Raw genomic sequence first — 41,736 nt, forward strand, 5'->3', positions numbered from 1 at the left:
TCGGCGTGGTGTTCCAGAACCACCAACTGCTGTTCGATCGCACGGTATTCAATAACGTCGCGCTGCCGTTGCAGATCCTCGGTTTGTCCAAGGCCGAAATCGCCAAGCGCGTGGACTCGGCGCTGGAGCGCGTAGCGCTGTCGGACAAGACCGACCTGTATCCCGGCGACTTGTCCACCGGTCAGCAACAACGCGTCGGTATCGCCCGCGCGATCGTCCACCGCCCGGCCCTGCTGCTGGCGGACGAACCGACCGGTAACCTCGACCCGCGTCTGGCGGCGGAAATCATGGGTGTGTTCGAAGACATCAACCGCCTGGGCACCAGCGTGCTGATCGCCAGCCACGACCTGGCCCTGATTGCGCGCATGCGCCATCGCATGCTGACGCTGCAACGCGGCCGATTGATCGGCGATGGGGAGGCCGGCGAATGAGTGCTACTCGCAGTCCAAAGGTTTCCGAGCGCGTGGCCCCCAAGGCCGCCGACCCGCAACCGCAGAAGAAAAAACACGACGACGATGATGGCCCGGATTTCGCCACGCTGTTGCGCGCCTGGATCGAAAGTCATCGCGCCAGCCTGCTCGACAGCTTGCGTCGCCTGGGCAAGCAGCCCATCGGCAGCTTTTTCACTTGCATGGTGATGGCGGTTGCCTTGAGTCTGCCCATGGGCCTGTCACTTTTGCTAAGTAACGTCGAGCGCCTTGGCGGTTCCTGGCAACGCGCGGCGCAGATCTCCCTGTATCTGCAACTCGAGGCCAGCGCGACGGATGGCGAGGCACTGCGCGAACAGATCAAGGGTATCCCTGGGGTGGCCGATGCCGAATACGTCGGTCGGGACCAGGCGCTGGAAGAGTTCCAGCAGCAGTCGGGCCTGGGCGAAGCGCTCAAGGAACTGCCGGAAAACCCGCTGCCTGGCGTGGTGTTGGTAACGCCGACCGAGGTCGACAAGCCAGCTCTTGAAGCATTAAGACAAAAACTTTCCGAACTGCCGAAGGTACAACAGGCGCAGCTTGATCTAGTCTGGGTCGAGCGTCTGGCAGCCATCCTCAAGCTGGGCGACCGATTTGTCTTCGGTCTGACCGTGCTTCTGGTTTCTGCATTACTTTTGGTGATAGGCAATACCATTCGTCTTCATATTGAAAACCGCCGCACAGAGATAGAAGTGATTAAACTCGTAGGCGGCACTGACAGCTATGTGCGCAGACCCTTTCTCTATATGGGGGCGCTGTATGGTTTCGGTGCGGGGATTCTTTCCTGGGGCGTATTGGCGTTCGGCCTGAACTGGCTGAACGATGCGGTGGTCGGCTTGGCCGGGTTGTACGGCAGTGATTTCGCACTGGCCGGCGTACCGGTTGCCGACGGTCTGTCTCTCTTGCTAGGCGCGGTGCTGTTGGGTTATATCGGTGCATGGATTGCAGTCGCACGTCATCTCAGGGAGCTGGCGCCGAAGTAGAATCTTTTTTGCGCGTATTGACCTTGCAGTTTTTAGGGGAACTTGTCTTTCGGTTTCCGGTCAATTTTCGCAGTGCCAATGGCACGAGTATGTAAGTGGGAGGTTTTTTCGTATGACCAATTCTTTGCAGCCTGCATATGCTCTGGTCCCGGGTGCGAACCTGGAGGCCTATGTGCACACCGTCAACAGCATTCCATTGCTGACGCCGGAGCAGGAGCGTGAACTGGCCGAGAGTCTCTATTATGAGCAGGATCTTGAGGCGGCTCGGCAGATGGTGCTCGCCCACCTGCGTTTTGTCGTACATATCGCCCGTAGCTATTCCGGCTACGGCCTGGCCCAGGCTGACCTGATCCAGGAAGGTAACGTCGGCCTGATGAAGGCCGTGAAGCGCTTCAACCCGGAAATGGGCGTGCGCCTGGTATCCTTTGCCGTGCACTGGATCAAGGCGGAGATCCACGAATTCATCCTGCGTAATTGGCGGATCGTGAAAGTCGCGACCACCAAGGCCCAGCGCAAGCTGTTCTTCAACCTGCGCAGCCAGAAAAAACGCCTGGCGTGGCTGAACAACGAGGAAGTCCACCGTGTGGCGGAAAGCCTCGGGGTCGAGCCGCGGGAAGTGCGCGAGATGGAAAGTCGCCTGACCGGTCACGACATGGCCTTCGACCCGGCGGCCGAAGCCGACGACGACAGCGCCTTCCAGTCACCGGCCAACTATCTGGAAGACCACCGGTACGACCCGGCTCGTCAGCTGGAAGATGCCGACTGGAGCGACAATTCCAACCACAACCTGCACGAAGCGCTGGAAGTGCTGGACGACCGCAGCCGCGACATCCTTTACCAGCGCTGGCTGGCAGAAGAAAAGTCCACGCTGCACGACCTGGCACAGAAGTACAACGTGTCGGCCGAGCGTATTCGCCAGCTCGAGAAGAGCGCGATGAACAAGCTCAAACTGTCCATCGCCGCGTAACCCGCGCGAAAGGCAATAAAAAACGCCCCGGTCATCGATCGGGGCGTTTTTGTTGGTGTCCGAAAATTATGAACCGTCGCATACCAATGTGGGAGCGGGCTTGCTCGCGAAAGCGGTGGGCCAGTCAATATGATGCTGAATGACACACCGCATTCGCGAGCAAGCCCGCTCCCACATTGGATCTGCGGTGTTATTGTTCCCAAGGCGCCCGGCGCGAATCATTGAGCCCCACCAGGTAGCTGTCCCCACCCAACTGACTCATCTGCCGCCGAATCCAGCCCGCACGCCGTGCCACGTAAGCGGTGGGATGGCTGGCACTCCATACTCGCGGATTCGGCAATACGGCCGCCAGCAAGCTCGATTGCTGGCGACTGAGACCTTTTGCGCTCACGCCAAAATGATGCCTGGCCGCCGCCTCTGCCCCAAACACTCCGTCATCCCACTCGACGCTGTTGAGGTACACCTCAAGAATCCGCTGCTTGGGCCAGAGCACTTCGATCAACCCGGTAAACCAGGCCTCCAGGCCTTTGCGCAACCAGCTGCGGCCGGACCACAGGAACAGGTTTTTCGACACCTGCTGGCTCAGGGTGCTGGCACCCCGGATGGTGCCACCGAGCTCGTTGTGGGCCAGTGCTTTCTGGATCGCGCCGAAGTCAAAGCCCCAATGCTCGGGAAATTTCTGGTCTTCGCCGGCAATCACCGCGACTTTAAGGTCGTCGGAGATTTCATCCCAGGGTTTCCAGGTACGTTGCAGGTCGATGGGCTCGCCATCGAACCAGGATTCGATCTTGCGTTCGACCATCAGCATTGTTCCGGGCGGCGGCACCACGCGAAAAATCAGCACCAACACTACACTGGCACCCATGAACCAGAGCACGGCCTTGGCGAAACGACGGAAATAGATACGCAGCATAGAGATGGCTTGGCCGAACCCGTTGAGCGGGCCATTATACAGACCCTGTGGATCGAGACTGACTGGAGTTCTTCATGCTGCGTGGCTTTTTGATGCTGGCCGCTATTTTCGGCTTCACCGGTGTCGGTCTCGGGGCGTTCGCCGCCCACGGCCTGAAAAACCGCCTGAGCGCCGAGTATCTGGCAATTTTCCATACCGGCGTCACCTATCAACTGGTGCACACCCTGGCATTGCTGGGTGTGGCGTTGCTGGCTGTGCAGATCCCGGGGCGTCTCGTTACCTGGGCCGGCGCATCCTTTGCCATCGGCATTGTGCTGTTCTCCGGCAGCCTGTACGTGCTGACGCTGACGGGAGTCAGCAAGCTGGGCATCATCACACCGTTCGGTGGCCTGGCGTTCCTTATCGGCTGGCTTTGCCTGGGCCTAGCCGCCTGGCGCTTGCCGTTGACCGCTTGACGCTTGTTGCTGACCTTTAGGTCATGATCGGGCTAGAATGCCAGCCCCAAAAAATGATGGCGGCATTCGACATGCGCATTCAGTTGAACGGTGAATCCTTTGAACTGCCCGACGGTGAAACCGTTGCGGCCCTGCTGACCCGTCTGGACCTGACCGGACGCCGGGTGGCGGTCGAACTCAATCTGGATATCGTCCCGCGCAGCCAGCATGCCGATACCACGCTCAACGACGGTGACAATGTCGAAGTCGTGCACGCCATCGGCGGCGGCTAGCCGCCCGGCCTGCAAGGGCACAGAATTCTGCAAGACCCTCACCCTTAAAGAGGATTCCCCATGAGCATCGTTCGCAGCGACAAGCCTTTTGTTCTGGCCGGTCGTACTTACCAGTCGCGTTTGCTGGTGGGTACCGGCAAGTACCGTGACATGGAAGAAACCCGTCAGGCCATCGAGGCCTCGGGTGCCGAGATCGTCACCTTCGCCGTGCGCCGCACCAACCTGGGCCAGATTGAAGGCGAGCCGAACCTGCTCGAAGTGCTGTCGCCGGATCGCTACACCTTCCTGCCAAACACCGCCGGTTGCTACGACGCCATCGAAGCCGTGCGCACCTGCCGTCTGGCCCGTGAGCTGCTCGACGGCCACAATCTGGTCAAGCTGGAAGTGCTGGCCGACCAGAAAACCCTGTTCCCCAACGTGATCGAAACCCTCAAGGCCGCCGAAACGCTGGTCAAGGAAGGCTTCGACGTGATGGTCTACACCAGCGACGACCCGATCATCGCCCGTCAACTGGCGGAAATCGGCTGCATCGCGGTGATGCCGCTGGCCGGCCTGATCGGTTCGGGCCTGGGGATCTGCAACCCGTACAACCTGCAGATCATCCTTGAAGAAGCAAAAATTCCAGTGCTGGTGGATGCCGGTGTTGGTACCGCTTCCGACGCCACTATCGCCATGGAGCTGGGCTGCGATGCGGTGCTGATGAACTCGGCCATCGCTCACGCCCAGCAGCCGATCATGATGGCCGAAGCCATGAAACACGCGATCGTCGCAGGCCGCCTGGCCTACCTCGCCGGCCGCATGCCGAAAAAACTCTATGCCAGCGCCTCTTCGCCGCTGGATGGTCTGATCAAGTAAGAGCCTTTGATGACTGAATCGAACGACACGCCAATCCAGACGGAAGAAGGCGACGAGCGCCAACACCGCCGCATCAAGAGTTTCGTGATGCGCGCCGGGCGCATGACCGAAGGCCAGCAACGTGGCCTGGAGCAGGGCGCGCCGCTGTTCGTACTGCCCCTGGCCGACGCGCCGGTGGACTTCGACCAGGTGTTCGGTCGCTCGGCACCGCGCTCGCTGGAGATCGGCTTCGGCATGGGGCATTCGCTGCTGGAAATGGCCGCGGCTTCGCCGGAGCAGGATTTCATCGGCGTCGAGGTTCACCGTCCAGGTGTTGGCGCGCTGCTCAATGGCGTGTTGACCCAGGGTTTGACCAACCTGCGGGTCTACGATTGCGATGCCATCGAAGTGCTCAACCGCTGCGTGGCCGATAACAGCCTTGATCGCCTGATGCTGTTTTTCCCGGACCCATGGCACAAGAGCCGTCACCACAAGCGTCGTATCGTTCAGGCGTCCTTCGCGGAGCTGGTGCATAGCAAGTTGAAGGTCGGCGGTATCCTGCACATGGCCACCGACTGGGAGCCCTATGCCGAATACATGCTGGAAGTGATGAACGTCGCACCGGGTTACCGCAACCTCGCCGAAGACGGCAAGTGCGTGCCACGCCCGGCCGAGCGCCCGATCACCAAGTTCGAACGCCGTGGCGAACGTCTTGGGCATGGCGTGTGGGATCTGAAGTTCGAAAAGCAGTCTTAACCCCTACGCAATACCAACTGTGGGAGCGGGCTTGCTCGCGAAGGCGACATAACATTCAACATCATCGTTGACTGTCAGACCGCTTTCGCGAGCAAGCCCGCTCCCACAGTTGTCTTGGGTGTGCTCAGGGGGGGTCAGCGGCGGTCGGCGACTACGCCGATAAGCACCAGCACCACCAACAACACCGGCGCCAGGCTGTAGTTGTTGAACTGGCTCAAGCCCTTGACGATCCACGGCGTGGCGTAGATCAGCGCCGCACCGCTACCCACCATGCACAGCAGCGACATCAGCGGTACGCGCAAGGCGCCGGCGATGCTGCCCAGGCGTTGCTCGACCCAGCCTTTGAAATCCGCACCGAACAGCACCAGCAGGCAACCGACCAGGGCGAGAGCGATTTCCGAGAGGTTGCTGCGGCTCCAGCGAGACGCGGTGGCGAGCAGGTCGAGTACCAAATCCATTCGATTTCCTTATGTCAGAAATTTCTGCAGCAAGTCGTTGAGGAAGAGTTGTCCGCGTTCGGTAGCCGCCAGACGTGACGGTTCGACCTGTAAAAGCCCGCTTTGTTCGGCTTCGCGACGGCTTTCGGCGAGGCTTTCCAGGGTCATTCCAGTGCGTTCCGGATAAAGCCGCGCCTCGACACCTGCGGTCAGGCGCAGGGCGTTCATCAGGAACTCGAACGGCATTTCTTCATTGCTCAACGCTTTTTCGCCAGCCTGGAAGCGCTTTTTCGGGTTCAGGTAGTCCTTCGGCAGGCGGGTCTTCCAGGTGCGGATAATGCGTCCGTCCGGATGGCTGAGCTTGCCGTGGGCACCGGCACCGATGCCGATGAAGTCGCCAAAGCTCCAGTAATTGAGGTTATGCCGAGCCGGGCGACCCGGCTGGGCATAAGCCGAGACTTCATACTGCGCGTAACCGTGTTCAGCCAACAGCGCCTGCCCGGCTTCCTGGATATCCCATAGGGTGTCGTCTTCCGGCAGCGTCGGGGGCTGGTTCCAGAATACGGTGTTCGGCTCCAGCGTCAGCTGATACCAGGAGAGGTGGGTCGGCTTCAGGGCGATGGCTTGGCGCAAGTCGCTCAGGGCGTCTTCCAGTGATTGATCGGGCAAGCCATGCATCAAGTCCAGGTTGAAGTTATCGAACCCCGCTTGACGAGCCATGCCGGCGGCGCGTACGGCCTCATCACCGTTGTGGATGCGACCCAAGGCATTGAGTTTTTCTTGCTGGAAACTCTGGATGCCAATCGACAGCCGATTGATGCCCAGCGCTCGGTAGGCGATGAACTTCTCTTGTTCGAAGGTCCCCGGATTGGCTTCCAGCGTGATCTCGATGTCGCTGGCAAAGGCAATGCGTTGCTCCACGCCTTTGAGCAGGCGACCTAAGGCCTGGGCACTGAACAGGCTGGGCGTGCCGCCACCGAAAAAGATCGAGCTCAGCTCGCGGCCGTAGACAGCGTGCAGGTCCTGATCGAGGTCAGCCAGTAATGCGTCGACATACTCTTCTTCCGGGAGCACGGGGCTGGCGGTGTGGGAGTTGAAGTCGCAATAAGGGCATTTACGTACGCACCACGGGATGTGGATGTACAGCGCCAGGGGCGGCAGCACAGGCAGGGCGGCCCGAGGCGATTGCGCGGCGCCGCCGAAGATCAGCGACGACGCGGAGGATTCGCGGGTCATTTCAAGCCCAGTCGCTGGCGCAGCAGATCCATTGCACGGGCGCGGTGACTGATCTGGTTCTTGTCGCCCGGACTGAGTTCGGCGCTGGAGCAATCACGTTCCGGCACCCAGAACAGCGGGTCGTAGCCAAAACCGTGTTCGCCGCTGGCCTGGGTCAGGATGCGCCCGTGCCACAGGCCTTCGCAGAGAATCGGCAGCGGATCGTCGGCATGCCGCACCAGCGCCAGCACGCAGACGAACTGGGCGCCACGTTCGGCTTCGGGTACGTCTTTCAACACATCGAGCAGCTTGGCGTTGTTCGCTGCATCGCCCTTGCCATCGGCATAACGCGCCGAGTAGATGCCCGGCGCACCGCCAAGAAAATCCACCGCCAGGCCGGAATCGTCCGCCAGGGCCGGCAGGCCGGAAATGCGCGCGGCATTGCGGGCCTTGAGGATGGCGTTCTCGACGAACGACAGACCGGTTTCTTCAGGCTCCACGCTGCTGAACTCGCCGATCGAGCGCAGTTGCACCGATTCGCCGAGCATGGCCTGGAGTTCCTTGAGTTTGCCGGCGTTATGGCTGGCCAATACGAGTTGCGTGAAGTTGATCATTCGCCGGGGAAGAGCTCTTGGTTGAAATTGATGGTGTTGATTTTGTCACCGGTCTGCACCTTGATCTCGAAGGTGCGGGTTTCCTGCTGCGGGACCGGGTATTGGGCGATGTAGTAGATCGCGCCTTGTTCGGTAATCTGCCTGAAATCCAGTGGCACACTTTGGCTGGTCAGGTCCTTGACCGTACCGCTGACCTGGGCCATCTGCGGCTTGCCGTCCTTGAGTACGGAAATGTTGATCACGCCCTGGTTCTTGCTGCGGGTGAGCTGCGCAGCCTTGGCGATGTCCGGCGTCAGGAACGTTGAGTTGAAGGTGTTGTAGTGCACCGTCACGTCGCCGAATTTTTCCTGGCGTTCACCTTTGATCGCGTCGGCAGCCATGGCCGTGACGCTGAGGCAGGCAGTAAGTAGAAGCAGCGCTAGACGACCCATGATCGTTCTCCTCGAAATGTGGTGATTCAGACCGCGACCTTGTGGTCTGCAAGTCCCGGGCTGCTGACGCGGTAAATACCGATCTCACCTAACAGATTAGGCCATAGCTTACTGGCCCACCCGTGCCGATGCTGTTGATCCACGGCCAGCCGATCAATGACCTTGGCTTCACGTTCGCGACATAAGGCTTCAAAGTCCGCGAAGGTGCAGAAGTGGATGTTCGGCGTGTTGTACCAGGTGTAGGGCAGGAACTCGGAAACCGGCATCCGGCCCTTGCTCGCCAGGTACCAGCGGCAGCGCCAGTGACCGAAATTCGGGAAGGTGATGATGCACTGGCGACCGACGCGCAGCATTTCGTCGAGGATCTTGTCCGGGTAGTGCACCGCTTGCAGCGCCTGGGTCATGACCACGATGTCGAAGCTGTTGCTGGCGAAGTTGCCCAGGCCCTTGTCCAGGTCCTGCTCGATGACGTTGATGCCCTTGGCCACGCACTCGGCAATGTTATCCGCGTCGTTTTCCAGGCCATAGCCGGTGACCTGCTTGTTGTCGCGCAGCCAGGTCAGCAGTTCGCCGTTGCCGCAACCGAGGTCGAGCACGCGGCTACCGGCGGGGATCCATTCCTGGATGATTTCCAGATCAGCTCTCATGGCTATCTCACAACGTAATGCGGTTCATGTAATTGCCGAACGCCTGCAAGTAGCGCGGAATCGGAATCAGGAAGGCGTCGTGGCCTTGCGGTGCGTCGATTTCCAGGTAGCAGACGTCCTTGCGCGCGGCCATCAGTGCGTCCACCAGCTCCCGCGAGCGGGCAGGGGAGAAACGCCAGTCGGTGGTGAACGACATCACGCAGAACTTGGCGGTGGCGTTGGCGAAGGTTTTCGCCAGGTCATCGTCGAAGTTGGCCGCCGGATCGAAGTAGTCCAGGGCCTTGGTCATCAACAGGTAAGTGTTGGCGTCAAAGCGCCCGGAAAACTCCTCACCCTGATAACGCAGGTAGCTTTCGACCTGGAACTCGACGCTGTGGAAGTCGTAGTTGAGCTTCTCGCTTTTCAGGCCGCGCCCGAATTTCTCGCCCATGGAGTCGTCGGACAGGTAGGTGATGTGCCCAACCATGCGCGCCAGCATCAGCCCGCGCTTGGGGATCACGTTGTGTTCCTGGAACGAACCGCCGTGGAATTCGGGGTCGGTGAGGATCGCCTGGCGCGCCACTTCGTTGAAGGCGATGTTCTGTGCCGACAGCTTGGGTGCCGAGGCGATGGCCACGCAATGGCGGATACGGTCGGGGTAAGTGATGCTCCACTGCATCGCCTGCATGCCGCCTAGGCTGCCGCCGATCACGGCCGCAAACTGGGCGATGCCGAGGCGATCGGCCAGGCGTGCCTGGCTGTGCACCCAGTCTTCCACGGTCAGCACCGGGAAATCGGCACCGAACGGCTTGCCGGTCTCCGGGTTGATGCTGCTCGGGCCGGTGGAGCCATTGCAACCGCCAAGGTTGTTCAGGCTGACCACGAAGAACTTGTTGGTGTCGATGGGCTTGCCGGGGCCGATGCAGCTGTCCCACCAACCGGGTTTACGGTCGTCGGGGCTGTGATAGCCGGCAGCATGGTGGTGGCCGGACAAGGCGTGGCAGATCAGCACGGCGTTGCTCGCCGTGGCGTTCAGGGTGCCGTAGGTCTCGTAAACCAGGTCATAGGCCGCAAGCGAACGGCCGCAGGCCAACGCCAGGGGTTCGCTGAAGTGCGCCACTTGCGGCGTCACCAGACCAACAGAATCGGGGGGAAAGGCAGCTGGCATCGACCCTGCTCTCGTTGAAATGAGGCGTAAGTCTAAAGACCGCTGGGGTTAGCGGCAAGCAAAGGCCGGGCCTGATTTCATCCAGCTAGACCGAGGTGCGCCATTCGCGAGCAAGCCCGCTCCCACATGGGAATGCAACCTCCTGTGGGAGCGGGCTTGCTCGCGAAGAACGATAACGCGGTCTCAGATCAGGCCAAACAGTTCTTTTGGCATCAGCGCGTAGTAAGCCAGGCGCGGAATCAGCCAGCTCTGCAGCAACTGCAGTGCGATGAAGGCGAAGATCGGCGAGATGTCGAGGCCGCCCAGGTTCGGAATGATCCGGCGGAACGGCGCGAGCACCGGTTCAGTGATCTGCTGGACCAGTTCTGCGCCTGGATTGTGGCTACCCGGAGCGACCCAGGACAGAATCACGCTGATGATCATTGCCCAGAACAGGATCTTCAAAAACAGCGCGAAGATGCCGATCAGCGCCCAGGGGGCCAGGAACAGTACATCGACCGAGTAACCACTGAGCAGCAGGATGACCGCGAACAGCGCCATTTGCACGACCAGGGCCAGCACCAGAGAGGACATGTCCAGCCCGAACATGCTCGGGATAACCCGGCGCAGCGGCTTTAGCAGCGGTTGCGTGGCCTTGACGGCGAATTGGCAGAGCGGGTTGTAGAAGTTCGCCCGCACCAATTGCAGGATGAAACGCAGCAACACGATCAAAAGATACAGGCTGCCCAAGGTCTGGATCACAAAAATGGCAGCGTCATTGAGTCCGAGCATTGTTGATTCCTTATTAAGTGCTGATTAGCGACCGAGTTGCTCAGCCATCTCGGCCGAACGATGCGCAGCGGCGCCCAGGGCTTTTTCGACCAGTGCTTCGAAGCCATTGGCCTGGAACGATTTGATCGCGGCTTCGGTCGTGCCGGCAGGCGAAGTGACGCGGCGACGCAGCTCGGCGGCGTCGACGTCGCTGGACACCGCCATGTGGGCGGCGCCCAAGGCGGTTTGCAAGGTCAGTTGCGCGGCGATGTCTGCCGGCAGGCCGAGCTTCACGCCGGCGGCGGTCATGGCTTCGATCAGCAGGAAAAAGTACGCAGGGCCCGAGCCGGAAACGGCGGTGACCGCATCCAGCTGTTGTTCCTCGTCCAGCCACAGGGCAACACCAACCGCCGATAGCAGCTCTTGAGCTTGCTGGCGCTGTTCGGCGGTTACCTGATCGGTGGCGAACAGGCCGCTCACGCCCTGACGCAGCAGTGCCGGCGTGTTGGGCATGCAGCGCACGATTGGCTGGGCGCCGAGCCAGTTGTTCATGCTGGCGCAGGTAATGCCGGCGGCAATCGATACCACCAGTTGCCCGGGTTTCAGGCTTGGGCGAAGGGCTTCACAGACAGCCTTCATCGCCTGGGGCTTGACCGCCAGCACGACCACATCGGCGCCCTCGATGGCCTGGGCATTGTCGGCGAATACTTCGATGCCGAGTTCGGCGCTCACGCGGGCACGGGTTTCTTCTCCCGGATCGCTGGCGCGGATCTGCGCCGCTTCCAGGCCTTTGGCCCGCAGGCCGCCGATCAGGCTGGCGGCCATGTTGCCGGCACCGATAAAGGCAATACGTGTCTTGCTCATGTCAGGTCCTTATAAAGGGGGTCAAGGTTGACCGTAATCTCTGGCGCCAAACAGGGCCGTACCGACACGGACCCAAGTGGCACCCTGGGCGATCGCTGACTCAAGGTCGTGGCTCATCCCCATGGAAAGTGTGTCGAGGGGCAAGTTCAGGCTGGCCTGCAGGCTTTGTACGGCAGCAAAGGCGGCATCCTGGGCGGCACGGTCTTCGGTCGGCTCGGGAATTGCCATCAGCCCGCGCAACTTCAGGCGCGGCAAGGCGCTGATCGCATTGGCCAGGGCCGGCAGGTCCTGCGGTGTGCAGCCGGACTTGCTGGCTTCACCGCTGACGTTGACCTGGATGCAGATGTTCAAGGGCGGCAGATCGGCAGGGCGTTGTTCGGACAGGCGTTGCGCGATTTTCAGGCGATCCACGGAATGCACCCAGGCGAAGTGCTCGGCGATTGCGCGAGTCTTGTTCGATTGAATGGGGCCGATGAAGTGCCAGATCAAGGGCAGGTCGGTCAATTCCGCCTGCTTGCTCAATGCCTCCTGCAGGTAGTTCTCGCCAAAATCGCGCAGGCCCGCGGCATAGGCTTCACGCAGCGCCTGGGCGGGTTTGGTCTTGCTGACGGCCAGCAACTGGACGCTGTTTTCATCGCGGTGGGCGGCGAGGGCGGCGGCACGAATACGTGAACCAACCCGTTCAATGTTGTCTGCTATCGTGGACATTCAAGAGGCGCCAGCGGTCTGAGGTTGGCGGCATTCTACTGGAATTGAGGGGTGCTATGGATATCACTGAGTTGCTGGCGTTCAGCGCCAAACAAGGCGCATCCGACCTGCATTTGTCGGCAGGCCTGCCGCCGATGATCCGTGTCGATGGCGATGTGCGGCGCATCAACTTGCCGGCCTTGGAGCACAAGGAGGTGCAGGCGCTGATCTACGACATCATGAACGACAACCAGCGGGTGGCCTTTGAAAAGCACCTGGAAACCGACTTTTCCTTTGAGGTGCCCGGCGTCGCGCGATTCCGGGTCAATGCCTTCAATCAGAGTCGAGGCGCTGGAGCGGTTTTCCGCACGATCCCGTCCAGGGTCCAGAGCATGGAAGAGCTGGGCATGGGCGAGGTGTTCCGCAAGATGACCGATGCGCCACGTGGCCTGGTCCTGGTGACAGGCCCGACGGGGTCCGGCAAGTCCACCACCCTGGCAGCGATGATCGATTACCTGAACAGCCACCGCCATCACCACATCCTCACTATCGAAGACCCTATCGAGTTCGTTCACGAATCGCGCAAATGCCTGATCAATCAGCGTGAAGTTCATCGTGATACCCGCAGTTTCGCCACCGCCTTGCGTTCGGCCCTGCGCGAAGACCCGGACGTGATCCTGGTGGGGGAAATGCGTGACCTGGAAACCATCCGCTTGGCATTGACCGCTGCCGAGACTGGCCATTTGGTGTTCGGCACGCTGCACACGACCTCGGCGGCGAAAACCATTGACCGGATCATCGACGTATTCCCCGGGGACGAGAAGTCGATGGTGCGTTCGATGCTTTCCGAGTCATTGCTGGCGGTGGTGTCCCAGACCCTGGTCAAGAAGATCGGGGGAGGGCGGGTCGCAGCCCACGAGATCATGCTCGGGACATCGGCAATCCGTAACCTGATCCGTGAAGACAAGGTGGCACAGATGTATTCGTCGATTCAGGCGGGCGGGTCGCTGGGGATGCAGACGCTGGATATGGGCCTGAGGGACCTGGTGACCAAGGGCTTGGTCAGTCGCGAGCAGGCGCGGGAGAAGGCGCGGTCGCCAGATAATTTCTGATGGCGTTTAAAGCAAAAGATCGCAGCCTGCGGCAGCTCCTACAGGGAAACGCGAGTCCCTGTGTAGGAGCTGCCGCAGGCTGCGATCTTTTGATCTTGCTTCAGGTTAGCGCTGAACAACCTGCAACGCTTTCTGGTCTTTCGGCAGAACCCGCTTGGCCACGACGTAGTGTTTTTCCCAGTACGGTTTCTTCAGGGTGTCGATGCTCACCGACTTGCCACGGCGTGGCGCGTGGATGAAGCGGTCGTTGCCCAAATAGATGGCAACGTGATTGACTCGACGACTCTTGATGTTGAAGAAAATCAGGTCGCCGGGCTTCAAGTCGTTGCGATCGACTTTCTCGCCGTGGCCGCTGGCCATGGCATTGGAGGTGCGTGGCAGGTCAAACGTGGCGTCGTTGAACGCGTATTTCACCAGGCCGCTGCAGTCGAAGCCTTTGCTCGGGCTGCTGCCGCCCCAACGGTACGGTGTACCCAGGACGTTAACGGCGCGGCTCAGCACGTTGCTGCTTTCCCGGGTCGCCATTGGCGGCACCAGGCTGCTCTTGCTGGCCAGCTGTGGAGCCAGCTTTACCGATTTCCTGCTTTTGCTCGAAGGAGCAGCCGCATGGGATTTTGGGGTGTAACCATTAACGTTCGGAAGACGTTGCTCACGATTGGTGGCGTGGGCGGCCAGTGGCAATAATAGGCAAATGGTTAGCCATGTCTTGAAAAGTGGACGCATTAGGCAGGGCTCGTATGTGTTAGCGCGCAACTTTATAACAGCTTTTTTTGGCATTCTGAGGCCGTTGGTCGATTCCATCGGGGTCTAACGGAACCAAATAAGCGGTAAATTGACGCGATTGTCCGACAGAAGTCAGGTGCTATAAGGGTTTGGCGAGAGTGACGGTAGCATTTGCCATACGTCGGCTGCTCGTAAAAAAGTCACAAAGATTTAAAGAATATTTATCTATCGCGTGAATCGAGGTCCTCCATGAACACCTATCAACCCCCCGTCCCGCATCAGGACACGCACAGCAAAGTGATTGGTTACCTGCTGTGGATTTTTGGATTTACCGGTGCCCATCGCTTTTATTACGGCAAGCCGGTGACCGGGACGATCTGGTTCTTCACCTTCGGTTTGCTGGGGATTGGCTGGTTGATCGACCTGTTCCTGATTCCGGCCATGGACCGTGAAGCAGACCTGCGATTTACCGCTGGACCGATTGAATACAACGTGGCGTGGATTCTGCTGACGTTTCTTGGGGTGTTCGGCGTGCACCGGATGTATCAGGGGAAGTGGATCAGCGGGTTGCTGTACCTGGTGACGGGTGGGTTGTTCTTTCTGGGGGTGCTGTATGACTTCTGGACGCTGAATGACCAGGTGTCCATTCGCAACGCGCAGAACAGAGGCGCCTTCCAGTAAGTCTTCGCGAGCAAGCCCGCTCCCACAGGGGACTTGTGAACGACACAGATCCAATGTGGGAGCGGGCTTGCTCGCGAATGCAGGCGGCGCGGTTTTAAGCCTGGTGGCTGATCCGTCCGTCCACCAGGGTATAGCGCACCACGCCCGGCAGGCTATGACCCAGGAACGGGCAGTTCTCGCCTTTGGACAACCAGGTTTCCCCGGCCACGGTCGAGGCTGCAGGGTCGAATAGCACGATATCCGCTGCGCCGCCCACCGCCAGCTTGCCCGCTGGCAGGCGCAAGGCCTGCGCAGGGCCGGCACTGAGTCGCGCCAGCAGCGTTGGCAGGTCGAGCAAGCCGTCTTCCACCAGTGTCATCGCCAGCGGCAGCAGCAGTTCGACGCTGCTGATGCCTGGCTCGGTGGCCCCGAACGGCGCCAGTTTGGCGTCCCGTTCGTGGGGCTGGTGATGGCTGGAAATGGCCGAGACCACGCCAGACTTCACGGCTGCGCGCAAACCCTCACGGTCGGCGCGGGTGCGCAGCGGCGGCTGCACGTGATAGAGGCTGCTGAAATCGATCAGCGCTTCGTCGGTCAGTATCAGCTGGTACAGGGCGACATCCGCCGTGACCTTCAGGCCGCGTTGCTGGGCCTGGGCGATCAGCGCTACACCACGTGCGCTGGTCAGCTGGCTGAAGTGCGCACGCACGCCCGTCTGTTCGACCAGCAGCAAGTCCCTGGCCAGGGCCACGGTTTCAGCGGTTTCCGGAATGCCCGGCAGGCCGAGGAAGCTCGCGGTCGGTCCTTCATGGGCCAGGCCGCCTTCCGCCAGGTCGTGGTCCTGGGAGTTGAAGATCACCGTGAGGTCGAAGGTGGCTGCGTAATCCAGCGCCCGGCACAGGGTGCGGGTGTTGCGAAAGCTCTCCAAGCCGTTGCCGAAGGCCACGCAGCCGGCATCGCGCAAGGCAACCAGCTCTGCAAGCTGTTCGCCGTCCAGGCCTTTGCTCAGTGCGCCGATCGGGAACACTTTAGCGTTACCGGCTTCGCGGGCGCGGTCGAGGATCAGCTCGGCCACTGCCGAGGTGTCCAGCACTGGTTTGGTCTTTGGCGGGCAGCACAGGCTGGTCACGCCACCGGCAGCGGCGGCGCGGGTTTCGCTGGTAATCGAACCTTTGCGGCTGTAGCCCGGTTCACGCAGGGCGACATTGAGGTCGACGAGGCCAGGGGCGGCCACCAGGCCTTTGGCATCGAGGGTGTCGACAGCGACAAAACCGGCTGGGGCGGCGCCAATGGCGACGATCTTGCAGGCTTCAATGTGGATATCGGTGACTTGATCCAGGCCACTGGCCGGATCGATGACGCGGGCCCCGAGAATGCTGAGCTTCACTGAACGTTCTCCTGCTCGAATTGGCGTTGCGCAGTCTGACCGCTCATGGCCATGGACAGAACGGCCATGCGAATCGCGATGCCGTAGGTCACTTGGTTGAGGATCACCGAGTGTGGACCGTCGGCTACCGCCGATTCGATTTCCACCCCACGGTTGATCGGCCCCGGGTGCATGACGATGGCATCGGGTTTGGCGCCAGCCAGGCGCGCGGTGGTCAGGCCGAACAGGCGGTAGAACTCGCCCTCGCTCGGCAGCAGGCCGCCGGTCATGCGCTCACGCTGCAGGCGCAGCATGATCACCACGTCGACGTCTTTGAGGCCTTCGGTCATGTCGGTGTAGACCTTCACGCCGTATTGCTCGATGCCGATCGGCAGCAGGGTCTTCGGCGCGATCACGCGGATGTCCGGGCAACCCAGGGTTTTCAGGGCCAGCATGTTCGAGCGTGCAACCCGCGAGTGCAGGATGTCGCCGACGATGGCCACTGAAAGGTTTTCGAAGCCGCCCTTGTGCCGGCGGATGGTGAGCATGTCGAGCATGCCTTGGGTCGGGTGAGCGTGACGGCCGTCGCCACCGTTGATGATCGCCACCTGTGGGCAAACATGTTCGGCGATGAAGTGTGCAGCGCCGGAATCACCGTGGCGCACGACGAACATGTCGGCGGCCATGGCCTCCAGGTTGCGCAGCGTGTCGAGCAGGGTTTCGCCCTTGCTTGCCGATGATGTCGACACGTTCAGGGTGATCACGTCCGCCGACAGCCGTTGGGCCGCCAGTTCGAAGGTGGTGCGGGTGCGGGTGGAGTTTTCGAAGAATACGTTGCACACGGTCTTGCCGCGCAGCAACGGGACTTTCTTCACTGCCCGTGCGCCAACTTCTAGGAACGAGTCGGCGGTGTCGAGGATTTCCGTCAGCAGCTCGCGGCGCAAACCGTCGAGCGAGAGGAAGTGGCGCAGCTGGCCCTGATCATTGAGCTGCAGCGGGCGCTTGGTATCTAGAGGCGTCATCGCGAGGGGGACTCTCAATAGGGCGAATTAAAGGGCGAGGTCTTGCAGTTCGAGCTTGAGTTCCGGCCCCGACAGTTTCACCCGCTCGTGGGCTGCCAGGGACAGGGTCGCGCCCAGTACGTTGGGGCGGATCGGCAGTTCCCCGGCATCCAGGTCCAGCAGGCATACCAGCGTCACGCTGGCCGGGCGACCATAGTCGAAGAGTTCGTTCAGGGCGGCGCGGATGGTCCGCCCGCTCATCAATACGTCGTCGATCAGCACCAGGTGCTGGCCTTCGATCTCGAACGGCAGGGCCGACGGCCGCACTTGCGGGTGCAGGCCGTTCTGGCTGAAGTCGTCGCGGTAGAAGGACACGTCGAGTGTGCCAAGCGGTTCGGCGCTGCCCAGCTCCTTGAGCAGGGCCTGGGCAACCCACACGCCACCGGTACGAATGCCGATGTAGCGCGGTTCGCTGATGCCACGGTGTTCCAGGTGTGCCTTGAGATCAGTCGCCATCTGGCTGATCAGTTCGGCGGGATTGGGCAGGCTCATGGTTGCTCCTTCTTGGGCCCGAGCCGGATCGTTGCGGGAGGTGGCTCGGGTTGTAGCTAAAAGAGACGGGTGACGGCTCTTCAGGATTAGGATTGGAACAATGCGCTGTTCTCGTCGAGCCAGCCTTGCAGCAGCAGGGCGGCGGCGATGGCATCCACCGGGTTGTCGCGGTAGCTGCCTTTCTGTCCGCCCCGGGCCAGGCGTTCGCCCTTGGCTTCAAAGGTGGTCAGGCGTTCATCGTGGGTATAGAAGGGCAGGTTGAAGCGACCGTTGAGGCGTCGGGCGAATTTTTCCGCGCGGGCGCACATGTCGCTGGGTGTGCCGTCCATGTTCAGCGGCAGGCCGACCACCACGGCGTCGGGTTTCCACTCCTTGATCAGCGCTTCTACCTGATCCCAGTCGGGAATACCGTTTTGTGCCTTCAAGGTGCACAGCTCGCGGGCCTGGCCGGTAATGACCTGGCCAACCGCAACGCCGATCTGCTTGGTGCCGTAGTCGAATCCCAGAATCAACCGCAGGGCCATCAGGCGTGCCCCGCCTGGCTGGTGAGCAGGCTGAGATTGACGCCCAGCTGCCTGGCTGCCGCTTCCAGGCGCAGCTCGCTGCTGGTGTTGAACAGGATGTCGGCATCGTACGGGCAGGTCAGCCAGGCGTTCTGGGCCAGTTCGGCCTCCAGTTGCCCGGCTTCCCATCCGGCATAACCCAGCGTGATAACGCTTTTCGCCGGGCCGACGCCATCGGCGATGGCGAACAGCACGTCCTGGGAGGTCGACAGGGACAGCTCGCCTTCCAGATCAACGGTCGCTTGAAAACTCTGGCCCTTGGGGTGCAGGACAAAACCACGATCGGTCTGCACCGGCCCGCCGATGAAGATCGGTACGTGCTGACAAAGTGCCGGTGGTTCGATGTCCGGGCGCAATTGCTCGAGGATATCGGCCAGGTTCAGGTCCTGCGGACGGTTGACCACCAGCCCCATGGCACCATTGGCCGTGTGCTCGACGATGTAGGTCAAGGTGTGCGCAAAGTTCGGGTCGACCATGTGAGGCATGGCGATCAGGAAGTGATGCTTGAGGTAGCTGGGGCTGACGTTTTTCATGAACGCTAGTGTGGCGTTGGAGGGACGAACTGACAAGCCGAAGCACGTCAAAAGATCGCAGCCTGCGGCAGCTCCTACAGGGAAATGCATTCCACATGTAGGAGCAGCCGCAGGCTGCGATCTTTTGATCTTCAATTAATTACTGGAGAGTCGGTCCCCGCGTGCAAATTTCCACGTGCGGATGATTTCCAGGCGATCGATGTCCGACAGGTCCCCGGTAAAGGGCGCAAACGGCGCTGCCAGGCGCACGATGCGCTGGGCCGCCTGGTCCAGCAGCGGTTGCCCGGACGACTCCAGCACCAGCACTTCATACAGCGAACCGTCGCGGTTGATCGAGACCATCAGGCGCAGGTTGCCGTAGATCTGCTTGCGCCGGGCTTCGTCGGGGTAATTGAGGTTGCCGATGCGCTCGACTTTTTTACGCCACTCGTCTTTATACCAGGCGCCCTTGTCGCGCATGGTCGAGGCGGCGCTCAGGCGGTGGATGCGCGGGCGCTTGGCGTACAACTGTTGTTCCTGGGCCAGTTCGGCTTCGAGGCTGGCGATATCGCTGGACAGCTGTTCGCTGTCGAATGTCGGTGCCGCCACCACAGGTTTGGTGACGGGCTTGGGCTCCTCGGTTTTTGTCGGGGCTTTCTTCGGCTTGGGTGCGACGGTGGTCACGGCTGCCTTGGGCGGGGCGTCCTTCTGTTCTGGCTTGGCGGCGGGCGGTGGCGTGACTTTTTGTACCTTGTTGTCCTGGAACGGTGCGATCTCGGTGGTCTTGGGGATGGCCTTCTTGTCCAGGGTGCCGCTGCCTTGCTGGTTTTCCTGGGCGAGGAAGTCAGCCTTTTCCGGTTTCTTTTCGCTTTTGAAGGTGGCGAGGGTGATTTCCAGGGTTTTGCTGATCTGCTTGGGCTCGACCATTGTGAAACCGACACCCAGCAGTAATGCCAGGTGGATCAGCGCCGCCAGGAACAGGGTAAAACCGAGGCGATCGGCCGGGCGCACGCCGTGGTGGGCGAGTTCGGGGGGCAGATCGGACGGGAGGGTCATGACAAGGAAACCAACATCGCGTTTTCACAGGCCGCGCATGATAACGCAATGTTGGTTTGGCTTATCAACGGGCCTTGAGCTTCTGATCGATGGCATCCATCAGCATGCCGCCAATATCGGTGCCGAAGGCATTGTCGATTTCGCGGATGCAGGTCGGGCTGGTGACGTTGATCTCTGTCAGGTGCTCGCCGATCACATCGAGGCCGACGAACAGCAGGCCTTTTTCGCGCAGGGTCGGACCGACTTGCGCCGCGATCCAGCGATCCTTTTCGGTCAATGGACGGGCTTCGCCGCGGCCACCGGCTGCAAGGTTGCCACGGGTTTCGCCGGCAGCAGGAATGCGCGCCAGGCAGTAGTCCACCGGCTCGCCGTCGATCATCAGGATGCGTTTGTCGCCATCGACGATGGCCGGCAGGTAGCCCTGGATCATGATTTGCTGCTGGCCGTGCAGGGTCAGGGTTTCGAGGATCACCGACAGGTTCGGGTGGCCGGCGGTGTGACGGAAGATCGAGGACCCGCCCATGCCGTCGAGTGGCTTGAGAATCACATCGCCATGATGGTCGGCGAATTCACGCAATACGTCAGGGCGACGGCTGACGATGGTCGGTGGCGTGCACTGCGGAAACAGCGTGGCGAACAGTTTTTCGTTGCAGTCACGCAGGCTTTGCGGCTTGTTGACCACCAGTACGCCAGCATTCTCGGCCTGTTCCAGCAAATAGGTGGTATAGACGAATTCCATGTCGAAAGGCGGATCCTTGCGCATCAGGATCACGTCCAGGTCGCTCAGCAGGTTGTCCTGCTCGGCTTCCAGCTCGAACCATTTTTCCGGGTTGGCGAACACTTTCAGTGGACGCATCCGCGCCCGCGCCTGCCCTTCGGCCTGGTACAGGTCGCGCTGTTCCATGTAGAACAGTTCCCAGCCGCGTTTCTGTGCGGCCAGCAGCATGGCCAGCGAGCTATCCTTTTTATAGGAGATGCTGGCGATAGGATCCATGACAATCCCGACACGAACGCTCATGGGTGTTTCCTCAAAAGTGGGTGAGGCCTAGGACCATATAAAAGTGGCGTCAGAGTGGCGCTGAGAGTGTTCCCGGTCAAGGAAAAACCACTGCCGGGACCGGCCGATAGATTGGATATGGAGACTGTGCTAAAAAGACTGCCATGTCGTGCCGGCCCTTGAACATCAAGGGTTTCGAGTCCTCGACGCCCCGCAGATGGACAAATAGATTCCTAAAGGCGACGGTAGAGCAACTATGGAACAGCAACCCAACGCCTTGAAGGTCATGGTAATCGACGATTCGAAGACGATTCGCCGCACCGCCGAAACACTGCTCAAGAACGTGGGTTGTGAGGTCATCACGGCCATCGATGGGTTCGATGCGCTGGCCAAGATCGTCGATCACCACCCCGGCATCATCTTTGTCGACATCATGATGCCGCGCCTGGATGGCTATCAGACTTGCGCGTTAATCAAGAACAACAGTGCATTCAAGTGCACGCCAGTGATTATGCTGTCGTCCAAGGACGGGCTGTTCGACAAGGCCAAGGGGCGCATTGTCGGCTCCGACCAGTTTTTGACCAAGCCTTTCAGCAAGGAAGAGCTGCTGAGCGCGATCCAGGCCCATGTTCCGGGCTTTGCCGCTGTTTTGCCGCAGTAAGATACCTACAGTGACGCTCGGCCATTGGGCCCTGCGCCGACAAGAATGGGGAAGACCATGGCACGTATCCTGATCGTCGATGATTCGCCGACCGAAATGTACAAATTGACCGGCATGCTGGAGAAGCACGGTCATGAAGTATTGAAAGCCGAAAACGGCGCAGACGGCGTGGCGCTGGCCCGCCAGGAAAAACCCGACGCAGTGCTGATGGATATCGTCATGCCCGGACTCAATGGCTTCCAGGCGACTCGCCAGCTGACCAAAGATCCGGAAACCGGGCACATCCCGGTGATCATCATCACCACCAAGGATCAGGAAACCGACAAGGTCTGGGGTACGCGCCAAGGGGCCAAGGACTACCTGACCAAGCCGGTTGACGAAGATACCCTGATCAAGACCTTGAACACTGTGCTGGCCGGTTGATCACAGGGCCATGAGCGAATCACTGACCGCCTTCGAACTGCTATTGCAGATCGACCGGCGTTGTCGCTTGCTGGCGGCGGACTTGCCGTCCCAGCCCGCCCGCCAGGACAGCTGGAGCGGCATCGGTTTTCGCCTGGGCGAACAGTGGTACGTCGCGCCCATGGGGGAAATCGGTGAAGTGTTGCACGAACCGCGTTTTACGCTGGTGCCGGGGGTCAAGTCCTGGGTAAAGGGCGTGGCCAATCTGCGCGGGCGTTTGTTGCCGATCATTGATTTGTGCGGTTTTTTTGGCCAGGAAATCTCGGCGACGCGCAAGCAGCGGCGCGTATTGGTGGTGGAGCATGACGAGGTGTTTGCCGGGTTGCTGGTCGATGAAGTCTTCGGCTTGCAGCACTTCGCCCGGGACAGTCTGCAGCCGATAGACGCGCCGGGCGGCCCGATCGCACCGTTCATCACCGGCCGGTTTCAGCGCGAGCAGAGCTGGCAGGTGTTGAGCCTGTTTACGCTGGCGCGGTCGCAGGGATTCATGAACGTTGCCGTTTAAATGGAGCGTCACAGCTCTAAATGTGGGAGCGAGCAAGCCCGCTCCCACAGGGGATTCTGGCAGGCCTAGAAGTGGGTTAACAGGCGAAGACCGATGATAAAAGCAAAAACAGGCAAGCCAATGGAGGCGTCGCGCAGTCGATCGCAGATCATCGCGCTGTTCATCGCCCTGATCATCTTCATCATGTTGTTGTTCGCCAACTTCGCGTACCTCAACACCCAGGCCACCTACGACAAACAGTACATCGGTCACGCCGGTGAGCTGCGCGTGTTGTCCCAGCGCATCGCCAAGAATGCGACCGAGGCCGCTGCCGGCAAGGCTGCGGCATTCAAGTTGCTCAGCGATGCGCGCAACGATTTTGCCCGGCGCTGGAGCTATCTGAAGAAAGGCGACCCCGCCACCGGCCTGCCACCGGCACCGCCCAGCGTGCGCCCGGAAATGCGCGCCGTGCAACAGGACTGGGAGCGCCTGCTGAAAAACACCGATGCGATCCTGTCCAGTGAACAGACGGTGCTGTCGCTGCATCAAGTCGCCGCGACCCTGGCCGAAACCGTGCCGCAGTTGCAGGTTGAATACGAAAAGGTGGTGGAAACCCTGCTGCAACGTGGCGCCCCGGCGGCGCAGGTGGCGATGGCGCAGCGTCAATCACTGTTGGCCGAGCGTATTTTAGGGGCGGTCAATACCGTGTTGTCCGGCGACGAAAACTCACAGCAGGCCGCCGATGCGTTCGGCCGTGATGCGGCGCGGTTCGGCCAGGTGCTCAACGGCATGCTCCAGGGCAACGCCTCTCTGCGGGTCAGCCAGGTCGAGGACCGTGACGCGCGCGCGCGGCTGATCGAGATATCCGAGCTGTTCGAATTCGTCTCAGGTTCAGTGGACGAAATCCTCGAAACCTCACCGGAGCTGTTCAAGGTTCGTGAGTCGGCCACCAATATTTTCAGCCTTTCGCAAACCCTGCTAGACGAAGCTTCCCATTTGGCCAGTGGCTTTGAAAACCTCGCCGGAGGGCGTGACACCGACACCATCGGCGGTTATGTCCTGGGCCTGGGGGCGCTGATGTCGATCATCCTCATCGGCCTGGTGATGGTGCGCGAAACCAATCGCCAGCTGCGCGAGACTGCCGAAAAGAACGAGCGCAACCAGAACGCGATCATGCGCCTGCTCGACGAAATCGAAGACCTGGCCGACGGCGACCTGACCGTGACCGCCACGGTAACCGAAGACTTCACCGGGACCATCGCCGATTCGATCAACTATTCCGTGGACCAACTGCGCGATCTGGTGGCAACGATCAACCTGACGGCGGGCCAGGTTGCAGCCGCTGTGCAGGAAACCCAGGCTACCGCGATGCACCTGGCGCAGGCCTCGGAACATCAGGCCCAACAGATTTCCGAAGCCTCCACCGCAATCAACGACATGGCTGAGTCCATCGATCAGGTGTCGGCCAACGCCGCGGAATCCTCGGCGGTGGCCGAGCGTTCGGTGGAAATCGCCAACAAGGGCAATGAAGTGGTGCACAACACCATCCATGGCATGGACAACATCCGCGAACAGATTCAAGACACCGCCAAGCGAATCAAACGCCTTGGCGAGTCTTCCCAGGAAATCGGCGATATCGTCAGCTTGATCGATGACATTGCCGACCAGACCAACATTCTCGCCCTCAACGCGGCGATCCAGGCGTCCATGGCCGGTGACGCCGGGCGTGGTTTCGCAGTGGTTGCCGATGAAGTGCAGCGCCTGGCGGAACGCTCTTCGGCCGCAACGCGGCAGATCGAAACCCTGGTGCGGGCGATCCAGGCCGACACCAACGAAGCGGTCATTTCCATGGAGCAGACCACCACCGAAGTGGTGCGCGGCGCGCGTCTGGCGCAGGATGCCGGTGTGGCCCTGGAAGAAATCGAAGGGGTGTCCAAGACCCTGGCGGCGCTGATCCAGAGCATTTCCAACGCGGCGCAACAACAAACGTCGTCTGCCGGTCAGATTTCCCTGACGATGAACGTGATCCAGCAGATCACTTCGCAGACCTCGTCCGGCTCTACCGCCACCGCCGAGAGCATCGGCAACCTGGCAAAAATGGCCAGCCAGTTGCGGCGTTCGGTGTCTGGCTTCACCTTGCCGGCCACCCAGGCGCAGGTCGCGGACAAAGCTTGAACCGCCCCCGGGCATGGCTATCTTGATAGAAGTGGGGATTGGAGTGGTTATGGGTGATCGGCACGACTATGTGGCCCTTGAATGGGTCAAAGGCGAAATTGCCGAAACGCTGAAGCAGGCTCATCACGCGATCGAAACCCAGCTTGATGACCCGCAGGCGACGCACGCCCTGAGCGAATGCCTGGCGTGCATCCATCAGGTTCACGGCAGTCTGCAGATGGTCGAGTTCTACGGCGCGGCGTTGCTCGCCGAAGAAATGGAGCAACTGGTCACCGCCTTGCAACACAATCGCGTCCATCATCGTGACGAGGCGTTGCACCTAATGCTGCAAGCGCTGGGGCAGTTGCCGATCTACCTGGATCGCGTGCAAGGTGCACGCCGCGATCTGCCTTTGGTCGTGTTGCCGCTGATCAACGACCTGCGCAGCGCCCGCGGCGAAAGCCTGTTGTCGGAAACCAGCCTGTTCAGCCCGCAGTTGCCAGACCTGCCTGCCCTGGATCAAGCGGCCCTGGCGCGGCTGGAGCCGGCGGACTTGCCGAATGTGCTGCGCAAGTTGCGGCAAATGTTGCAGATGGCCCTGGTCGGGTTGCTGCGTGAGCAGGATGACGACACGCACCTGGAGTACCTGGCCAAGGTCTTTACTCGTCTGGAAGGCTTGTGCGATTCAGCGCCCCTGAGCCCACTGTGGCAGGTGGCTTCAGCGCTGGTCGAAGGCATGCGCGCCGGCGTCATTACCAACAGCCCGGCCTTGCGCAGCCTGTTCAAGGAGGCCGACAAAGAGCTCAAGCGTCTGCTCGAACAGGGCATGCAGGGCATCAATCAGCCGCCGCCACCCGAGTTGCTGAAGAGTTTGCTGTTCTACATTGCCAAGGCCGAACATCCCACCGGGCAGATGCTGACCATGAAAGATCGCTACGCACTGGACGATGCATTGCCTGACAGCGCGATGGTCGACGAAGAACGCGCCCGCCTGGCCGGTCCTGATCGTGATGCCATGCGCTCGGTATTGGCGGCATTGTGCGAAGAGCTGGTGCGGGTCAAGGAGCGCCTGGACCTGTTCGTGCGCAGCGATCGGCAACACACTTCGGACCTCGACAGCCTGCTGGCGCCCCTGCGGCAAATCGCTGACACCCTGGCGGTACTGGGCTTCGGCCAACCCCGCAAGGTGATCATCGATCAACTGGCCGTGGTGCTGAGCCTGGCCCAAGGCCAGCGCATACCCGATGATGCGATCCTCATGGACGTGGCCGGGGCCTTGCTTTACGTCGAAGCGACGCTGGCGGGCATGGTCGGCACCGTAGAGCCTGAAAGCCAGGAAGACAGTCGGCTGCCCACCACCGACCTGACGCAGATCCACCAGATCGTCATCAAGGAAGCGCGCATCTGTCTGCAGCAAGCCAAGGACATGATCGTCGACTACATCGATGCCGATTGGGACCGACAGCACCTGCAGGGGCTGCCGGCCCTGCTGACCCAGGTGCGGGGTGCGCTGGCGATGATCCCGTTGACCCGCGCGGCGGGCCTGATCGAAACCTGCAATCACTACATTCATGAACACCTGCTGCTTGAGCCGCATCAGCCCGGCTGGCAGGCGCTGGACAGCCTGGCCGACGTGATCACCAGCATCGAGTATTACCTTGAGCGCCTCAACGACGACCCCGAAGCCCCCGGTGAGCAACTGCTCGACGTGGCGCAAAGTCGCCTGGCCTCACTCGGTTTTTTCCCCAGCGAGCGACAGGTGCCAGTGCTTGCGGATGTCCTGAGTCCCGACGAAGCGCAGTCCCTGCGGCTACAGCAGGAGCGGGATGCCCCGGCCATCGCCCAGGCCCTGGCCGATGTGCTGGCCAGCCCGGTTTCGGCCCTCAACCCGCCCGCGCTCGACACTCCGGATAGCCTGCTGCCGCCACCTTCAGGCGAAGAGCCGGTGGATGAGGAATTGCGTGAAGTATTCCTCGAAGAAACGGATGAAGTGCTGGAGATCCTTCGCGAACATTTGCCACGCTGGTCGGCGGACCCCACCAACCGCTTGGCCCTGAGCGAATTGCGCCGTGCCTTTCATACCCTCAAGGGCAGTGGCCGGATGGTACGAGCCCTGGTGCTTGGCGAATTGGCCTGGGCCGTGGAAAACCTGCTTAATCGCGTGCTGGAACACAGCGTGGAGCCTGGCGCCAGCGTGCAGCAACTGCTCGACGATGTGCTCGATCTGCTGCCGGAACTGGTGGCCGAATATGCCGCCGATGCCCAGCGTCAGCGCAATGATGTTGACCAGTTGGCGGCCCGTGCCCACGCCCTGGCCAAGGGCGATAACACGGCAGCGGACGAGGATACCCAGGACGTCGCGGCCCTCGACCCGCTATTGCTGGAAATCTTCCGCAAGGAAGCCGAAACCCATTTGAGCAGCCTCAACCGATTTCTCGACCAGGCCGCCGAACGCCTGCCGCTGCAGGCCAGCGATGAGCTGCAGCGTGCTTTGCACACCCTCAAGGGTAGTGCGTCGATGGCCGGGGTCGTGCCGATTGCCGAGCTGGCGACGCCGCTCGATCAACTGGCCCGGGAGTACAAGGCTCACCTGATCGCGCTCGACCTGGACGAAGTCGAAGTGCTGCTGGAGGCCGAAGGACTGTTCCGTCTTGGCTTGCGCCAGCTCAAGACCGACCCGTTGGCTGAAATCCCCGGCTCCGGGGCCCTGATCGAACGCGCCAGGGCGCTGCTCGCCGAACGCCTGCAAAGTCACTTGAGCACGCCCAGTGCCGGCCTGAGGATCAAGCGCGACCCGCAGTTGATCAACAACTTCCTGGCCCAGGGCATGGACATCCTGCTCGACGCCGAAAGCCTGTTACGGCGCTGGCAGCAGCATCCAGGCGAACGCCAGGAACTCAGTGCACTGCTGGACGAATTGACCACCCTCGGCGAAGGCGCCCACCTGGCCGACCTGCATCCGGTGGATGAGCTCTGCGAAGCCTTGCTCGACCTCTACGGTGCTGTGGAAGAGAGCAGCCTGGCGGTTAGCGAGGAATTTTTCCATGAAGCCCAAAGTGCCCACGAAGCGCTGATCAACATGCTTGATGAGCTGGCGGCTGGCCAGGAAGTCAGCCCGCGCCCGGAGCGGATTCGGGCCTTGCACGGCTTGCTCGATCAGAGCCTGGACCCTTCGGCCATGGGCTTGATCCGCAGTGACGGCAGTCGCACCTTGAGCATCCGCGAGCTGGGCGACGCCACCGCCGAACTTGAAAGCACCCTCCCCCCTGTAGGAGCGAGCACGCTCGCGATGGACGCTAACGATGACGCGCTTTCATTGGATAAACGCGGCGCCTATGAGCCCATCGCGAGCAGGCTCGCTCCTACAGGAGACCGCGCAGCCGAACTGGACGACGACATCGTTTCGATCTTCCTTGAGGAAGCCGAGGATATCCTCGAAAGCGCCAACCATTCCTTGCAACGCTGGGTAAGTGACCCGCATAACCCCGCGCCGCTGTCCTCGTTGCAGCGCGACTTGCACACCCTCAAGGGTGGCGCGCGGATGGCCGAGGTCGAACCGGTCGCAGACCTGGCCCAGGAACTGGAAAACCTCTATGAGGGCCTGGCGGACCGCCGTTACAGCCACAGCGAAGTGCTGACGCAACTGCTGCAACTGAGCCATGGCCATCTGGCGCAGATGCTTGAGCAGTTGCAAGACCATCAAGCCCTGGGCGATCCCGAGGAACTGATCGAAGCGATCCGCGCGTTCAGGCAAAGCCACGCAAACAATGCCCAGGTCGTCGAAGCTGCCGCTGGCGTCGACTCGGCCCACCATGACAGCGAGTTGCTGGACATCTTTCTTGAAGAAGGCTTCGACATCATCGAAAGCTCCGGGGCGGCGCTGCTGCGCTGGCAGGCCGAGCCGTCGAACCGGCAGGAAATGGAAACCCTGCTGCGCGACCTGCATACCCTCAAGGGCGGTGCGCGCATGGTGGAAATCGCTCCCATTGGCGATTTGGCCCACGAGCTGGAGTTTCTCTACGAAGGTTTATCCACCGGCATGCTGCAACCCACGGCGGCGATGTTCGAACTGCTGCAGCGCAGCCATGACCGGCTGGCGCAGATGCTCGACGCAGCGCGCGCCGGTGAGCCACTGCCGCCGGCCGACCGGCTGATCGATGCCATCCAGAACTTCAGTCACCCGGTGCTGCCTGAAGCCCCGGCGCCACTCACCGTTACGGCAAAAACCGAGACACCAGCGCTGCAGCCCGATGCCGGGGCGGACATGGTCAAGGTCTCGGCCGAACTGCTCGACGACCTGGTCAACCTGGCCGCTGAAACCTCGATCTTTCGCGGTCGCATCGAACAGCAGGTCAACGACGCGCAGGTCGCCCTCAACGAGATGGAAACCACCATCGAGCGCATGCGCGACCAGTTGCGCAGGCTCGATACCGAAACCCAGGGCAGGATCCTCAGCCGTCAGCAAGTCGATGCCGAGCGCCTGGGCTACGAAGAGTTCGACCCGCTGGAAATGGATCGCCACTCGCAACTCCAACAACTGTCGCGAGCCCTGTTCGAATCCGCCTCCGACTTGCTCGACCTCAAGGAAACCCTCGATCGGCGCAACCTGGACGCGGAAAACCTGTTGCAACAGCAGGGCCGCATCAACACCGAATTGCAGGAAGGCCTGATGCGCACGCGCATGGTGCCGTTCGAGCGAATGCTGCCGCGCTTGAAGCGCATCGTCCGTCAGGTGGCCGGTGAGCTGGGCAAGGACGTCGAGTTCATCGTCGGCAACGCCGAAGGCGAGATGGATCGCAATGTACTCGAGCGCATGGCGGCGCCGCTGGAGCATATGCTGCGCAATGCCGTCGACCACGGCCTGGAATCCGCCGCGGTGCGTGTGGCGGCGGGCAAGCCGGCGCAAGGGCGGATCACCCTGGATCTGTTGCGCGAAGGCGGCGACATCATTTTCGATATTCGCGACGACGGTGCCGGCGTGCCACTGGAGGCGGTGCGGCGCAAGGCGATCAAGCGCGGCCTGCTCGCCCCGGACAGTGTCATCAGCGACCACGACGTGTTGCAATTCATCCTGCAACCGGGTTTTTCCACCGCCGAGAAAATCACCCAGATCTCCGGGCGTGGGGTCGGCATGGACGTGGTGCACGAAGAAGTGCGGCAACTGGGCGGTACCATGAGCATCGACTCGGTGCCGGGGCAGGGCGTGCATTTTCGCATTCGCCTGCCGTTCACCGTGTCGGTCAACCGGGCGCTGATGGTGCAATGCGGGGAGGATCAATACGCCATTCCGCTGAACACCATCGATGGCATTGTCCGCGTGTTGCCCAACGAACTGGAAGGGCATTTCCGCCTTGATCCACCGACCTATGAATACGCCGGTCAGTGCTATGAACTGTGTTACCTGGGCGAGCTGCTGAAGACCAGCCCGCGTCCACGGCTGTTGGGCCAGAGCCTGCCGCTGCCGGTGTTGCTGGTGCAATGCAACGAGCGGCATATTGCAGTGCAGGTCGATGCCATGGCCGGCACGCGCGAGATCGTGGTGAAAAGTCTCGGCCCGCAGTTCGCCGCCGTGCAAGGGGTGTCCGGGGCGACGATTCTGGGGGATGGCCGGGTGGTGCTGATCCTGGACCTGCTGGCGCCGGTTCGCGCCATGCAGGCCCGGGCGCCGCAGCGTTCGGTCAGTCACGACGTCGAGGTCGAACCGCAACGGCCGTTGCTGGTGATGGTGGTCGACGACTCGGTCACCGTGCGCAAGGTCACCAGCCGTTTGCTCGAACGCCACGGCATGAACGTGCTGACCGCCAAGGACGGTGTCGACGCCATGCTGCTGCTGGAAGAGCACATCCCGGACCTGATGCTGCTGGACATCGAAATGCCACGCATGGATGGCTTCGAAGTCGCCACCCAGGTGCGCAGCGATGAGCGTCTGCGGCACCTGCCGATCATCATGATCACCTCCCGCACGGGCCAGAAACACCGCGACCGGGCCATGGCCATCGGCGTCAACGATTACCTGGGCAAGCCGTACCAGGAATCGGTATTGCTTGAAAGCATTGCCCTGTGGAGCAAGACCCATGCATGAGCGTCGCCACGACCCGCGCGATAGCCAACTCACCGGCCTGCTACTGCCTTTGGCTGACCGCCACCTGATCCTGCCTAACGTCGCAGTGGCTGAACTGATCGGCTACCAACCCGCGGCCATCGACCTGGACTCGCCACCCTGGTATCTGGGAAGGGTCGCGTGGCGCAACCGGCAGATACCGTTGCTCAGCTTCGAGTCGGCGTGCGGGCAGAAAATCGTCATCGGCGAACGCGCGCGAATCGTCATTCTCAATGCGCTCGGCGGTCGGCCCGAGCTGAAATTCATCGCGCTACTGGTTCAAGGGATACCGCGCTCGTACAAGCTCGACAGTCAGTTGAGCTATGTGGACGTGCCGTTGTGTTCGCTGGAGAAGGCGGCGGTGCAGGTGGCGGATCAAGTGGCCAAGGTGCCGGATTTGTTAGCACTGGAGGAGTTGTTGGTGAGTGCCGCGCTCGTCTGAAGGGCCCCTTCGCGAGCAGGCTCGCTCCCACAGGTTTTGTGAATGTCGCCGAATCACTGTGGGAGCGAGCCTGCTCGCGAAAGCGGCCTCCAATTCACCGAAGACCTGACGGCTAAACCTTGGCCTGGGCCAACGCCTCATGGTGATCCAGCGCCCGCTCCACCAACAAATGCACTCCATCGGCCATTCGGCTGAGCGCCAAGGCTACCGAACGGCGCGAACCTTCCACCCCGTCCGCCAGATCGGCCGCAATGGCGCTGATGGACAGCAAGTCTTCGGAGGCATTGGCCAGAAGCGCTTCGGTGCCGATCTCGGGAGAGACGGTGAACAGCTGGTATTTTCGGCGCCTGGCCGGTTTTTCGTGAGTGGGCGGGAGGTAATGAGAGAGGGCGCGGTCGGCGGCTTCCTTGAGCTTCTCGGCTTCCAAGGCATCTTGGGAATCGGGATCGGTTTCCGGAGGATTGGGAGTTACCTTGAACATACTGAATCTCCGCTTAATGAGTTTCAGCTGCTCCATTCGATTTCCAGGCGAAGGGGTGGCAGCTGTACGCAGGCTGGAAATCCGGGGGTAAACGGAAATAACAACCCGGCAGACTCGAAGGCCTCCCGCGCGCACCCGCCGGTCAGCGGGTTCCGGGGTTGCTGTAGGTCCCAGCGTCAAACTGCGTAGCCTCACGCTGTTCCTGCAGACAAATGATTAAACAAAAAACAATCGGTTCAGGCCGCTTGTCGTGAGCAGCTTGTCCCGGACCTTGGTGAAGGCTTTAGGCAAGCAATTACCTATCAGTTCTACTAGTAGACACTTTCAGCAAAGAAGCCGAAGCTCAATGCTATCAGCAAGGAGCAGCAGGAGCCCTGCCAATGCCTTCCCAAAACGAAGAAGTACTCTGCACTTATCACTATGATCCGCTGGACAGTTTGATTGGCTTTAATTCGGCCAAGCCGGACGCGCTTCAGCGCTTTTACTGCAAGACCCGGCTAGCCACGGAGATTCAAGGATTGGCGCGCTGTTCGATTGTACAACAGGGTGACCAGTTATTGGCGCAACAGAAGCGATTGGGCGACGCACAGGAAACGGCATTGTTGGCCACTGATCAGCAGCGTTCAGTGATGCAAACTGTTGGCGGGCATTCGCTTCCGATTGTTTATTCGCCCTATGGGCATCTTCGCGCAGAAAGTGGTTTAACCAGTTTGCTGGGTTTTAATGGTGAGCGGCCGGATGCAGTGACAGGGCATTATTTGTTAGGTAATGGTTTTCGAGCATTTAATCCGGTGTTGATGAGATTTAACAGTTCGGACAGTTTGAGTCCGTTTGGCAAGGGGGGATTGAATTCATATGCGTATTGTTTGGGGGATCCTGTTAACGGGAGTGATCCCACTGGCCACATGCGTTGGTTTTCACTATCAACGATGGATTTTACAAATTTCAAACGCGATCCAACATTTGCCAGTATGAGTAAGTTTACGGTTGGGCACAGATTTTCACATGCAAAACATTTGAATAATCTGGAAAACCCATTATCCAATTCAAACGTACAACTTGCGAAATGGCGATCTCCGAAACGATTTTCGAATAGGGCATCAGTTGATTATCATAGCGTGAGGGATTCTGATCCATTAAACTTGGACTTCATGAAAAAAAATCATAGAATAGATTTTGATCTTCCTAATCCAGACTCTTCCTACGATCTGAACGCAGTTGTTTTGAACCCGAAGCTACAAAGCTTTATAAGTCATCGGGAGAAACATTATCGTGTACTAGATGAGCTAGAAAAAGTAGCTGATTTTGATAAAGGAAAGTCAATCCTCCCGACTTTTAGTCGCGCTCATGCGAATCTTGAGGTAGGTATAAGCCGATATCAAGAACTTTTATTGAAGGGAAATAACGCTCGCGCAAGAGAGGTGTTGAAGTCGGCAATGGATCGGTTTGATCGGCAACAGAAGAAAATACGAGAATCGCAATAGTTACGGTAACCGTAACAATTCACCACCCTGCTTGATTGATGCCCCCCACCCAACGCTCCTAAGGTGACCCCCACGACAGCGAACCCGTGGAGTGGTCATGACAACAACAATATCCCCCGACTCGCGATGGACGCGGCGGCGCAGCGAAAAGCAGCGGCGTCTTGCGCTGGTGCGAGACCTGGCCGACGGTGTGGTGTTGCCCACCGACAAGATGGTGGCGGCGCTGGAGGCGTTGATCTTGCCCGGCGACCGCGTGGTGCTGGAGGGCAACAACCAGAAGCAGGCGGATTTTCTTTCTCGTTCCCTGGCCAAGGCCGATCCAGGCAAGCTGCATGACCTGCACATGATCATGCCCAGCGTCGGTCGTTCCGAGCATCTGGACCTGTTCGAACGCGGCATTGCACGCAAGCTCGACTTCTCCTTTGCCGGCACCCAGAGCCTGCGTATCAGCCAGTTGCTCGAAGATGGCCTGCTGGAGATCGGCGCGATCCACACCTACATCGAGCTTTATGCGCGGCTGGTGGTCGACTTGATTCCCAACGTGGTGCTCAGCGCCGGCTTCATGGCTGACCGTGCCGGCAACATCTACACCGGGCCGAGCACCGAAGACACGCCGGCGCTGATCGAACCGGCCGCCTTCAGCGACGGCATCGTCATTGTCCAGGTCAACCAACTGGTGGATGACGTCAGCGACTTGCCGCGGGTCGACATTCCCGCTTCCTGGGTCGACTTCGTGGTGGTGGCGGACAAGCCGTTCTACATCGAGCCGCTGTTCACCCGTGACCCCCGGCACATCAAGCCGGTGCACGTGCTGATGGCGATGATGGCGATTCGCGGGATCTACGAAAAACACAACGTGCAGTCGCTCAACCACGGCATCGGCTTCAACACGGCCGCCATCGAACTGATCCTCCCGACCTACGGCGAATCCCTGGGCCTCAAGGGCAAGATCTGCCGTAACTGGACACTCAATCCCCACCCCACCCTGATCCCGGCGATTGAAAGTGGCTGGGTCGAAAGCGTGCATTGCTTCGGCACCGAACTGGGCATGGAAAACTACATCGCCGCGCGGCCCGACGTGTTCTTCACCGGGCGCGACGGCTCGCTGCGTTCCAACCGGATGTTCAGCCAACTGGCCGGCCAATACGCGGTGGACCTGTTCATCGGCGCGACCCTGCAAGTCGACGGCGACGGCCATTCTTCCACCGTGACCCGCGGGCGCCTGGCCGGTTTCGGCGGCGCGCCGAACATGGGGCACGACCCGCGCGGTCGACGCCACGGTACGCCAGCCTGGCTCGACATGCGCCACGCCGACGCGACCGAGCCGATGCTCGAACGCGGCAAGAAGCTGGTGGTGCAAATGGTCGAGACCTTCCAGGAAGGCGGCAAACCGACCTTCGTCGAGACCCTCGATGCGGTGGAGGTGGCGAAGAAAAGCGGCATGCCACTGGCGCCGATCATGATCTACGGCGACGACGTCACCCACCTGCTGACCGAAGAAGGCATCGCCTATCTGTACAAGGCCCGAACGCTGGAAGAGCGTCAGGCAATGATCGCCGCCGTCGCTGGCGTGACCGCCATCGGCCTGCGCCACAACCCGAAAGACACCGCGCGCATGCGCCGCGAAGGCTTGATCGCCTTGCCCGAAGACCTCGGCATCCGCCGTACCGACGCCACCCGCGAATTGCTCGCCGCGAAAAGCGTAGCGGACTTGGTGGAGTGGTCCGGTGGCCTCTACAACCCGCCCGCCAAGTTCAGGAGCTGGTAATGCACGCACTCAACCTGCAACCGAAAACTCTGAGCCTGGCCGAACGCCTGGCGGACCTGGCGGTGGATGCGCTGATAGACGAGGCTGACCTGTCGCCAAAACCGGCGTTGGTCGACCGTCGCGGCAATGGCGCCCACACCGATTTGCACCTGGGGCTGATGCACGCCTCGGCGCTGGCCCTGTGGCCGGCGTTCAAGGAAATGGCGCAAGCCGCTATCGAGATGGGCGAGGTTGGATTGCCGCTACGCGAGGCGATTGGCCTGATCGGACGTGAAGGCGAACAAGCGATGCTCGCCACCACCAACGGCGTGAATACCCATCGCGGGGCCATCTGGGCGCTGGGCCTGCTGGTCGCCGCTGTTGCGCTGGAGCCGCAATCCACCGCCGCCGGTGCCATCGCCTTGCGCGCGGCACGCCTGGCCTTGCTCGACGACCGTTATGCGCCGCGTCCACTGAGCCATGGTGCGCAAGTCGCCCAACGCTACGGTGTGCGCGGTGCCCGCGAGGAAGCGCAACTCGGTTTTCCGGCAGTGATTCAACGCGCACTGCCGCAACTCAAGTGCAGCCGCGCTACCGGCCATGGCGAGCAGAACGCCCGGCTCGATGCGCTACTGGCGATCATGACGAATCTGGCCGACACCTGCGTGCTGTACCGCGCCGGCGAGGAAGGCCTGAACACCATGCAGCTCGGCGCCCAGGCCGTGCTCGACGCGGGTGGCAGTGCGAGCCTCGCCGGACGTCGTCGGCTGCATGAGCTGGACCAACAATTGATCGCATTGAATGCCTCGCCCGGTGGTGCTGCGGATTTGCTCGCAGCCTGCCTGTTCATCGACCGCATCGAGGCCGGCGACCGCATTACCCAGGGAGCGTTTTAATGGAAACCTTATCTTTTGAATTCCCCGCCGGGCAGCCGCCACGCGGTCGCACGCTGGTGGGTTGTGTCGGCTCGGGCGATCTGGAAGTGCTCATCGAACCGGGTCAACCCGGCAAGCTGAACATCACCGTGCAGACTTCGGTCAACGGCAGCGAGCAACGCTGGCAGCACCTGTTCGCACGGATGTTCGACGGTCAGACCCCGCCGGCCATGGACATCGACATCCACGATTTTGGCGCCACCCCCGGCGTGGTCCGCCTGCGCCTGGAACAGGGCTTCGAGGAGATCGGCCATGACTGACAGCGCAGCGCTTCTCAACAAGCACAGCTTCGTTGAGCTCGGTGCCCGGCAGCGGGCAAAAGCTCTACTCGATGCCGGCACCTTCCGCGAATTGCTCGATCCGTTTCAACGCATCATGTCGCCGTGGCTGTCGCGCCAGGGCGTGGTCCCGCAAGCCGATGACGGCGTGGTCATCGCCAAGGGCAGCCTTGAGGGTTTGCCGGTGGTGATCGCGGCGATCGAAGGGGCATTCCAGGGTGGCAGTCTCGGTGAAGTCGGCGGGGCAAAAATTGCCGGCGCATTGGAACTGGCCGCCGAGGACAACCGCAAAGGCGTTCCGACCCGCGCCGTACTGCTGTTGGAAACCGGTGGTGTGCGCCTGCAGGAAGCCAATCTCGGTTTGGCGGCCATTGCCGATATTCATGCGGCGATCGTCGATTTGCGCCAGTACCAACCGGTGATCGGTGTGGTGGCGGGCAGCGTCGGTTGTTTTGGCGGCATGTCGATTGCCGCGGGCTTGTGCAGCTACCTGCTGGTGACCCAGGAAGCCCGCCTGGGCCTGAACGGTCCACAGGTGATCGAACAGGAGGCGGGGCTCGAGGAATACGACTCGCGCGATCGCCCCTTCATCTGGAGCCTGACCGGCGGCGAGCAACGTTTCGCCACGGGGCTGGTGGATCGCTTTGCCGATGATGACGTGGCGCAGATTCGCGAGCAGGTCGGCGAATTGCTCAAGCAGGGTTTGCCTGCACAGCAACGCAGTACTCAGGCCGACCTGTTTCTGCAACGGCTGGCGCGTCTGGACGCCGAGCCGCAAATCGAGCCGGCCACGGTTCGCGACCTGTATCAAGGAGAGCGCTCATGAGTTCGTATTCCCTGAGGGGCTTGAACTGGTTCAACGCCTTGAGCGGCGATGCCCGGCCGGTCGAGGGTTTGCCGGCCTCGCTGAAAGTGGCGGATGGATTTGTGGGTGAGCAGCCCGCGCGCTTCATCGCCGTGGTGACCGATCCCGACAACCGATTCGTGCGTGCGCGCCATGGTGAAGTCGGGCTGCTCGAAGGCTGGGGCCTGGCCAAGGCGGTGAATGACGTCATCGTTGCCGATCAGGGCAAGCTGCAAAAACGCGCCTTGATCGCCATCGTCGATGTGCCGAGCCAGGCCTACGGGCGCCGCGAAGAAGCCCTCGGTATTCATCAAGCCTTGGCCGGCGCGGCGGACAGTTATGCCCGCGCCCGGCTGGCCGGTCATGCCGTGATCGGCTTGCTGGTGGGCAAGGCGATGTCCGGGGCGTTTCTGGCTCACGGTTATCAGGCCAGCCGCTTGATTGCCCTGCGCGATCCTGGGGTGATGGTGCATGCCATGGGCAAGGCTTCGGCGGCGCGGGTGACCTTGCGCAGTGTCGAAGAGCTGGAAACCCTGGCCGCCAGCGTGCCACCGATGGCCTATGACATCGACAGCTATGCCAGCCTCGGATTGCTCTGGGAAACCTTGGCGGTGCAGCAGATCGAACAGCCCACCACGGCGGATGTGGCGCGGGTGACCGAGTGCCTGACGCAGGCGATTGCCGATGTCGCGCAAAAGGGCGTTGATCTCAGCGGACGCCTCGGGGCGACCAATCGTGCGGCCTCCAGCAGGGTCCGCCAATTGCTGAGAGAGCAGTGGTGAGCAAGTTTCTGGCCCACGACCTGCTCTGGGGCATGACCCCTCGGCAGCTGCCTGAGGGGGCGCCTGCCTGGGCGGTCGAATCGATCGGCACCGGTCAGCCCGTGGTGGTGCGCCGTGCGGTGTCGACGGAGGATCGGATTGCAGTCGGCGTGCGTGGCCGTTTGCGTGAACAGCGCTATGGGACGTCGATGGCGATGGCCGCGGTAACCCGTCGTGTCAGCCCGGAAGCGCTTTGCCACGTCGAGAGCCACCGCGACCTGCCGGCGCTCGAAGCCCTGGCTCAATTGCGCCCCGCACTCGATGCCTGCGGTTGGGCCTGGGGTGTCAGCGGCAGTGCCGGGTTCGAGTTGGCCAGCGGTTTTGCAGCCCTGCATGAGGCCAGCGATCTGGATCTGATCCTGCGCACACCACAGCCTCTGGCGCGGGATCAGGCTCGGGAGTTGCTGGCGTTGTTCGACAAGGCGCCCTGTGTGGTGGACATGCAATTGCAGACCTCATTCGGCGCTGTCGCCTTGCGTGAGTGGGCGGGTTCTTCCTCACGGGTTTTGCTCAAGAACGCAACGGGAGCCTGTCTGGTCACCGACCCATGGACCCCGCAGGAGCAGGCAGCGTGAGCAGCTTGCTGGTGTTCCCGGGGCAGGGTGCGCAGCGGCCGGGCATGCTCCAGGGGTTGCCTGGGGACACGCTGATCGAGGCCAGCGACCTGTTGGGTGAAGACGTTCGGCTGCTCGATTCCGCCCAGGCGCTGCAATCGACAAGGGCGGTGCAGCTCTGCCTGCTGATCGCCGGTGTGGCGGCGGCGCGGCAGTTGTCATTGCCGGCGGATTACGTCGCCGGGCTGTCCATTGGTGCCTACCCGGCCGCGGTGGTCGCCGGTGCCCTGGGTTTCAGCGATGCGCTGCATCTGGTCAGCCTGCGTGGCGAGTTGATGCAGCAGGCTTATCCACAGGGCTACGGGATGACCGCGATCATCGGCCTGGAACTGGCGGTGGTGGAGGGCTTGCTGGCCCGGGTTCACAGCGTTGATACGCCGGTTTACCTGGCCAATATCAACGCCGATAACCAGGTGGTGATTGCCGGCAGCGACGCTGGGATGAAAGCGCTGGCCGAGCTGGCAAGGGAGCGTGGGGCGGGGATGGTCAAGCGTCTGGCGGTGAGTGTGCCGTCGCACTGCCCGCTGCTGGACGTACCGGCGCAAACCCTGGCCGAAGCGTTCGCCAGGGTGACGCTGCAAACACCAAAGATCGGCTACCTGAGCGGCAGTCGCGCGCGCCCGGTGATCAAGGTTGACGCCTTGCGCGACGACCTGGCCTTCAACATGTGCCGCGTGGTGGATTGGCGCGGCACGGTGCAAAGCGCTTATGAGCGCGGCGTACGTCTACAGATCGAACTGCCGCCCGGTGCGGTGCTGACCGGGCTGGCGCGCCGGGTCTTCGAACAGGGCACCGTGATAGCGTTCGACGGTGCAAGGCTCGACACACTGCAGGCGCTGTTGCGTGAGGAGGGAAGCCGCCACCCCTAGAGCAGCCCTGAGGCTTCGAACAACAAGAACAACATTCGACGATGCACTTTGAGGACGACAACAATGATTATTTACGGTGTGGCGCTGCTCGCGATCTGTACGCTGGCAGGGGTGATCATGGGTGACATGCTGGGCGTCCTGCTGGGCGTAAAATCCAACGTCGGCGGGGTCGGGATCGCAATGATCCTGTTGATCTGCGCACGGTTGTGGATGCAAAAACGCGGTGGCATGACCAAGGATTGCGAAATGGGCGTGGGCTTCTGGGGTGCCATGTACATCCCCGTGGTGGTGGCGATGGCCGCGCAACAGAACGTGGTCACGGCCTTGCATGGCGGTCCGGTGGCGGTGCTGGCGGCGATCGGTTCGGTGGTGGTCTGCGGCTGCACCATTGCCTTGATCAGCCGGACCCATAAAGGTGAACCCTTGCCCGATGAGCCCTCGGAAATTACCCCAGTCGGCACACCTGTAGGAGGTCGCTGATATGTGGGATCTCATCGAGAAAGGCCTGGAACACAACGGCCTGGTCACCGCATTCGCCTTCGTCGGCGTGATCATGTGGGTGTCGGTCATCCTCTCCAAACGCCTGACCTTCGGGCGCATCCATGGGTCGGCGATTGCCATCGTCATCGGTCTGGTCCTGGCCTGGGTCGGCGGCACCCTGACCGGCGGGCAAAAAGGCCTGGCGGACTTGACGCTGTTCTCCGGCATCGGCCTGATGGGCGGCGCCATGCTGCGCGACTTCGCCATTGTCGCCACGGCCTTCGAGGTGCAGGCCACCGAAGCGAAAAAGGCCGGGCTGATCGGCGTGATCGCCCTGCTGCTGGGCACGGTGCTGCCGTTCATTGTCGGCGCATGCATGGCCTGGGTATTCGGTTATCGCGATGCGGTGAGCATGACCACGATTGGCGCGGGCGCGGTGACCTACATCGTCGGGCCGGTGACCGGTGCGGCAATTGGCGCGACCTCGGATGTGATGGCGCTGTCGATTGCCACCGGGTTGATCAAGGCGATCCTGGTGATGGTCGGCACGCCGATGGCGGCGCGCTGGATGGGCCTGGATAACCCGCGTTCGGCGATGGTCTTCGGCGGCCTGGCCGGTACGGTGAGTGGTGTGACGGCGGGGCTGGCGGCGACGGATCGGCGGTTGGTGCCTTATGGCGCGTTGACGGCGACCTTTCACACCGGGCTTGGGTGCTTGTTGGGGCCTTCGTTGCTGTACTTCATCGTTCGCGGGATTGTCGGCTGATCCGTTAGATAATTGTTGAATGTAGCGCCGTCTTCGCGAGCAAGCCCGCTCCCACATTTGATTGCATTCCAATGTGGGAGCGGGCTTGCTCGCGAAGGGCGCGACTCGGTCTCAAGCCTGGCGATTGGCGTACATCCGGCATTCCGCCAATAACGCCAGCAGATTCGGATCACGCTCTTTGGCCTTCAGGAACACCACACCAATGTGCTGCTGCAACCGGTACTTCTCCTGCATCGCAATCAGCTTCACCCGGTTCTCGTACACCGCCGCAATCCTTCCCGGCAGCAACGCATAACCAACCCCCGAGCTGACCATGCTCAGCAGGGTGAAGATGTCGTTGACCTGCATCGCCACCTTCGGCTCGAACCCCGCCTGCTCGAAAACCCGTTTACCGTCCTGATGCGTGGCGAAGCCCTGGGTCAGGGTGATGAAGGTTTCATCGCGGACCTCGGCCAAGTCGACTTCGCTGCGCTGGGCGAACCTGGAATCGGCGGGCGTGGCGAGGAAAATGTCGTCGGAGAACAGCGGGATCTGCTCGCAATCCGGATCGTTGACGGTGTCATCCAGGGACACCAGGATCGCGTCGACTTCCATGTTCTTGAGCTTGTACAGCAGGTCGATGTTGGAGCCCAGGATCAGGTCGATGTTGAGTTCGCTGCGGCGGATCTTCAGGCCCATGATCAGCTGCGGCACGGTCTTCACCGTCAGCGAATACAGCGAGCCCAGCTTGAAGCGCTCGGCGGAAAACCCGGCGGCTTCGCGGGTCAGGCGCACAGTTTCCACGACATCCTGAATCAGCTTGTGCGCCCGTTCTTCCAGGACGTAGGCGCTTTCCAGCGGCGTGAGGTTGCGCCCCTCGTGCTTGAACAACGGGCAGCGCAGGGCGCTTTCCAGGGAGTGGATCGCCCGATGTACGCTAACGTTACTGGTCTGCAATTCGGCGGCGGCACGGGCCAGGTTGCCAGTTCGCATGAAGGCCAGGAACACCTCGAGCTTTTTCAGGGTCAACTCTTCGTCGATCAGCATGGGGTGGACTCTTGTTGGAATGGCTCGATTGTATCTTTTGTAGGAGCTGCCGCAGGCTGCGATCTTTTGATCTTGCTTTTAAAGATCAAGATCAAAAGATCGCAGCC

At 61.2% G+C, this 41,736-nt stretch carries 45 protein-coding genes (1 of these 45 running past the window's edge); 25 read left to right on the forward strand and 20 right to left on the reverse strand.

Annotated features, from left to right (window positions below):
• The 3 genes from ftsE to rpoH form a co-directional block, all read left to right on the forward strand.
• Positions 1-431, forward strand: partial view of a cell division ATP-binding protein FtsE gene (gene ftsE / locus QLG10_RS27510; protein ID WP_008065082.1) — the 3' portion only. It extends 241 nt beyond the left edge of the window; only the last 431 of its 672 coding nucleotides appear in the window; the start codon falls outside the window, past its left edge; it ends in the stop codon at positions 429-431.
• Positions 428-1,450: a permease-like cell division protein FtsX gene (gene ftsX / locus QLG10_RS27515; protein WP_020797361.1), complete on the forward strand. Its 1,023-nt coding sequence runs from the start codon at positions 428-430 to the stop codon at positions 1,448-1,450. The genes ftsE and ftsX overlap by 4 nt, the downstream gene beginning before the upstream one ends.
• A gap of 112 nt (positions 1,451-1,562) precedes the next feature.
• A complete protein-coding gene (gene rpoH, locus QLG10_RS27520; protein WP_008065085.1) occupies positions 1,563-2,417 on the forward strand; it encodes an RNA polymerase sigma factor RpoH in 855 nt (284 codons plus the stop codon).
• A gap of 190 nt (positions 2,418-2,607) precedes the next feature.
• Here the strand turns inward: rpoH and mtgA are convergent, their stop codons facing one another.
• Entirely contained in the window at positions 2,608-3,330 is a 723-nt protein-coding gene (gene mtgA, locus QLG10_RS27525) for a monofunctional biosynthetic peptidoglycan transglycosylase (RefSeq protein ID WP_110750262.1), read from the reverse strand.
• A gap of 74 nt (positions 3,331-3,404) precedes the next feature.
• On the opposite strand from mtgA, the gene QLG10_RS27530 reads away from it, so the two are divergent.
• From QLG10_RS27530 to trmB, 4 genes are all read left to right on the forward strand, one after another.
• Positions 3,405-3,785: a DUF423 domain-containing protein gene (locus tag QLG10_RS27530; RefSeq protein WP_282488348.1), complete on the forward strand. Its 381-nt coding sequence runs from the start codon at positions 3,405-3,407 to the stop codon at positions 3,783-3,785.
• Positions 3,786-3,856: 71 nt separating this feature from the next.
• Positions 3,857-4,057 (forward strand): sulfur carrier protein ThiS, encoded by a 201-nt coding sequence (gene thiS / locus QLG10_RS27535; RefSeq protein WP_007953386.1) that lies wholly within the window; start codon positions 3,857-3,859, stop codon positions 4,055-4,057.
• 60 nt (positions 4,058-4,117) lie between these two features.
• Complete coding sequence (locus QLG10_RS27540; RefSeq protein WP_020797366.1) at positions 4,118-4,912, forward strand: thiazole synthase; 795 nt, start codon at positions 4,118-4,120, stop codon at positions 4,910-4,912.
• Positions 4,913-4,921: 9 nt separating this feature from the next.
• Positions 4,922-5,647: a tRNA (guanosine(46)-N7)-methyltransferase TrmB gene (trmB, locus tag QLG10_RS27545; RefSeq protein WP_282488349.1), complete on the forward strand. Its 726-nt coding sequence runs from the start codon at positions 4,922-4,924 to the stop codon at positions 5,645-5,647.
• A 134-nt stretch (positions 5,648-5,781) separates the two neighbouring features.
• On the opposite strand, the gene QLG10_RS27550 is transcribed toward trmB, so the two are convergent.
• From QLG10_RS27550 to QLG10_RS27590, 9 genes are all read right to left on the reverse strand, one after another.
• Positions 5,782-6,105 carry a DUF3392 domain-containing protein gene (locus QLG10_RS27550; RefSeq protein WP_020797368.1) on the reverse strand — a complete coding sequence of 108 codons (324 nt, stop codon included), beginning with the start codon at positions 6,103-6,105 and terminating at the stop codon, positions 5,782-5,784.
• Between the two features lie 9 nt (positions 6,106-6,114).
• Positions 6,115-7,320: a radical SAM family heme chaperone HemW gene (gene hemW / locus QLG10_RS27555; protein ID WP_282488350.1), complete on the reverse strand. Its 1,206-nt coding sequence runs from the start codon at positions 7,318-7,320 to the stop codon at positions 6,115-6,117.
• The gene (gene rdgB, locus QLG10_RS27560; RefSeq protein WP_033043028.1) at positions 7,317-7,913 is read right to left on the reverse strand and encodes an RdgB/HAM1 family non-canonical purine NTP pyrophosphatase; all 597 of its coding nucleotides are present in this window, start codon (positions 7,911-7,913) and stop codon (positions 7,317-7,319) included. The genes hemW and rdgB overlap by 4 nt, the downstream gene beginning before the upstream one ends.
• Complete coding sequence (locus QLG10_RS27565) at positions 7,910-8,344, reverse strand: DUF4426 domain-containing protein (protein ID WP_110750270.1); 435 nt, start codon at positions 8,342-8,344, stop codon at positions 7,910-7,912. The genes rdgB and QLG10_RS27565 overlap by 4 nt, the downstream gene beginning before the upstream one ends.
• A 26-nt stretch (positions 8,345-8,370) precedes the next feature.
• Positions 8,371-8,991, reverse strand: coding sequence for a methionine biosynthesis protein MetW (gene metW, locus QLG10_RS27570; protein ID WP_077046059.1), 621 nt, complete (start codon positions 8,989-8,991; stop codon positions 8,371-8,373).
• Positions 8,992-8,998: 7 nt separating this feature from the next.
• Positions 8,999-10,138 carry a homoserine O-acetyltransferase gene (locus QLG10_RS27575; RefSeq protein WP_188263436.1) on the reverse strand — a complete coding sequence of 380 codons (1,140 nt, stop codon included), beginning with the start codon at positions 10,136-10,138 and terminating at the stop codon, positions 8,999-9,001.
• Between the two features lie 183 nt (positions 10,139-10,321).
• Complete coding sequence (locus tag QLG10_RS27580; protein WP_110750274.1) at positions 10,322-10,909, reverse strand: YggT family protein; 588 nt, start codon at positions 10,907-10,909, stop codon at positions 10,322-10,324.
• 24 nt (positions 10,910-10,933) lie between these two features.
• Positions 10,934-11,752 carry a pyrroline-5-carboxylate reductase gene (gene proC, locus QLG10_RS27585; protein WP_188263437.1) on the reverse strand — a complete coding sequence of 273 codons (819 nt, stop codon included), beginning with the start codon at positions 11,750-11,752 and terminating at the stop codon, positions 10,934-10,936.
• Positions 11,753-11,773: 21 nt separating this feature from the next.
• The gene (locus QLG10_RS27590) at positions 11,774-12,460 is read right to left on the reverse strand and encodes a YggS family pyridoxal phosphate-dependent enzyme (protein ID WP_188263438.1); all 687 of its coding nucleotides are present in this window, start codon (positions 12,458-12,460) and stop codon (positions 11,774-11,776) included.
• 56 nt (positions 12,461-12,516) lie between these two features.
• On the opposite strand from QLG10_RS27590, the gene QLG10_RS27595 reads away from it, so the two are divergent.
• Entirely contained in the window at positions 12,517-13,551 is a 1,035-nt protein-coding gene (locus tag QLG10_RS27595) for a type IV pilus twitching motility protein PilT (protein WP_188263439.1), read from the forward strand.
• Positions 13,552-13,656: 105 nt separating this feature from the next.
• On the opposite strand, the gene QLG10_RS27600 is transcribed toward QLG10_RS27595, so the two are convergent.
• Positions 13,657-14,274 carry a C40 family peptidase gene (locus QLG10_RS27600; protein ID WP_282488351.1) on the reverse strand — a complete coding sequence of 206 codons (618 nt, stop codon included), beginning with the start codon at positions 14,272-14,274 and terminating at the stop codon, positions 13,657-13,659.
• 249 nt (positions 14,275-14,523) lie between these two features.
• Between QLG10_RS27600 and QLG10_RS27605 the strand changes: the two genes are divergently transcribed.
• On the forward strand, positions 14,524-14,955 hold the full coding sequence (locus QLG10_RS27605; protein WP_042955345.1) for a TM2 domain-containing protein: 432 nt from the start codon (positions 14,524-14,526) through the stop codon (positions 14,953-14,955).
• 94 nt (positions 14,956-15,049) lie between these two features.
• On the opposite strand, the gene QLG10_RS27610 is transcribed toward QLG10_RS27605, so the two are convergent.
• The 7 genes from QLG10_RS27610 to gshB all read right to left on the reverse strand — a co-directional run bounded on the left by QLG10_RS27610 (position 15,050) and on the right by gshB (position 21,002).
• On the reverse strand, positions 15,050-16,321 hold the full coding sequence (locus QLG10_RS27610; protein ID WP_248678759.1) for a dihydroorotase: 1,272 nt from the start codon (positions 16,319-16,321) through the stop codon (positions 15,050-15,052).
• Positions 16,318-17,322, reverse strand: a complete 1,005-nt coding sequence (locus tag QLG10_RS27615) for an aspartate carbamoyltransferase catalytic subunit (RefSeq protein WP_020797380.1) — start codon at positions 17,320-17,322, stop codon at positions 16,318-16,320. The genes QLG10_RS27610 and QLG10_RS27615 overlap by 4 nt, the downstream gene beginning before the upstream one ends.
• 27 nt (positions 17,323-17,349) lie before the next feature.
• A complete protein-coding gene (gene pyrR / locus QLG10_RS27620; RefSeq protein ID WP_020797381.1) occupies positions 17,350-17,853 on the reverse strand; it encodes a bifunctional pyr operon transcriptional regulator/uracil phosphoribosyltransferase PyrR in 504 nt (167 codons plus the stop codon).
• An 86-nt stretch (positions 17,854-17,939) separates the two neighbouring features.
• The gene (gene ruvX / locus QLG10_RS27625) at positions 17,940-18,377 is read right to left on the reverse strand and encodes a Holliday junction resolvase RuvX (protein WP_020797382.1); all 438 of its coding nucleotides are present in this window, start codon (positions 18,375-18,377) and stop codon (positions 17,940-17,942) included.
• A complete protein-coding gene (locus tag QLG10_RS27630) occupies positions 18,377-18,949 on the reverse strand; it encodes a YqgE/AlgH family protein (protein ID WP_110750286.1) in 573 nt (190 codons plus the stop codon). Before QLG10_RS27630 ends, ruvX begins: the two co-directional genes overlap by 1 nt.
• Positions 18,950-19,084: 135 nt before the next feature.
• Positions 19,085-19,984, reverse strand: coding sequence for an energy transducer TonB (locus QLG10_RS27635; RefSeq protein ID WP_020797383.1), 900 nt, complete (start codon positions 19,982-19,984; stop codon positions 19,085-19,087).
• 64 nt (positions 19,985-20,048) lie between these two features.
• Positions 20,049-21,002, reverse strand: a complete 954-nt coding sequence (gshB, locus tag QLG10_RS27640) for a glutathione synthase (protein ID WP_020797384.1) — start codon at positions 21,000-21,002, stop codon at positions 20,049-20,051.
• Between the two features lie 235 nt (positions 21,003-21,237).
• Between gshB and pilG the strand changes: the two genes are divergently transcribed.
• The 6 genes from pilG to QLG10_RS27670 all read left to right on the forward strand — a co-directional run bounded on the left by pilG (position 21,238) and on the right by QLG10_RS27670 (position 31,284).
• Positions 21,238-21,642: a twitching motility response regulator PilG gene (gene pilG / locus QLG10_RS27645; RefSeq protein WP_110750287.1), complete on the forward strand. Its 405-nt coding sequence runs from the start codon at positions 21,238-21,240 to the stop codon at positions 21,640-21,642.
• 57 nt (positions 21,643-21,699) lie between these two features.
• The gene (gene pilH / locus QLG10_RS27650) at positions 21,700-22,065 is read left to right on the forward strand and encodes a twitching motility response regulator PilH (protein ID WP_110750289.1); all 366 of its coding nucleotides are present in this window, start codon (positions 21,700-21,702) and stop codon (positions 22,063-22,065) included.
• 10 nt (positions 22,066-22,075) lie between these two features.
• Positions 22,076-22,609: a chemotaxis protein CheW gene (locus QLG10_RS27655; protein ID WP_110750291.1), complete on the forward strand. Its 534-nt coding sequence runs from the start codon at positions 22,076-22,078 to the stop codon at positions 22,607-22,609.
• A gap of 120 nt (positions 22,610-22,729) precedes the next feature.
• On the forward strand, positions 22,730-24,763 hold the full coding sequence (locus QLG10_RS27660; RefSeq protein ID WP_282488358.1) for a methyl-accepting chemotaxis protein: 2,034 nt from the start codon (positions 22,730-22,732) through the stop codon (positions 24,761-24,763).
• 49 nt (positions 24,764-24,812) lie between these two features.
• Positions 24,813-30,824, forward strand: coding sequence for an Hpt domain-containing protein (locus QLG10_RS27665; protein ID WP_282488352.1), 6,012 nt, complete (start codon positions 24,813-24,815; stop codon positions 30,822-30,824).
• Positions 30,817-31,284, forward strand: coding sequence for a chemotaxis protein CheW (locus QLG10_RS27670; RefSeq protein ID WP_110750295.1), 468 nt, complete (start codon positions 30,817-30,819; stop codon positions 31,282-31,284). Before QLG10_RS27665 ends, QLG10_RS27670 begins: the two co-directional genes overlap by 8 nt.
• A 112-nt stretch (positions 31,285-31,396) precedes the next feature.
• Here the strand turns inward: QLG10_RS27670 and QLG10_RS27675 are convergent, their stop codons facing one another.
• Positions 31,397-31,765, reverse strand: coding sequence for a DUF6124 family protein (locus QLG10_RS27675; protein ID WP_282488353.1), 369 nt, complete (start codon positions 31,763-31,765; stop codon positions 31,397-31,399).
• A gap of 380 nt (positions 31,766-32,145) precedes the next feature.
• Between QLG10_RS27675 and QLG10_RS27680 the strand changes: the two genes are divergently transcribed.
• The 10 genes from QLG10_RS27680 (at position 32,146) to madM (ending at position 40,603) form a co-directional block, all read left to right on the forward strand.
• Entirely contained in the window at positions 32,146-33,249 is a 1,104-nt protein-coding gene (locus QLG10_RS27680; protein WP_188263447.1) for an RHS repeat-associated core domain-containing protein, read from the forward strand.
• A 97-nt stretch (positions 33,250-33,346) separates the two neighbouring features.
• Positions 33,347-35,017 (forward strand): malonate decarboxylase subunit alpha, encoded by a 1,671-nt coding sequence (gene mdcA, locus QLG10_RS27685; RefSeq protein ID WP_188263448.1) that lies wholly within the window; start codon positions 33,347-33,349, stop codon positions 35,015-35,017.
• Entirely contained in the window at positions 35,017-35,892 is an 876-nt protein-coding gene (locus tag QLG10_RS27690) for a triphosphoribosyl-dephospho-CoA synthase (RefSeq protein WP_188263449.1), read from the forward strand. Before mdcA ends, QLG10_RS27690 begins: the two co-directional genes overlap by 1 nt.
• Positions 35,892-36,191: a malonate decarboxylase subunit delta gene (locus QLG10_RS27695; protein ID WP_188263450.1), complete on the forward strand. Its 300-nt coding sequence runs from the start codon at positions 35,892-35,894 to the stop codon at positions 36,189-36,191. The genes QLG10_RS27690 and QLG10_RS27695 overlap by 1 nt, the downstream gene beginning before the upstream one ends.
• Positions 36,184-37,035 (forward strand): biotin-independent malonate decarboxylase subunit beta, encoded by an 852-nt coding sequence (locus QLG10_RS27700; protein WP_110750304.1) that lies wholly within the window; start codon positions 36,184-36,186, stop codon positions 37,033-37,035. The genes QLG10_RS27695 and QLG10_RS27700 overlap by 8 nt, the downstream gene beginning before the upstream one ends.
• Positions 37,032-37,835 (forward strand): biotin-independent malonate decarboxylase subunit gamma, encoded by an 804-nt coding sequence (mdcE, locus tag QLG10_RS27705; protein WP_282488354.1) that lies wholly within the window; start codon positions 37,032-37,034, stop codon positions 37,833-37,835. Before QLG10_RS27700 ends, mdcE begins: the two co-directional genes overlap by 4 nt.
• A complete protein-coding gene (locus QLG10_RS27710; RefSeq protein ID WP_282488355.1) occupies positions 37,829-38,449 on the forward strand; it encodes a malonate decarboxylase holo-ACP synthase in 621 nt (206 codons plus the stop codon). The genes mdcE and QLG10_RS27710 overlap by 7 nt, the downstream gene beginning before the upstream one ends.
• Positions 38,446-39,357 (forward strand): malonate decarboxylase subunit epsilon, encoded by a 912-nt coding sequence (mdcH, locus tag QLG10_RS27715; RefSeq protein WP_188263452.1) that lies wholly within the window; start codon positions 38,446-38,448, stop codon positions 39,355-39,357. The genes QLG10_RS27710 and mdcH overlap by 4 nt, the downstream gene beginning before the upstream one ends.
• A 63-nt stretch (positions 39,358-39,420) precedes the next feature.
• Positions 39,421-39,837: a malonate transporter subunit MadL gene (gene madL / locus QLG10_RS27720; RefSeq protein WP_282488356.1), complete on the forward strand. Its 417-nt coding sequence runs from the start codon at positions 39,421-39,423 to the stop codon at positions 39,835-39,837.
• Position 39,838: 1 nt separating this feature from the next.
• On the forward strand, positions 39,839-40,603 hold the full coding sequence (madM, locus tag QLG10_RS27725; RefSeq protein ID WP_179055099.1) for a malonate transporter subunit MadM: 765 nt from the start codon (positions 39,839-39,841) through the stop codon (positions 40,601-40,603).
• Between the two features lie 111 nt (positions 40,604-40,714).
• Here madM and QLG10_RS27730 read toward each other — a convergent pair whose 3' ends face one another.
• Complete coding sequence (locus tag QLG10_RS27730; RefSeq protein ID WP_282488357.1) at positions 40,715-41,629, reverse strand: LysR substrate-binding domain-containing protein; 915 nt, start codon at positions 41,627-41,629, stop codon at positions 40,715-40,717.
• Positions 41,630-41,736: the final 107 nt, after the last annotated feature.

Origin of the sequence: Pseudomonas sp. V98_8, from assembly GCF_029967975.1 — a bacterium.
Lineage (GTDB): Bacteria > Pseudomonadota > Gammaproteobacteria > Pseudomonadales > Pseudomonadaceae > Aquipseudomonas > Aquipseudomonas umsongensis.

Coding starts and splice junctions, on each gene's coding strand:
- QLG10_RS27540 (WP_020797366.1), top strand. CDS start 4,118: ATGAGCATCGTTCGCAGCGACAAGCCTTTTGTTCTGGCCGGTCGTACT.
- QLG10_RS27675 (WP_282488353.1), bottom strand. CDS start 31,765: ATGTTCAAGGTAACTCCCAATCCTCCGGAAACCGATCCCGATTCCCAA.
- QLG10_RS27700 (WP_110750304.1), top strand. CDS start 36,184: ATGACTGACAGCGCAGCGCTTCTCAACAAGCACAGCTTCGTTGAGCTC.
- ftsX (WP_020797361.1), top strand. CDS start 428: ATGAGTGCTACTCGCAGTCCAAAGGTTTCCGAGCGCGTGGCCCCCAAG.
- mtgA (WP_110750262.1), bottom strand. CDS start 3,330: ATGCTGCGTATCTATTTCCGTCGTTTCGCCAAGGCCGTGCTCTGGTTC.
- QLG10_RS27615 (WP_020797380.1), bottom strand. CDS start 17,322: ATGACGCCTCTAGATACCAAGCGCCCGCTGCAGCTCAATGATCAGGGC.
- gshB (WP_020797384.1), bottom strand. CDS start 21,002: ATGAGCGTTCGTGTCGGGATTGTCATGGATCCTATCGCCAGCATCTCC.
- metW (WP_077046059.1), bottom strand. CDS start 8,991: ATGAGAGCTGATCTGGAAATCATCCAGGAATGGATCCCCGCCGGTAGC.
- QLG10_RS27730 (WP_282488357.1), bottom strand. CDS start 41,629: ATGCTGATCGACGAAGAGTTGACCCTGAAAAAGCTCGAGGTGTTCCTG.
- QLG10_RS27670 (WP_110750295.1), top strand. CDS start 30,817: ATGCATGAGCGTCGCCACGACCCGCGCGATAGCCAACTCACCGGCCTG.
- QLG10_RS27580 (WP_110750274.1), bottom strand. CDS start 10,909: ATGCTCGGACTCAATGACGCTGCCATTTTTGTGATCCAGACCTTGGGC.
- proC (WP_188263437.1), bottom strand. CDS start 11,752: ATGAGCAAGACACGTATTGCCTTTATCGGTGCCGGCAACATGGCCGCC.
- QLG10_RS27600 (WP_282488351.1), bottom strand. CDS start 14,274: ATGCGTCCACTTTTCAAGACATGGCTAACCATTTGCCTATTATTGCCA.
- QLG10_RS27660 (WP_282488358.1), top strand. CDS start 22,730: ATGGAGGCGTCGCGCAGTCGATCGCAGATCATCGCGCTGTTCATCGCC.
- hemW (WP_282488350.1), bottom strand. CDS start 7,320: ATGACCCGCGAATCCTCCGCGTCGTCGCTGATCTTCGGCGGCGCCGCG.
- ruvX (WP_020797382.1), bottom strand. CDS start 18,377: ATGGCCCTGCGGTTGATTCTGGGATTCGACTACGGCACCAAGCAGATC.
- madL (WP_282488356.1), top strand. CDS start 39,421: ATGATTATTTACGGTGTGGCGCTGCTCGCGATCTGTACGCTGGCAGGG.
- thiS (WP_007953386.1), top strand. CDS start 3,857: ATGCGCATTCAGTTGAACGGTGAATCCTTTGAACTGCCCGACGGTGAA.
- QLG10_RS27530 (WP_282488348.1), top strand. CDS start 3,405: ATGCTGCGTGGCTTTTTGATGCTGGCCGCTATTTTCGGCTTCACCGGT.
- pilH (WP_110750289.1), top strand. CDS start 21,700: ATGGCACGTATCCTGATCGTCGATGATTCGCCGACCGAAATGTACAAA.
- mdcE (WP_282488354.1), top strand. CDS start 37,032: ATGAGTTCGTATTCCCTGAGGGGCTTGAACTGGTTCAACGCCTTGAGC.
- QLG10_RS27635 (WP_020797383.1), bottom strand. CDS start 19,984: ATGACCCTCCCGTCCGATCTGCCCCCCGAACTCGCCCACCACGGCGTG.
- QLG10_RS27575 (WP_188263436.1), bottom strand. CDS start 10,138: ATGCCAGCTGCCTTTCCCCCCGATTCTGTTGGTCTGGTGACGCCGCAA.
- QLG10_RS27680 (WP_188263447.1), top strand. CDS start 32,146: ATGCCTTCCCAAAACGAAGAAGTACTCTGCACTTATCACTATGATCCG.
- QLG10_RS27695 (WP_188263450.1), top strand. CDS start 35,892: ATGGAAACCTTATCTTTTGAATTCCCCGCCGGGCAGCCGCCACGCGGT.
- rdgB (WP_033043028.1), bottom strand. CDS start 7,913: ATGATCAACTTCACGCAACTCGTATTGGCCAGCCATAACGCCGGCAAA.
- pilG (WP_110750287.1), top strand. CDS start 21,238: ATGGAACAGCAACCCAACGCCTTGAAGGTCATGGTAATCGACGATTCG.
- rpoH (WP_008065085.1), top strand. CDS start 1,563: ATGACCAATTCTTTGCAGCCTGCATATGCTCTGGTCCCGGGTGCGAAC.
- pyrR (WP_020797381.1), bottom strand. CDS start 17,853: ATGAGCCTGCCCAATCCCGCCGAACTGATCAGCCAGATGGCGACTGAT.
- QLG10_RS27630 (WP_110750286.1), bottom strand. CDS start 18,949: ATGAAAAACGTCAGCCCCAGCTACCTCAAGCATCACTTCCTGATCGCC.
- QLG10_RS27590 (WP_188263438.1), bottom strand. CDS start 12,460: ATGTCCACGATAGCAGACAACATTGAACGGGTTGGTTCACGTATTCGT.
- QLG10_RS27550 (WP_020797368.1), bottom strand. CDS start 6,105: ATGGATTTGGTACTCGACCTGCTCGCCACCGCGTCTCGCTGGAGCCGC.
- trmB (WP_282488349.1), top strand. CDS start 4,922: ATGACTGAATCGAACGACACGCCAATCCAGACGGAAGAAGGCGACGAG.
- QLG10_RS27665 (WP_282488352.1), top strand. CDS start 24,813: ATGGGTGATCGGCACGACTATGTGGCCCTTGAATGGGTCAAAGGCGAA.
- QLG10_RS27655 (WP_110750291.1), top strand. CDS start 22,076: ATGAGCGAATCACTGACCGCCTTCGAACTGCTATTGCAGATCGACCGG.
- QLG10_RS27595 (WP_188263439.1), top strand. CDS start 12,517: ATGGATATCACTGAGTTGCTGGCGTTCAGCGCCAAACAAGGCGCATCC.
- QLG10_RS27690 (WP_188263449.1), top strand. CDS start 35,017: ATGCACGCACTCAACCTGCAACCGAAAACTCTGAGCCTGGCCGAACGC.
- QLG10_RS27565 (WP_110750270.1), bottom strand. CDS start 8,344: ATGGGTCGTCTAGCGCTGCTTCTACTTACTGCCTGCCTCAGCGTCACG.
- mdcA (WP_188263448.1), top strand. CDS start 33,347: ATGACAACAACAATATCCCCCGACTCGCGATGGACGCGGCGGCGCAGC.
- madM (WP_179055099.1), top strand. CDS start 39,839: ATGTGGGATCTCATCGAGAAAGGCCTGGAACACAACGGCCTGGTCACC.
- QLG10_RS27605 (WP_042955345.1), top strand. CDS start 14,524: ATGAACACCTATCAACCCCCCGTCCCGCATCAGGACACGCACAGCAAA.